This is a genomic window from Williamsia limnetica, from assembly GCF_003217475.1.
Lineage (GTDB): Bacteria > Actinomycetota > Actinomycetes > Mycobacteriales > Mycobacteriaceae > Williamsia > Williamsia limnetica.
In genome coordinates this window covers 283029-324541 of the sequence record NZ_QJSP01000007.1, presented here as the reverse complement: position 1 = coordinate 324541, position 41513 = coordinate 283029, and the positions used below count along the sequence as shown (strand labels likewise).

Below are 41513 nucleotides of genomic sequence, written 5' to 3'. Positions count from 1 at the left end.
TGTTTGACGCCGTGCGCGATCATCGTGCCGCCGATGGCGGCGCGGAGCAGTAGTTGCACGGCGGTGTGGTCGGAGGCCGGCTTGGTGAACAGGCGCGTCATCGTTTCTCTTCAACCCTTTCCTAGGGAGTTCGCGGCCTCGGCAGGCCGTCTACCGGCTTGGGGTCAATCTGCAGTCGTTCCATCTTCCGGTCGGCTGGACGAGTGGTAGACGCCAGATCGCCTAGTAGGTTCGGGCATTGCTTCGGGCGCAAAAACTGTTGTTCCTTGAAGCCTAAGCACAACACGCACATCGTAGGGCGCGACTGGCTGTGATCGCACACCGATGACGTCAACGGCCCATCTGTGCCCAAGACAGAATTCGAGTAACTAGAGCGAGGATGATGCGTCAGCTCACACGGCGGGCGCAGAAGCTGAAGTACTCAACGAAGCCAATGCGACAGTGGTGAGAATGTCGGGGGAGTAGGACTCCGCCTCGACACTCCACGGTCCGGAGTGGACTGCTGTGAGTGCAGCCCCGAGTTCAGGCCGTTGTCCGAGGAGACCTAAGATGCGCGGTCGACGTGTCGCGCGGTCGCTCATCCCGAAGCCGGCGATCAGATCGGTGAGGGCGCTGGCGAAACGCAGGCGGGCCATTCGTGCACTCCGCTCGATTGTGTACCCGGACAACGTCTCGGGCGTCCATATGACGTTGTCCAGCAATGCTTCTGACAGTACTCGCGCATCGCGAAGAGTGATGCTGAGCCCTTGCGCGGTGACTGGGTTGCTCCATCCCGCGGCATCACCGATGAGTGCTCCTCCCGGTACGACGGGGGTATCGGTCCACGCATCGTTCATAGGGAACGTCGCGCACGGTCCGACCGGTGTCGACTCGGCCAGCTTGTCGTGGTCGGGGAAAACGGGGGTCCGGTACGACTCGAGGAACTCGGTGATCGTGGCGGGGCCTTTCAGCGGGTCCGGGTCGTTGACATTTCGGCCGACGTAGAGCCGTAATCTGTTGTCGGCCCGGGGGATGACGATGAATTGATTGCGCCCGTCGATGGCGATCGTGGTGACGGCCCGATCCCACACGCCACCGTCGTCCACCAGCATTCCGGTGAGCTTGACGCGTGCTTCGTTGGTGAACATCGAAACGCCCAATGCGGCCCGTGTTGTCGAAAACTTGCCGTCGGCCCCGACGATCAGGCGACAACGGATCGTTCGTTCCGCCCCGTCGAGTTCGAAGGTGACCTGAGGGGCGTCGCCTGCGACGACCGTCGATCGGCGGACGCCTCGAACCATGGTCGCGCCGGCTGTGACCGCGCTGTTGGCCAAGGCCTCACGAAGCTCGGGGTGACCCACGCCGATCACGCCCGGGGCGCCGGGGACGGCAGTCGACAGATCGCTCGACCGGCGCCGTGCCTGCTCCACGGTCAAGGTCTCGTCGTAGGGAGTCATTCGTGTCATCACCGAGGCGCCCTCGGCCTCCAGCACTGCGTCGGCCACGCCGAGCTCCGCGGCTTCCAGAAAACCCCAGGGGACCATCGCCTCGCCGCGCACCATGTCCCGGTACGTGGGTTCGCGTTCAAGAACCGTGACCGCCAGACCGGCGGTGGCCAATCGGGCGGCCAGGGCGCATCCTCCGATGCCGCCTCCGATGACGACGATGTCCGCATCCATCCAAGTGCCCCTCGGTCATTTACACATAGTCAATGGGTCTCATTTACTGTGACATAATCAGATTCATCGAGTGAGAGGCGAAGCCAGGATGGTGCGAAACCGGGGTGGAACCCAGCCATCTCCGATGTCGGAGACCCAGTTGCTCGATGCGGCATTGCAGGTGGTGGAAGGGTCTTCACTGCAGGAGATGACCGTGCGCGCTGTTGCCGAGGCGTGTGGGGTGACGGCGCCGGCGATCCACTATCACCTGCGAGGAAAGGCTGACCTCGCCGATCGGGTGGTCGAAGCCGTGGCCGGGCAAGTCGACATCTCGATCGATCCGGACGAGTCCTGGGTCGACCAGTACGTAGGGCTGGTGGGGGCCATGGACCGCGCCTTCCTTCGTTACCCGGGTACCGGACTGCGAGCGTTGACTGCGCAGGGTCCATCAGCCGCGGCGGCGCGACTCACGACGACCGCGCTCGAGATCCTGCGCGGGGCCGGGTTTGCGGAAAAGGACGCGAGGGAGATCTTCACGGCCACATACCTGATGTTTGTCGGCTGGCTTGCAACCAGGGGCCGGGAGGAGAGTGGATCGATTCATCCAGCGCTCGCCGCGGCCGGTGGCGAGACCCCCGGCAATGACGGTATCGGTGTCCTGGAGGCAGCGCTGCGGCAGCTGTTTGCCGCTCACGAATTGTCAGCAACAAGAGAAAAGAGGAAGTAGTGAGCACTGAGAGCACCGGCTGGATGGCGAAGTACTACGCGGCATGGGATTCCGCGGACGTCGACGCGATCACCCACTGGTTCGCGGATGATGTTGTCTTGGAGGATGTTCCGTCCGGGCATGCGGCGCGAGGCCTGGCGCAGGCGCGCGCGCTCGTGGAGGGATCCATCACGAAGGTGCCCGGGGCCACCTATGAGGTGGTGACCGGCCTGGTGAGCGGAGACCGTTTCGCCGTCGAGTGGATCATGCATCCGGTGGGACTCCGTGGATCGTCGGTCGGCACGCTGCGTGACGGGAAAGTGGCTAGCAACCGGGACTACTGGAACGCGGCTCCTGCCGAGGACTGACGGTCCCGTCGGGCCGGTCCGGGAATGTGAACGACATCAATTCGGATAAATATGGTGACGTACGTCGCAGCATGATCTAACATCAGTGTCACCTTTGAAAGATCTCCGGTGAGGAATGGCGTCACAATGCAGCATCTGGTGTTTTTGCTACTCGGGCTAGGCAACGGCGCAGTTTTCGGCGCTTTGGCACTGGCTGTCGTCTTGACGTATCGCAGCTCTGGCGTCGTGAACTTCGCGACGGGAGCCATCGCGCTGTACACCGCGTACACGTACGCATACCTACGTGAGGGCGAGCTACTCATCCTCATCCCGGGTCTGCCGGACTCGATAGACCTCGGCGGGCCGATGGGAATGTGGCCTGCAATGGCGCTCTCGCTGGTCATCGCCGCGCTTCTCGGTTTGATCCTGTATTTGCTGGTCTTCCGGCCGCTGCGCACATCGCCTCTGGTGGCGCGCGCGGTCGCGGCGTTGGGAATCTCGCTCCTGATCGCAGGGTTGGTTGCACAGAAACTCGGCACTGACCCGATCTCGGTCGACCCGATCTTCCCGACCGATATCTGGCAGTCCGGTGACCTGCAGTTGTCGGCCGACCGCTTCTACTTCGCGCTCACGATCGTTGTCTTGGCAATTCTGCTGGCACTGGTCTTCCGTTACACGAAGTTCGGCCTCGCCACTCGCGCGTCTGCCGAAACCGAGCGCGGTGCCTACGTCAGCGGTATCTCACCCGACCGGATCGCGGCCTACAACTGGATGCTCAGTTCCGCGGTTGCCGGACTGGCGGGCATTCTCATCGCGCCCATCGTCCCGTTGGTGCCGGTTGCCTACACCCTGTTCATCGTCCCGGCCTTGGCAGCAGCCATCCTGGCCCGCTTCGATCTGGTCGTGGTCGCCGTCTTCGCCGGTCTGGCAGTCGGAATGCTTCAGTCCGAAGCGCAGTATCTGGCAACGCAGTTCGACTGGCTGCCAGCCGCCGGACTGCCCGAACTGGTGCCGCTGATCTTGATCCTGCTGGTGCTGTTGATCCGTGCCAAGCCGCTGCCTGCCCGTGGTGCGATCATCTTGCAGACCCTTGGACGTGCGCCGAGACCGAATCATGTGGCACCTACCGCCGTCGTGATGACGATCATCGGTGTCCTGGCTCTGGTGCTGCTCGATGACCGCATGCGCACCGGTCTGATCGTCAGCTTCATCATGGCCATCGTCGCGCTGTCGTCTGTCGTAGTCACCGGTTACGCGGGACAGGTCTCCCTGGCCCAGTTGACCATCGCCGGGGTCGCGGGCTTCCTGCTCGGTCCGATCGCCAACACATTCCATCTGCCTTTCCCGATCGCCCCGATCGTGGCGGCGTTGTGTGCGGCAGCACTCGGTGTCCTGATCGGGCTGCCCGCCTTGCGGATCCGAGGACTCACCGTTGCAGTGGTGACGCTGGCGATGGCATTCGCGGTCGAGGCCATATGGTTCCGGAACGTCGACATCGTGGGCGCCGAGGGTATCAAGGCACCGAAGCCCAGCCTGTTCGGTTGGGATCTGGGTATCGGTCAGGGACTGGACTATCCGCGAGTCACCTTCGGTATCCTGGTGCTCCTGGTCCTCGTCGCCGTCGCCGTCTTCGTCGCCCTGTTGCGACGTAGCCGCCTCGGCACCGAAATGCTCGCTGTGCGGGCCAACGAAAGATCCGCTGCCGCGGCTGGTGTCAGCGTCGTCCGGGTGAAGATCCTGGCGTTCGCGATCGGTGCATTCATCGCCGGCATCGGTGGTTCCCTGCTCGCCTATCAGCAGCAGACGGTGACCTTCGATTCCTATGCTGCATTGGGTGGTGTGGCTCTGTTCGCCACTGTCTATCTGGCGGGCATCACCTCGGTGGCCGGTGGCATCTTGGCAGGCGTCACAGCGGCCAACGGGTTGTTGTTCATTTTCGTCGACGAGATGTGGTCGGTGAGTGGGTGGTACGTCGTCATCTCCAGCGTGCTGCTGATCTTCACCGTCATCCTCAATCCCGAGGGCATCGTCGGACCGGCCCATACGTTGCTGGCGAGTCGTCGCGCTGCGTCGCTCAAAGCGAAGGCCAAGGCGGCGCCGGCGTCGGACACCGCTCCCGACGTTCCTGCCAAGGACCTGTCGGCCGAGCCCCGGGTGTTCGACCGCGCAGCGCTGCCTGAGCTCGCCCTCACCGATGTTTCGGTGAAATACGGTGGTGCGGTAGCACTGTCGGACGTATCGCTGCAGATTCCCAAGGGTGCACTGGTCGGGCTCATCGGCCCGAACGGCGCCGGCAAGACGACGCTGATGGACGCGATCACCGGATTCGCCGACTACACCGGCGAGGTGACGCTGGCCGGTGCCTCGATGGGCGGGCTCGCACCGCACAATCGGATCCGGGCAGGTCTGGGTCGTACCTTCCAGGCGATCGAACTGTACGACGACCTCAGTGTGACCGAGAACGTCAAAGTCGGTCGGACCGCCGCAGTGCACCGTCCCGATGTCAAGGCCGAGCACAATGACATCGGTCATCTGACCGAGGTGTTCGAACTGCTCGGTATCGGCGACATCAGTGAGCGCCCGGCCGGCGAATTGTCTCAGGGACAGCGCCAGCTGGTTTCGATCGCTCGCGCTCTTGCCGGTTCACCCAACCTGCTTTTGCTCGACGAACCGGCCGGTGGTCTGGACAGCACCGAAAGCCGTTGGTTGGGCGAGCGACTGAGAAGGATCTGCGACAGCGGGATCACCATTCTCATGGTCGATCACGACATGGATCTGGTTCTGAACATCTGCGACGAGGTCCACGTCCTCAACTTCGGTGAGCTCATCGCCTCCGGAACCCCTGCGGAGATCCGGGCCAACCGGACCGTCGCGACCGCATACCTAGGAAGAGAGGCCCAGGTTCATGGCTGACTTGAAACTGGCTGACGAAGCGAACCATTCGAACGATCCCGGGCCCACCGCGGTTCCGATCCTGGAGTGCCGTGAGGTGTCGGCCGGTTACGGCTCGGTGCGGGTGGTCCGCGATGTCAGCTTCTCGCTCCAGGCCGGTTCTGTGCTCGCGATCCTGGGCCCGAACGGTGCCGGCAAGTCGACACTGATGAACACTCTGGCGGGATTGCTACCGCGCAAGGGTGGTGACGTTGTCGTCGAGGGCAAAGAATTGCGAAGTGGCCGACCCGGCGAGGCCAATCGTCGCGGGCTGGTGCTGGTCCCGGATGACCGGGCGCTCTTCACGTCGATGACGGTTCGCGAGAACCTGTCGATCGCGAAGCGGTCCGGAGGCCTCAGCGTTGATGCGGCGATGGAGATGTTCCCGGCCTTGGCGAAGCGAATCAAGGTCAATGCAGGGTCGCTGTCGGGTGGTGAGCAACAGATGCTGGCCGTGGCTCGCGCTCTGACCCAGAATCCCCGAGTTCTCCTCATCGACGAGATGAGCATGGGGCTGGCACCGGTCATTGTCGAGGAGTTGCTGCCGATCGTCCGCCGGATCGCCGATGAGACCAATGCTGTTGTGGTGCTGGTGGAACAGCACGTACAGTTGGCTCTCGAGGTTGCCGATGAGGCGTTGGTCATCGTCCACGGTGGTGTCCGGCTCAGCGGCTCCGCACGCGAACTCGCAAAGAATCCCGAACTCCTGGAGCAGGCCTACCTCGGAGAGGCTGTCTGACCCTTTCGACACCAGAGCCGGCCACCATCCGCACTGCGGAGGGTGGCCGGCCTTCTTGTGCCCGTGCACCACCGGTTGATCGTGCCGATCCGACCGTCGATCGTGCCCAATCAACCACCGACCGTGCCGATGTGGCCATGGAGTGTGCTCCTGGTGCGAGCGAGTCGCTGGGTGAGTCTGCAACATCGGGTGCGCGACGGCATTATTCGCACGGTCGACTGCAACGAGGGCAAGGTCGATGGCGATATTGGCACGCTCGGCGGTGATATCGGCCCGCTCGATGGTCGGATGGGCCCGGCCGATGGTGATATCGGCACGATCGATGGTTGGATGGGCACGGTCGACGGTGTTATCGGCACGGTCGACGGAGGGCCGGGAACATTGAGACACAACGAAACTGGCCGCCAGCCCTTTCGGGCTGACGGCCAGCTGAGTTCGAGCTGGTCTATCAGGCGCTCGGTGTTGCGTACAGCTTCGGATCGATGGTCACCTGTTGGAAGTCGGTGAGTTCACCGTTCTTGGTTGCTTTGGCGAGAATGCCGTCAGCGCTGCAGATGTTGGGCGAGATGGGGATCTGCTTGCCGTTGCACTGGAACATGATTCCGTTGGTGAGCGGGTACTCGGTCGGCGGAGCCGTCTTCATGGCCTCCATGACGGTCTGCTGCGTCGGGTCGGTGACCTTGGCGGCGTTGAGTGCCTTGATCATGCCGAGCATCGGGGCGTATCCGGCTGAGGACAGCTGGCCGAACTTGGCGCCGTCGCCGTACTTCGCGAGAACCGCTGAGTAGAGCTGTGAGTCGGGTGCATCCGGGCTGAGGTTCAGTGCCGTGGCGACGTTGATGTCCTCGTAGCCGTTCGGGATCGAGGAACCGCCGCCGATGGTGACGCATCGGTCGATCGCGAAGATCGGAGCATTTGGCTTGGTGGTCTTGATCGCCTTGAACGCGCTGGTGCAGAAGCTGTCGTTGCCGATGACGAAGAAGTTGTCGGCGTCGGCACCTGCTGCGCTGATCTGCGGGGTCATATCGGCGGTGCCGGGCGGAATGCCGACCACACTGAAGTCGAGACCCGCGTTGCCCCAGATCAGGCTACCGAGCTGACGGGTGGGTCCCTCGGCACCCGGTACGCCGATGGCGACACCGACGGTGTTCTTGAGTCCCTCGTCCTTCGCCGCAGTCGCGGAGATGGCGAAGTAGGCGGTGCCGTTAGTCAGCGAGAAGACGCCGGGAGAGCTGAGACCCTTTTGCGTTGTCCCACTGTGGATCACCAGCGGGATCTTGGCGGGAGAGAGGACGTCGACGAGGTTGTCGAGTTCACCGGGAGTCGGCCCGACCACGGCCGCGGCCTTGGCCTGTACCATCTGGTTGGCACAGTCGGTCGCGACGGCGGGCTGCGCCAGCGCTTGGCAGGACTTGACCTGGATGGGGTGGCCCCCGATACCGCCGAGGTACTCGTTGGCGTAGTTGGCGGCAGCTTCGGCGCCTCGGATCTCGTCGGTGACGTCGATGGACTGAGACTGTCCCTCGCTGACGAATCCGATGGTGACCGGAGTCCCGGTGGCTTTGTTCGGCGTGCCGAGTGCGGACTCGTTTGCCGAAGGCTCGGCAGCTGCGTCGCCTCCATCATCCGAACTGCTACAGGCGACCATTCCGGCGGTGAGGGCGGCCGACAGCAGAGTCGTTGCGATCAACCGCCGGCCTGTCCTTGATTTCTGCATGTTGTGCTCCTGAGGTCGGGACGAGAGAAGCTGCGCCCGCACATGGGTTGTTCCGTTGAGCGTCGTACTTGTCTTGCGAGCGATCATAAAGTTCAAACTATTTGAAGACGCAGTGTCAGATACGAACCTCTGAATCGTGGACTATGACGGGCGTCACTCCTACCTTTTTCGGACAATGTTATCGAACCGTGATGTTTCCGTTCGGAGAGACCTTAATGTCAGACCAGTAAAAGGGCACGCGGAGGCGAAACCAGTGTCGCTGAGTCCGTAACACTAGTCCCTGGTTTCGGAATTGCTCAGTCGATGCAAGAGATAACCGCGAGTGTCAGAATAGTTCGGGCAGTGGTTCTGGTGCGGCGAGTCAATCGCCGCGAACGACAGCCATCATCGAGTCGACATCGACGAACTTGACGCGGGGTCGCTTCCGTGGCTTGCCGGCCGCCTTCTCTGCCTTGTCGATGAGCGACCAGCCGGCAAAGTCGACGACCTCGGGCGCCCGTTCCGAGACCAGGTCCGCAAACGACTCAGCGTCCTGTGGGGGATCGGCGAGGGCTCCGGCGACGTAGTCCTGTAGCAGCAGATCAACTGTGTCGGCGGCGCACTTCTTATTCGTTCCGATGACCCCGGATGGACCGCGCTTGACCCACCCGGTGGCATAGACGCCCTGAATGGGCTCCTCATCGACCAACGTGACAACCCTGCCCTCGTTGTTGGAGATGACACCGCGAGCGTCGTCGAAGGGCACTCCGGGCACCGGAACGCCCCGATAGCCGACGGCACGCAGGATCAGTGTCGTCTCGATGGTTTCGGTAGTGTCCGTTGGGACCGCGACGACCGCCCCGGAGTCGGTCAGCTCGAGTGCGTTGCGCGTGACGTCGACGGACTCGACCCGATCGGTGCCGGAGATCTCGGTGGGGGAGGTGAGGTACCTCAGCACGAGACGTTTCGTTGCGCCCCTTCCCCCTTCGTCGGCAACCTTGCGGGCCAGGGAGACCTTGGCCTTCACCGATGACTCGGTCTCGGGCGAATCCAGGATGCCTTGCGTGACGGGATCGATCTGCGCGTCGTCGGGGTCGATCACGAGATCGACCCCGGGTAGGTGACGCAACGCCATCATTTCGGGATTGGTGTACCCGGCTTGCGCCACACCGCGCCGACCGAGGACGACGACCTCGCGGATATTGCTGGTGCGCAAGACTTCCAATGCGTGGTCTGCGATATCGGTGCGATCGAGGTCGTCCGGATCGGTGAGCAGGATACGCGCGACATCGAGCGCGACGTTGCCGTTGCCGACTATGACGGCACGTTCGCCACTCAAGTCGTAGGTACGCTCCGCATAGTCGGGGTGCCCGTTGTACCAGCCGACGAACTCGGTGGCGGTATGACTGCCCGGCAGATCTTCTCCGTTGATGCCGAGGCGGCGATCTGATGATGCACCAACCGCGTAGATGACAGCGTGGTTGTGGGCCAGGAGTTCCTCGTGTGTGAGGTCGACGCCGATCTGGACGCCGAGATGCAACCGAAAGTTTTTGCGACGCTCCAGGGTTCGGAAGATGTCGGTGACCGCTTTCGTGCCCGGGTGGTCGGGGGCGACCCCGGAGCGCACCAGACCGTATGGCGTGAGCAAGCGTTCGAACATGTCGACCTGGACGCCCTTGAGTGCTATCAGTTCGGATGCCGCATAGAACGCGGCCGGCCCGGACCCCACGATGGCCACGCGCATCTCCGAGAAGTCCGCCTTCCGCCACAGTGGTTTCGGGACGTCGAGTTGGCCGGTCTGCATGGGGTGTTGTTCGAAGTAGTCGGCGTTGAGCTCGATGAACGGGAGCTCGGGGTCGTCCAATTCGTCCTCGGCCTTGATTGCCTCGACGGGGCATGCTTCGACGCACGCGCCGCAATCGATGCAGGTCTGCGGATCGATGTGCAGCATCTCGGTACGCATGAAGTCCGGTTCATCGGGTGTGGGGTGGATGCAATTGACCGGGCATACGTCGACGCACGAGGCGTCATTGCAACAAGCTTGCAGGATCACAAAAGCCACGAGTGTCGCCCTCCAGTATCTGACAGTTACGTCCACTTTGGGTGGCGATATACCGTTCTGTCAAGTGTGTAAGACCTGACTCTCGACTAGCGCCAGAAATTGATCTAACGTCAGTGTCACTATTGGTTTCGCACACCGCGTCGGCCGGGCGGCCGAACGGGTGCTGACAAGGAGTGTCATGACCGAACAGAAGCGCCTGGTGGTGTGCGCAAGTCACAGCCCGGGCATGGAGCGTGACACCGAGCATGTCTTCGGATCCGAGTTCCGGGCCGGTCTCGCAGATGCGCGCGCCATGGTCACCGAGTTCGATCCCGACTTCACGATCCTGTTCGGCGGCGACCACCGCCGGGCGTTCCGGCACGTCGTCCCGACGTTCGCTGTCGCCATGTCGGCATCGATCCTGCCCGAAGGCGGACATGACGAAGGGACACTCGACATCCCGGTCGACGTCGCGACTGAGATTGCCGCACATCTCCTCGACGCCGAGTTCGACATCTCGATCTGCCGGGGCGTCGGCCTCGACCATGCTTTTGCGCAGCCCCTCCGGGATCTCACCGGTGACCTGAACACCTATCCGGTCATCCCGGTGCCGATCAACTGCGCGACCGGGCCGCTACCGTCGGCGGCACGGGTGCTCGCATTCGGAGAAGCCGTCGGACAGTATCTGGACACCATCGATGCTCGCGTGCTCGTCATCGGAACCGGAGGTCTGTCACACTCGCCGCCGAGTCTGGAACTCGATGCCTACGACATCAGCGACGAAGAGCGACGCCGCGTGATCGCCGAAGGAGCTGCCGCTGCGCGCAAGAAGATAAGGCCCGAGTGGGACAAGGCATTCCTGAGTGCACTGGCCGAGTGGGATGGCGCCGAGCTGGCCTCCCTCACCGATGATGCGCGCGCCCAGGCCGGCGTCGGCGCCAACGAGGTACGAACCTGGCTCGCCGCGGGAGCTGCGGGCGGTGGAAAGCCGCTCGACGCGATCGTCTACCAGCCGGTCGAGGAATGGATCACCGGAATGGGACTCGCCGTCTCGCGGTGAGACGCACACGACAAGCAACTCGACAGCCCGGGAGAACGGAACTTCGATGGCGCATTTCGACAGAGCAGAAGTAGAGGCCGCGTTCCGGCACTACTTCATGGTGGGTCAAGTAGCCGAGGATTGGGAAGCGTGGGCGAATCTGTTCACCGACGACGCCACCTACACCGACCACTTCTACGGAACCTTCACCGGACCGAACGAGATCGTTCGCTTCATCGAAGGCACCATGGGCGGTGCGCCACATGTCTACAACCCGTTGGTCTGGTACGTCATCGACGGCCATCGGGTGGTCTACAAGCTGGTCAACCGCGCTGACAATCCCGAGCCCGGCGCTGCACCCATAGATTTCTACTCGCTCCAGATCATCGAGTACGCCGGTGACGGTAAGTGGCGGTCGGAAGAAGATGTGTGGGTGATGGGGGAGATGAAGGCTTTTGCCAAAACCTACGCCGACGCATCGGCACAGTGGCCGCAGACGATCGACGAGAAGCTCAGCCGCAACGACTGGGGCCCATGGGTCGAATGGGCCCGACCCGAACCCGGACACGTGGCCCGGCCCTCCTGGGTCGACCGCGAAGGCTTCACGCCATTTACGAGTATTCACGAGATCGACTTCGGCGTCCGTTCGCACTGACAGACGGCGACAAGGACTGCCCCGCAGCAACGTTGCTGCGGGGCAGTCCTTGTTCAGTTGGCGTGGGTGCCGGTCAGCGACCCTGCCACACAGGGGCGCGCTTCTCGGCGAACGCGAGCGGACCTTCCTTGGCATCTTCGGAATAGGCGATGCCCGGGAGAGCTGCGTTGGTCATCTCCCAGCCGAGGCTCTCATCCGGTCGCTCCCCGGACTCGCCCTGTGCCAGCGCTATGCGCTTCGTGGCGGCGACCGCCAGCGGGGCGTTCGCCGCGATCTTCTCGGCGAGGGCAAGTGCGGTGTCGAGGACGTCGGCAGCAGGCACGACCCGATTGACCAGGTGCAGCGCGAGTGCCTGCGCTGCGGTGATCGGTTCACCGGTCAGCAGCAGCTCCATGGCCACGACCGGTGGGAGTTTGGCGGCGAGGCGGAACGCTCCGCCGGCTCCGGCGATCAGGCCTCGCGTCACCTCCGGCAATCCGAACACCGCGGTGTCGGCTGCGACGACGAGGTCGCTGGCCAGTACCAGCTCGGTGCCACCACCGAGCGCCGGTCCGTTGACGGCCGCGATTGTGGGTTTGCTGATCGCCTGCCCGACGTAACCGGCCAAGCCCCATTTCTCGCGTCCGGGCGGGATCACGGCCTCGCCGCGCATGAGGGCCTTGAGGTCGGCGCCCGCGCAGAACGCCTTGTCGCCGGCACCGGTGAGAACCACTGCCCGGACGTCGGGGTCCTTGTCCGCTTCGGCAAGCGCATCGCCGACAACGATGCACATCTCGGCGTTGACGGCGTTACGCGCTTGCGGACGATTGAGGGTGATGAGCATGACGTGTCCGCGGCGCTCGATGAGAGCGGGGGCTTCGAGTGTTTCGGTCATGTCGATTCCTTAGAAGTTGTTGTTTGGCAATGCTGATCGTCAAGCCCAGATGTCGGAGGCCGCGACCGCGTGTCGCGGTGGTGGCGCCGGAGTCGAGGACGGAGTGCGGGAGAACGAGGGCGCCGGTGCGGGCTGGGTGACTCCGTCGATGGTCGTGAACACGTCACGGGCAATGAGCTGCGGATCGGCTTCGGCCTCGGCAAAGGTGAGCACCGGGGTGACGCAGGCATCGACTCCGGCGAAGACAGCTGCCCAATGGTGCCTGGGCGCAGAGCCGAAGCGCTCGGTGAAGAGTTTGCGCATTCGCGGGTAGTTCTCCGGATCGCGCTGAGCGCCCACCTCGGCGGGATCGACACCGAGAGTGTCGAGCAGCGTCGAAAAGAACTGGGGCTCCAAGGCTCCGACCGCAACGTACTTGCCGTCGGAGCATTCGTAGGTGTCGTAGAACGGCGCGGACCCGTCGAAGACGTTCTCACCACGATCATCAGACCACCGGCCGGATCCGCGCATGGACCACAACAGATGGCCCAGAGCCGGAGTGCCGTTCACGATCGCCGCATCCACGACTTGTCCGCGCCCGGACGTCTGGCGCTCGACGAGCGCGGAGATCAGACCGATCACCAGGAACATCGAGCCGCCACCGAAGTCGCCGAACAGGTTCAGTGGCGGCACCGGGCGTTCACCCGGTCGCCCCACGGCGTGCAACAGTCCGGTCAGCCCGATGTAATTGAGGTCGTGACCCGCCTCCATTGCTCGGGGTCCGGTCTGGCCCCAGCCGGTCATACGACCGTAGATGAGCCGGGGATTGAGGGCGGTGACATCGTCAGGACCGAGGCCGACCCGCTCCGTCACACCCGGGCGAAATCCTTCGATCAAGATGTCGGCTTGTTGCACAAGCCGTTTCATTTCCACCAGGTCATCAGGGTTCTTGAGGTCGGCCTCCACGATCGTCCGATTGCGAAGGCCGGCGCTCGACGGCGTCCCGGGTGTCGGGAGTCCACCACGTCGCTGAACCCGCACGACATCGGCACCCAGGTCTCCCAGCACCATGGCGGCGTGGGGACCGGGACCGACGCCCGCGAGTTCGAGCACGCGGATTCCGGCGAGCGGACCGCCGGCAGGAATGCTGCGATCAGTCACTGGAGGGAAGTGGCTTGGCGCTCTTGATGTCCAGTGGCGTGCCGCCGAGTGACAGACTCCCGGCACCCGACTTGGTGACGAGGATTTCGACGGTGTCGGCGGCGTCGACGTAACGCTTACCGATCTGCGTTCCACCGTCCAACCCGGCCGCCGGGGTCAGTCCGGACGACGGCGCCTGTGCCACATCGACCATGGGCTGGCCGCCGCAATCGAGTTCTGAATCGGCTGTCGTGGCTTTGATGACGATGACCTGCGTACCGCACACCTGGCTCTGCAGACGACTTCCGGTTTTCAACACGGTGTCTCCTTTGTTCTGGTTTGTTACTTCAACAGTTCGGTCCGCTACTACGTGCGGGATGCCGCCGATGGCTCGACGATGTCTGCCACGACCTTCTTGCGCAGGATCTTTCCCGTCGCGGTTGTCGGGAGATCGTCGAGAAACACGATGCGATCCGGTGTGCGCGAGCCCCGGAGGCGTTCACGAACATAGGTGCGCAGCTCTTCGGGGTCGGGGTTCGCCGCCGGCTCGACGACCACGGCGGCGACAATGGCCTCGCCCCAATGATCATCGGGCACACCGACAACGACCACCGAGCGAACCAGTGGATGATTCACCAGGACGTCTTCGATCTCGGCGGGCGCGATGTTCTCACCGCCGCGGATGATGGTGTCGTCGTTCCGACCGACGATGAACAGGAACCCCTCGTCATCGGTGTACGCGAGGTCCTTGGTGGGAAACCAGCCCTCGGCGTCGAGGACGGAACCGGCACCCATGTACTCGCCGGACACCTGCGGTCCGCGGACCCACAGTTCACCCTGCTCGCCAGATGCAGCCGGGATGCCGTCGGCGCTCCGTAGCTGGATCTCGATGCCGGGCACCGGGCGTCCGATCGATCCGAGGCGGGCCTGGACGGACGGGACGTCGCTCTCGAGGGCGGCCCGGTGATCGTCGGGCCCGAGAAGTGCGATGGTCGAACTGGTCTCGGTCAGACCGTAGGCGTTGACGAAACCGGCACCTGGGAAGGCACGCAAAGCCGCTTCGAGGGTGGGACGCGGCATCCGCGCACCGCCGTACGACAGTGATTTCAGGCTGGGGACATCCGCTTGCTCGCCGGCCAGGACGTCGACGATACGGTCCAGCATCGTCGGCACGACCATCGCCGACGTCGCACCTTCGCGGCGCACCAGTTCCACCCAGGCCCGCGCATCGAACTGCGGCAGGTAGATCATGCGGCGCCCGGCGTAGACGTTCGTCAGAATCGTTCCCATACCCGCAATGTGGTACGGCGGAACGCTGATCAGCGCGCCGTCCGACTCCGCCGCCGAACCGTATTCGACGGTGCCCATCACATAGCTGAGCAGGTGGCTGTGCCGGAGGATCACGCCCTTGGGCGCGGACGTTGTTCCGCTGGTGAACAGAACGATGGCCGGGTCATCCGGATCGACCATCGCGGCCGGCAGCGGATCGGCCGCGGCAGCACGCGCGGCGGTCGCGAACTCGTCGGTCGTCATCACACCGGGGAAGGACGACAGCTCGGACACGTATCTGGGGTCGGCAATGATCAGCGGTGATTCCGTGCGTGCGATCAACTGTTCGAGCTGTGCGGTGGCCAACCGGTAATTGACCGGAACGAAGGGCACACCCGCATGGGCGGCGGCGAACAACAGCACCGGGAGTTCCAGTCCGGAGTTGCCCAAGAAGACAACGTTCTTGGCGTCGGCCTTCGCGATGACGGTTGCGGCACCGGCGACCAGCCCGCCGAACTCGGCGTAGGTCAGCGAGGTTCCATCGACCGTGATGGCCTTCTGGTCGGGGTTGCCCGACATCGCCATGTCCAAGATCAGCGAGATGCTCATACAAGACTTCCAAATCTCTCATGTGAATGACGTGGGTCACTCCTGGCTGAAACCATAGTAGATCATCTGACACATTGTCTACGAGTTGGACGAATCGGTTTTCTGTGGCTTCACATGGGTTTGTTTGTGCAGTTCAGCACGTATCAATCTTTGCCAGACGGTGTCTGGGGCGGTTCCCAAAGCCGTCTGGGACTGAACCTTGAATATCCTTCATCTGACATCTAGGGTCAGTTGCGTATGCCGACAGACCTAGAACGAGTTCGCAATCGAAAGGTGGCCGAGATGGCGCTTGCCATATCCTCCGAACACATCGAGCTGGCCGATGCCGCCGCCGGCCATCTGCAGCGCCACGATGTCCGCGGTGCTGCGCGTGATTCCCTCGATGGATCGGCCGACCTAGCCAAATTCTGGTCGAGCACGGCAGACCTCGGCTGGCTGGGCCTGCATCTCCCGGAGGAATACGGCGGCTCGGGCTACGGCATCGCGGAGCTCACCGTCGTGCTCGAAGCGCTGGGTCACGAGCTTGCTCCCGGTCCGTTTCTGGCGACAGTCGTCGCATCGGCTGTCATCGCGCATGCGGGCGACGCCGGCCTCAAGTCGGCACTCCTCGAGGGTCTCGGCGATGGATCCGCGGTCGGCGGCGTCGGGCTGTCCGCTGGATTGACGCTGGACGCCGACGGTTTGATCAGCGGCCAGGTGCGCGCCGTCCTGTCAGCGCCAGAGGCCGACGTGCTGGTTCTCGCGCTCGGCGACGATATCGTCGTCCTCGACAAGGACACCGCAGGAGTGGAGGTCACCGCCGCGAAGGCTCTCGACACCACGCGTGGTCTCGGCACTGTCTCGTGTGCCGGCGTCGCGGCCCCGGCCCATCGAATCCTTGGCGGCGCAGCGCGTTCGAGCCGAAGCATCTTGCGGATTCTCGCGTCGGCCGAGGCCATCGGCGGTGCATTGGCATGTCTGGAGATGGCGACCGAGTACGCGAAGGTTCGCGAACAGTTCGGGCGGACCATCGGTTCATTCCAGGCGGTCAAACATCATTGCGCCAACATGCTCATCGCCACCGAGGCGACCATTGCGAGCACATGGGATGCCGCTCGCGCGAACGACATCGACGGAACCTGGTTCGCCGCGGCTGTCGCGGCCTCCTACGCGGGCCCGACACAACTCAAGAACGCACGGATGAACATCCAGCTGCACGGTGGCATCGGCTTCACCTGGGAGCACGACGCGCACCTGTACCTGCGGCGCGCGACCACGGTCGCCGCCATCCTGTCCGACGATATTGATCCGCTGTCCGACATCGTCGCCGCCTACCGGGCCGGACAGGCACAGGGTGCGTCCTTCGAGCTCCCCGAGGAAGCCGAGGCATTCAGGGCCGCCGCGCGCGCCGAAGCGGACGCCGTACGGCCCCTGTCGGAGGCGGAACGCCGTGACCACCTCGTCGACAGCGGATATCTTGTCCCGCACTGGCGTAAGCCCTGGGGACGCGAGGCCGGGGCCATGGAGCAGTTGGTCATCGAGGAAGAATTCGAGGGCATCGACCTGCCCGACCTGGGAATCACAGGCTGGGTCAATCTGACCATCGCGCAGGTGGGTTCGCATGATCAGCGCAACCGCTGGATCGAGCCTGTGCTCCGCGGGCGGGACCAATGGTGCCAATTGTTCAGCGAACCCGGCGCCGGGTCGGATGCCGCCGCCGTCCGGACCGTCGGGAAGAAGGTGGACGGGGGCTGGCGCGTGACCGGTCAAAAAGTCTGGACCAGTGTGGCACTCGAATGTCAGTGGGGTCTGGCAACCGTGCGGACCGATCCTGATGCATCGAAGCATGCGGGAGTGTCGATGATGGCGATCGACCTCTCGTCCGAGGGTGTCCAGATCCGCCCATTGCGTGAGATCACCGGTGATGCGCTGTTCAACGAGGTGTTTTTCGACGATGTGTTCGTGCCCGACTCCGATGTGGTCGGGGGAGTGGGCGAGGGCTGGAAGGTCGCCCGCGCGACCCTGGGCAACGAACGCGTATCCATCGGTGGCGGTAGCGGTTCCATCGCATTCGGTACCGCAGAGTTGGTGAAGTTGCTCGATGAGACCGGCTCATCTGACGGCGAGCACCGCGTCGGCGAGATGATTGCCGAGGCTCACACACTCCGTCTGCTCAATCTCCGGCAGGCTGCTCGCGCGGTGATCGGCGCCGGTCCTGGACCGGAGGCCAACGTGACGAAATTGGTCAAAGCGGAGCATTCGCAGCGTATTACCGAGCTCGGTATCGATCTGGCCGGTACCGCGGCGGTCACGGGGGATACCCCGGAGCTGACCTACGCGTACCTTTTCGCGCGTTGTCTGACCATCGCCGGTGGCACGTCGGAAATCATGCGCAACACCATCGCCGAACGCCTGCTCGGTCTGCCGCGCGACCCCGTGGCGCGATAGCCGGCCGCAACACAAAGTACACCGTTCAGACATGACCACATGTGGTTGTGACTGAACGGTGTACTTTGTTCGTCGTACGTGTCGAACCTGCTACTTCGGCTGGAAGCGCAGTGCACCGTCGATACGGATGACCTCACCATTGAGGTAATCGTTCTTGGCGATGTGCTCGACCAGAGCCGCGTACTCTGACGGGCTGCCCATCCGGTTCGGATAGGGAACCGTTGATCCCCAGTGCTTTTCGGCCTCTTCGCGTTCCATCTGGAAAGCGGGGGTGAAGAAAGTGCCGGGGGCGATGGCCATCACGCGGATGCCCTGCTTCGTCAGATCGCGTGCGGCAGGCAGCGTCAGTCCTACGACACCACCCTTCGCGGCCGAGTAGGCCGTCTGGCCGATCTGGCCCTCGAACGCAGCGATACTCGCGGTGTTCACGATGACGCCACGGTTGCCGACCTCATCGGGCTCGTTTTTGGACATCGCGGCAGCGCCCAGGCGCAGCACGTTGAACGTGCCGTTGAGGAAGAGGTTGATGTACCACTGGAACTGTTCGAACGATGCCGGCTCGCCATCGCGTCCGACAACGCGCGATGCACCCGCGGAACCACCGTGGGCGTTGACGACAATACGAAGTGGCGCAAGTTCATTGGCGACCGCCAGTGCCGCGTTGACACTGTTCTCGTCCAGCACATCGGTGCTGACGTAGCGGACGTGGTCACCGAGTTCGACCTCGAGAGCTTTGCCCTTTTCGTCATTGAGGTCGGCGATGACGACCGACGTACCGGCTGCGGCCAGGGTGCGAACCGTGGCCTCGCCGAGACCACCGGCGCCACCGGTGACGAGTGCGGATGCGCGACTTATATCCATCTGGAGTTTCCTCTCCTGCCGCGGTACCCCGATCGAGTACCGACGTGGCGAATAGAACCTCATCAAAGATGACATAATTGTCAGAAACAATCAAGAGCGCCGGTGATCGAGATTCAAACACGCAGTAGGGCAGTACTAATGACTGCCAGAAGATGAAGATCTGTGGTCAGATTCAAGAGGGGTGACTCAGGTCAGGTGGGTGAAGAAACCGCGCCTGATGCAGTCGATCAAGAGGTCGGCAGTTGCTTCGTCCGACAACGGCGGTGAAAGCTCTTGTGCGGCTTGCGGGATCCTCGCGACAAGTGACCTGAAGATGATGGCCGCGACCACGGGATCGAAAGGGTAGTCCCGCTTTCTGGTGATGAGGTCCGCAACCATGGCCGAATCCATCGCCGCCTGGCCGCAGATACCCAACTGGGTCACGACATCGTTGTCCGTGGTCTTCTCGGTCCAGGCACCGATGGAACCCGAGTATCGCGTCATGAACGCGGTGAAGCTGCTGATCCAGGCGCGGAGTTCAGTCGTGTCGGGATCAGTGAGATCGATCTTGCTCAAGCGTGCGGCATGGTCGATCGCCTGCTCGGTTCCCTCGATACTGATGGCTACGAGAAGATCCTGCTTTTCGCTGAAATACTTGTAGAACGTTCCGCGGGCGAGACCGGCCTGCTCGACGATGTCGTCGACGCTGGTGCGGTGGTAGCCCTTGAGCTGGAACTGGGTTGCTCCGGCATCGACAAGGGTGCGAACGGTATTGACCGCACGCTTGCTGAGGTTCGCGGTTCGGTCGGCGGCCGACAGGCCAGCGGTCGATGGCAGCGGGGGTACTTCGATGACCGGATCTTCTGGTGGCGTCTCCAGGGGAATGCTGTTCAGGACGGATGACGGTGTCTCCGGAAACAGCAGCAACTGCAGATAGACGGACAGCGAGTCGACGACGGCCTGGGTGTCCCGCCCGTAGGTTCGGTCGGTGGCCAGGAACAGGTTGATGCGGTGCACGATCGCGATCATCGCCATCGAAGCCACCCGCGGTTCCATGCCCTGCAACTCGGACTGCTCGAGGCGGGCGGTGACCATTCTCGTGTATCCGGACATGAATGTATCGATCTGCGGTCGGACCGAGGTGTCTGCCATCGCCACACTCGTCCACTGCACGAACATCGTCGAGTACCGGTCGAAGACCCAACTCCACTCGCCGAGCCACCAGTTCAGATTGTCGAACCCGACCTTGGTCGGGCCCAGCGGCCCGATGCGCCGCGCAACGCGGAAGAGAGCCCGCCCGCAGACATCGAGCAGCTCGAGAAAGATCTCGTCCTTGCCCGGGAAATACTGGTAGAGAGTGGCCCTGGAGATGTCGGCTTCTTTGGCGATGGCATCGACCGAGGTGTTGAAGAACCCCACCCGGCCGAACAGCTCCAACGAGACGTCGACGATCTTGGTACGCGTGTTCGCGCCCCGGCTGCCCACGTCGGGGCTGGACGGGCCGTAGCTGGCTCTGCGTGTAATCGGCGTTGTATCTGACACTGGAGGTCAGCCTAACTGCTGATCGGCGAGATTGACGAACGACAGCCCGGGTCGGGTGCCGTCGATTTCCTCACGTCGTGGCCCCTGGGACGACGAAATCGGCTGATCCCGCGATCGCGACGGCACCGGTTTGCCGTGTGCAGAGCAGTTCTACGGTGACCAGGACCTCGCCGCCGGCTCCGTCAATGATCGCAGTGACCGTCCCGGTACAGGTCAAGACATCGTCCGGCCAGACCTGCTCGCGGAACCGGACGCCGAACCGTCGCACGTTCTCGGCGCCGAGCCAGTCGGTCGCGAACGTCGCCAGCAGTGCCGACTGGTGCATGCCTTGGGAGAACACGGACGGGTTTCCAGCACTCCGCGCCATGGTGTCGTCGTAGTGCATCGGGTTGAGGTCACCCGAGGCGCAGGAATAGCGGACGAACATCTGACGGGTCAGGGGGCCGAAGTCGCGCGGGGTCGCAGTGTCGCCGACGGCGAGTGAGGCCTGTGTTCTGGTCATTGAGATGCTCCTCGTGCCGCTCGTTCGATGAAGGTGGCCTGTGCCTGGGCAACCAAGTTGCCGTCCCGATCGCGGTACTCGGTGAGCACCACTGCGAAACGCATCTGCCCGCCTCGCTTGCCCGGCTTCTCGTATCGGTCGACAAGCCGTTCTTGCGCGGTCAACACATCACCGACTTTCGGCGGTGGACCGATGAATGTGTACTCCTGTTCGCCGTGCAGGAGACGTTTGCGTTCGAATCCGACTGTGACCCGTACGCCGGCCGGGGCCCAGTGCGCGGCGTTGACCAGAAAGGTCGGAGGGATGATCGCGTCCGGACCCTGGTATGCGGGGTTGTCCGACTGCATGGCGGCCGCAAACTCACGAATCTTGCCCTGTTCGATCACCATGTCCCAGGGTTGCCCGGTGGCGCCGACAGGCGAGGCTTCTGGGTTGGAGGTGCTGGTCATCTCGTTCCTTCGGTATGCAGTTCGGACAGGTATCGCTCGACGAGTGCGACAACGGTTTTCGGATAGCTGTGTGCGACATCGACGTCGAGGCCGTCTCTGGCGAGCAGGACGGCCAGTCGATTGTTGATGAGCGACAACACAAACGCAGCCACCAGTTTGTAATAGGTGATGTCGCCGTCGATCCGGCCGCCGAACTCGAGGTAGCGATCAATGGTGCCGTCGGTGTCGAGAACTCCCGGCATCCGGGCGAACCCCAAGGCCTCGCAGAGGAACTCCTCGAACATCAACCACCAACCCAGGTCGATCTCGGGTGGGCCTGTGGTGGCGGTTTCCCAGTCGAAGAGCGCGGCGACGGACATGTCGTCGGCGAAAGACATATTGCCCACCCGGGCGTCGCCCCACACCACGCCGTCGCGGTCGGTGGCCGGGGCCTCGGTCATGATGACGTCGAATGCCCGCTCCAGCACATCGGCGCCGACCACGAGGTCCTCGCGCGCCCACTCGTACGACCTGCGAAGGTTGTCGAGATAGCGCGCCAGCCCGGTGGTTCCGGTGGCCGGGTCGGCGCGGAGAAAGTTCAGCAGTTCTCGGTCGTCGACTTGGTGTATTGCGACCAGCGATTTGATCGCGTTGTCACACAACAGCTCTCGTTCGGATGTCGACAGCTCGGTGGTCCAGCCGCGCTTGTGCCAGCTGGGGACATCGGATGGCGTCCGGCCGGTGACGCGACGCATCAGATAGAACGGGGCTCCGAGGATCGAGTCGTCGTGTTCGATCCAAACGATCTGGGGCACCGCGATGCCGGCGCTACGTCCGAGACGTTGCATGATCTCCGCCTGCCGGGGAGCGTCCGGTTCAGTGAACAACTGATGGTCGGAAGCCTGCATGCGCAGCACCAAATCGACTTCCTGCCGGGTGCCGGTGGTGTCCGTCCAATTGGCAGTGAAGAAGACTGTCTTGCCCGAGTAGCCCGCGTCGGGCGCGGAGAAGTCCGAGATCTCGAATCCGGTGCCGCCCGGAGCGACACGTTCGGGCAACCACGAGTCCAGAATCTCGCGAGCGCCGCCGCCGAGTTCACCTCGGGTCGGTGTGTAAACCATGCGAATGCCTTCCCTGGGTTGCACGCCACCGAGAACTCGGAAGCGAACGCCCTTTCCTAAAGTGACCAATACTGTCAGAATAGGGCTATGACGGACAGAAAATCCAACAATGTGGAAATTGCGCCGAACCCGATCGGTGACGCGGGGCAGCAGACGTCCCTCGCGCTCGGTGCGTACACGCTTCCGGGGCGGGTGCCCGATCCGCGACCGGCGATCGGTCAGGCGATCGAGGCCGAGCGACTGGGGCTGCGCACACTCTGGCTCAGCGAACGATGGGGCACCAAGGATTTCGGGGTCCTCGCCGGTGCGATGGGCCAGGTCACCGATTCGATCAAGATCGCCTCGGGCATCACGCATTTTCAGTCCCGGCATCCGGCGATGCTCGCATCGATGGCGATGACTGCTCAGGCGATGTCGAATGGCCGCATCGTCATCGGTATAGGTAGGTCCGTCGACGCGATGTGGAAAGCCGTCGGCCTGCCGCCGTCGACGAATGCGTCGATCGTCGATTCGGTGGAACTCTTCCGGCGACTGTGTCGCGGGGAGAAGGTCAAATATGACGGGCCCGCAGGCAAGTACCCGTCCCTGCGACTCACGGACCTTCCTGACCAGCCGGTTCCTCCGCTGGTGTTCGCGGCCATCGGGCCCAAGGGGCTCGGCATCGCCGGCCGGCACTTTGACGGGGTCCTGTTGCACCCGTTCCTGACGCCGGAGGCGGTCGGACGCTCGGTGCACATTGTTCGGGAGGCCGAGAAGGAAGCCGGCCGGCCGGCCGGCAGCGTGCGTGTTTACGCGACGGTCGTTGTCGCGACCGGCCTCGATCCCGCCGAGGAGATGGCCGTCGTCGGGGGACGTGCGGTCACGTATTACCAAATACCCAATTTCGGCGAGCAGTTGGCGAAGGTCAACGGCTGGTCGGTCGATGACCTCGACGCCTTGCGTGCCCACCCACACCTGGTCGGCGTGCGTGGGGCCGCGGATTCGGTGCGGACGCGCGAGCAACTCACCGAGGTGGCGTCTTCGCTGCCCGAGGAGTGGATCCGCTCCGCGTCAGCGGTGGGCCCGGCGAGCGACTGTTGGGCGACCTTCGAGAAGTACCGCGACGCCGGTGCCGACGAACTGGTCCTACACGGCAGCACGCCTGATCAACTCGGGCCCCTGTTCGGCTGAAACGGTGGCAGGGAGCGATCCTTGCCCTAGAGTGACATTACTGCCAGAATTGATCCGATTCGATGGGCGACCGCTGCACCTTGGCTCCGACGCTCGCGGAGAAGAAATGAAAGGTTGCACGTTGTACGAATACGAAGGCATGTACGTGTCGGGCAAGTGGAGCCCGACGTCCGGGCCCGAGATCGAGGTTCGGTCCCCGGCGTCCGGTGAAGTGCTCGGACGGGTCAGCGAGGCGACGGCATCCGACGTCGGGGTCGCCGTCGAGGCTGCCCGCGCGGCCCTCGAGCACGGTCCCTGGAGCCGCAGCACCCCCACCGAGCGCGCTACGGCGATCGGCGCGTTGGCCGACGCGATCGAATCCAGGACCAAGGTCTTCGCCGACGTCATCTCGGCTGAAGTCGGCTCGCCGCGCAAGTGGACACCGTTCGGTCAGCTGGCCACCACTCTCGGCGTCTACCGGTCCTGTGCCGCAATCGTTCCGGACTACGAGTTCGAGGCGAAACGTCCTTCCGTGATGGGTGGCGAGGTACTGGTCCGCCGAGTCCCGGTCGGTGTGGTCGGAGCGATCGTTCCCTGGAACGCCCCGTTGTTCACCGCCGCGCTGAAGATGGCGCCGGCGTTGGCCGCCGGGTGCACGATCGTCCTCAAACCGTCGCCGGATGCGCCTCTTGGTTTGTCGATGCTCAGTGAGTGCATCGAAGAGGCCGGGATCCCGCCCGGCGTGATCAACATCGTTTCCGGTGGCGTCGACACCGGCGTGGCACTCGTTTCGCATCCCGGCGTCGACAAGGTCAGCTTCACCGGATCGACCGGTGCCGGAAAGCAAATCGGCGCCGCCTGCGCGCAGGACGTCCGCCGCGTCACGCTGGAACTCGGCGGTAAGTCGGCCGCCGTCGTTCTCGACGACGTCGTCGTAGACTCCAAACTCATCAAGGGTCTGGTCACCGGCGTGATGGCCAACAACGGTCAGATCTGCGCCGCACAGACCCGTATCTTGCTGCCGCGCAGCCGCTACGACGAAATACTCGAACCTTTCGCCGCTGCCGTCACCGCGATGCGAATCGGTGATCCGGCGGAGCGCGACACCGAAGTCGGCCCGGTGATCAACGTCGCATCACGTGACCGGATCGAGACTGCAGTAGCCGCCGCGATCGAGGCCGGCGCCCGCGTGGTCGCAGGCGGAAACCGGCCGGAGGGTTTCGACAACGGGTCGTATGTCAGCCCGACAGTGCTCGCGGATGTCGACAACGACATGGCGGTCGCCCGGGACGAGTTGTTCGGTCCGGTGGCCGTTGTCATCGCCTATGACGACGATGACGATGCGGTTGCCGTGGCCAACGATTCCGAATACGGACTTGCGGGTGCGGTTTGGTCGGCCGATCCCGCCCGGGCCACGCGCGTCGCGACGCGTATGCAAACCGGTTCGGTGTCGATCAATTCTCCCGCGCCGCTTGATTTCGGAAGTCCTTTCGGTGGATTCAAGAAGTCGGGTATCGGGCGTGAAGGTGGGCCGGAAGGCATCGCGGCATATCTCGAGTCGCAATCGATCATTCTCTGACGTCTCGTCAAAAACTCAGTGTGGAAGGACAATCAATATGGAGACCAAGGCCGCGGTCCTGTGGGAGCGCAATGCTGCATGGCAGATCGAGACGATCGAACTCGATGCACCCAAGGAGCAAGAGGTGCTCGTCGAGTTGCATGCGTCGGGAATGTGCCACTCCGACGAGCACATCGTGACCGGCGACATGCCGTTCCGGTTGCCCTGCATCGGTGGACACGAAGGTGCGGGTGTCGTGAAGCAGGTTGGCTCCCATGTGTCCTGGCTCGAGCCGGGTGATCATGTGGTCTTCGGATTCATCCCGTCGTGTGGCCGGTGCCCGTCGTGCTCGAACGGACACCAGAACCTGTGCGATCTCGGTGCAAAGATATATTCCGGCAATCAGATTCAGGACGACACCGCCCGGCATCACACCAAGGGTGAAGACCTGGCACTGTCGTGCGGCGTCGGTTCCTTCGCCCACCACACGGTGGTGAACGAGGCCAGTTGCATCAAGATCGAACCGCACCATCCGCTCGACCGTGCCTGCCTGCTCGGTTGCGGATTCATCACCGGGTGGGGCTCGGCGGTCTACACCGCAGACGTGCAACCGGGGGAGAACGTCGTCGTGGCCGGTGTCGGCGGCATCGGTGCCGCCGCGGTCCAGGGCGCGAAGCTGTCCGGTGCCCGGACCATCACGGTGATCGATCCGTCCGAGTACAAGCGCGAGATCGCTTTGTCCATGGGAGCCACGCACGTCGCGGCGTCGTGGAAAGAAGCGCCGGAGGTGGTCGCCGAGGCGACCTGGCACCGGGGGGCCGACAAGTTCATCTGCGCCATGGGTGTGGGTGAAGGTCGTTTGATCGCAAAGGCTTTGGCCATGACCGCCAAACGCGGACGGCTCGTTGTCACCAACATCCATCCGATGATGGAGCGTGAGGTGTCGGTGAATCTGATGGACCTGACCCTGCAGGAAAAGCAGATCGTCGGCAGCCTCTATGGCTCGGCCAACCCGCGTGCCGACATCCCCAAGATCCTGGAACTGTGGAGCGGCGGATTTGTCGACCTCGACGCCATGGTGACCCGCAGCTACCCGCTCGAGGGTGTCAACGACGGCTACGACGACATGCGTGCCGGTAAGAACGTCCGCGGCATCCTGCGGTATCCGGCCGCCGATGCCGCCGATGCCGCTGTGTTGGAAACCGCCTCTGCCGGAGTTTGATCCGCGCACGCCGACCGTGCCCTGGCGGCGATAACGGCACGGTCGATGGCGATTAGAGCACGATCGACGGCAATGGAAAAGGGAGTGCACCTTTCGGTGCACTCCCTTTTCGTTGACTGCGAGCTACAGGATGGCGCCGCTGACCTTGTATCCGATGATCTCGTCCATCGACAGTCCCAGCTCTTCGAGCACGGCGTCGGTGTGTTCGCCGTGATCGGGTGCTCGGGTCAGTTCGTTGGGCGTCTCGTTGAACTGGATCGGTGTGTTGACCAACTTGTAGTCCACGCCGTTGGAATCGGTGAGGTCCGAGATGTATCCGTTGGCGAGGACCTGTGGGTCCGTGACGACCTCGCGAGGTGTCTGGACAACGGACCAGGAGCCGTCGATGTTGGCCAGGTCCTTCTTCCATTCTTCGAGGGTCCGCTTGCCGAAGGCGTTGTTGAGAACCTCGATGGCCTCGAGCCGGTGTTCGCCGCGCTTGGCGTGGTTCTCGAATCGGGGGTCGGTGATCATCTCCGGAATACCCAGAGCGGTGACCAGCTCCGGCCAGAAGCGATCGGACTCGAGCATCACCAGGGAGATGAACCGGCCGTCCGACGTCTTGTACATGTTGACCAAGGGGTTCGCGGCGGTCGACGGCGTGTGCTTCGGGTAGCGCTCCATGTTGAATGCGTGCGCACCTGCGATCGTGGCACCCATCGACCAGGCGCCCATTGCCAGCAGCGAGCTGTCGACGGTGAGTGCCTCGCCGGTCCGCTCGCGGTGCAGGAGTGCGGTGGAGATAGCACCGGCAATGGTCAGTCCCCCGAGGACATCGCCAAAGGCGGGCCCGGGCATGGTGAGTCGGTAATCGAGTTCGTCCGGGCTGACGTTGTCGGCAGCCCCGCCACGACTCCAGAAGGACGTCATGTCGTATCCACCACGGTTGGATTCCTCGCCGCGCTGGCCGGTCGAAGATCCGCGGACGTAGACGATCTTGTCGTTGACCGCCCGGACGTCGTCGACGTCCAGTCCGAGCTTTTTGCGAGCGTCGGGGCGGAAGTTGGTGAGGAAGACGTCAGCTGTCGCAATCAGTTTCATGAGAATCTCGTGTCCCTCTTCGGACTTGAGATCGATTGCAACACTGCGTTTTCCGCGGTTCGGAAGTTCGAACATGTGGTTGACCCCGCCAGCCGGGATCAGGCCGGACGTGACCAGACCGCGCTGAGGATCGCCGGATTCGGGGTGCTCAATCTTCAGCACGTCGGCCCCCCACTCCGCCAGGATCGCCCCCGCGACCGGCACATACGTCCAGGCCGCCACCTCGACGACACGGATTCCATTCATCACACCGACCACGGCATTGTTCCTTTCGGTCCAGACTTCGATGGAACGGATCGCGACCGAGTGTCGGCGTATCCCATCGACCAGTATCTGACTGAGTGTACACATAATTTTGTCCGTTTTGTGTCGCGCATCACTACCAAATTTTGAGACGATACTGCTGGTGCAAAGGACTATCTGGGAAGATTGTGCCCGTCCACCACTGGATCGGGCTGAAGTGATCTGACGGTATGACCATAAGTGGTAGCCTGACCTCTCGTGACCGGCGTCACGCCCGGCACCACGTACTGCCACCTGGGCAACCAGTGGTTTTCGGAAGGAATTAGACGATGTCTATTGAGACAGGCCGGATGCTCCCGGAGGTGACCTTGGAATCCCAGGCCTTCTGGACTGGTGGATTCGAGGGCGAACTCCGCATTTACCGCTGCCAGGACTGCCGCGGCTGGATCCATCCGCCGGTCGGCGCCTGCTGGCGCTGCCGGAGCCGGAATGTCGGGCCCGAAGCGGCGTCCGGACGTGCGCGCATCGCGTCCTTCACCATCAACCATCACCCATGGCTGCCTGCATTCCCGCCGCCGTACGTCATCGCAGTCGTCGAGCTGGATGACCAGCCGGATGTGCGGCTGACCACCTGCATCGTCGAGATCGACGTCGACGCAGTCGAGATCGGGATGGCGGTCGAGGTCGTCTTCGAAGAGCATGACGACGTGGCCCTGCCATTCTTCAGGCCGGTGGCGGCATGAGCTTCGTAGACGACAAGGCCGTCATCAGCGGTATCGGCCAATCACAGATCGGCAGGCGGATCGGACGCTCGGGCATCGATCTCGCACTCGAGGCCACCGAACGGGCAGTGGCCCACGCCGGCCTGTCGTTCGACGACATCGATGGCGTCGCCAGCTATCCCGGACCGGTCCTCGCCGAGGGCGGCTTCGTCGGAGCCACCACTCATGACGTTCGCGACGCATTCGGTCTCAAGACCAAGTGGCACGTCAGCGGTGTCGAGACCTCCGGCCAGATCGGCACCTTGCTCGACGCCGCGGCAGCGATCTCGTCCGGGCGGGCGACACATGTCCTGTGCTTCCGGTCCGTATGGGAGGCCACCGCGCAGGCATCCGGGCGGGCTGCTGCCCTGACCGGGAAGGCGATGCGGGCATCGGGCCACGCAGAGTTCAGAATGCCTTTCGGGGCTGCCTCTCCCGCGAACTGGATCGGCATGTACGCCCAGCGCTACATGTACGAATTCGGTCTGACGCGTGAGCATCTCGGCAAGTTGGTGATCAACGCCCGCAACAACGCAGCGTTGAATCCAAACGCGATCTACCGCAAGCCGATGACGATGGACGACTACCTCGATGCGCGGATGATCTCCACACCGATGGGGCTCTACGACTGCGATGTGCCGTGCGATGGCGCAACGGCGATCATCCTGTCTCGGCGGGAGGAGACCGGTGGGCTCGCCCATACGCCGATCACCATCGAGGCAGCCGGTTCGGCCCTCTATGAGCGGCACACGTGGGACCAGCGCACCGATTTCACCACCATGGCTTCGCACGATGCCGCCGCATCGATGTGGGACAGCACCGACCTCACGCCGGCCGACGTGGACTTCGCGACCCTCTACGACGGATTCAGCTATCTGTGCTCGCAGTGGATCGAAGCGCTTGGATTCGCCGATCACGGGAAGGTCGGGCAGTTCCTCGACGATGAGGGCTACTACGCGATCGATGGCACGTTGCCCATCAATCCTCATGGAGGACAACTCTCTGCCGGACGCCTGCACGGCTACGGATTCCTTCACGAAGCCTGCACTCAACTCTGGCGAGAGGCGGGAGACCGGCAGATCAAGAAGGATCTGTCTGTCGCAGCGGTAGGTATTGGTGGCGGTCCCGAGGCGGGCTCGATGCTCCTCCGCTTGGACGCCTGACACTTCCGGTCCACCCGAATTCCCAGTGCCCACCCGCAATTGCGGGTGGGCACTGGGAATTCAGATGAGGGTAGACCTCTACCGGTGGCCCAGGGCGGATCAGATCCCATCGATCCACGAGAGCGCATGGTCGAAGAACTCCCGATTGTTCAGGGCGAGGTTCATCGAATGCCCCGCCCTCGGTAGTACGTACGTGCTGAGGTCGGCCTTGGGGAAGAACGGTTGTTCGGACCGGTAGAGGCTCTCGGCATCGGTGCAGTCGGTGAGCGAACCACCTCCGCCCTGGGCGCAGAAGACCTTGTCGGCGCGACCGTTTGCGATGAGCACGGGGACGTCGATGTCGAAGGTCGTCGGGATGAACACCGGGATGGTCGCGAGAACGCCGATCGTCCCGGCAACCCGGCTCGCCTCGTCGGCGGCGACGACCGCCGGATCCGAGTCGCCAGGTGCATGAAAAGCTTTCGCTCGGGCGTCGGGCACGCTGAGGTAGGTGTAGTCGCCCGCGGGCACGGAGTTCTTGGTGAGGGGATCGAGAAGTGCGGGCCGCACGGTTCCTTGGATCTGCAGGATTCCGGCCGGTCCGGGAGCGTGCGAGGCGCCGCTTATCACCAGTCCGTCGACGTCGCGATAGGTGCCGACCTCCATCATGGCCGTGAGGGAACCGAACGAGTGGCCGACCAGCACGATCTTCTCCCAGCGACGGCCCAAGTGGCCGTTGCGGGCGGCTGCGATCACTTCGTGAACAGTCTGCGCGGCCGTGTACGCGGAGACCTGAGCGCCTGGTGGTTTCGAGCTCGCCCCGACGCCGATGGGATCGATCGCCAGTGTCGCGCTTCCGGATTCCAAGGCGTGCGCGACGTACGAGTACCGTCCGTCGAATCCAGGGAAGTCCCAGTACGAGCGGTCATAGGTCGCGCCCGGTATCAGAATCTGCAGAGTGGTTCCCGGATCACCGCTCGGGAGGCAGTAGCTACCGGCTATGTGGGAGGTGTCCGGGCCGCTGGGATCGAGCGTGACCGGAACCGAGACCTCAGTGCACCCGGCGGTCGGAGGTGGGGTTGCGCCGGCAACCGGTGCGCACAGTCCGACGGCCACGGCAGATGCGATCACCGGGACGATGCAATAGCGGAGTGGAAGGGTGAGTTTCATCGCTTTACCTACTTTCCTCGAGCTAGAAGTTCGTGCCACCGTCGATGTTGATGAGGGACCCGGTGAGAAAACCCGCGCGTGGTGACAGGAGGAAAGCGATCAGCTCGCCGACCTCTTCGGGTTTGCCGGGCCGGCCCAAGGCCGCGTCAAATCCCCACTCTTCGAACATGACTCGTTCGAGTGCGGTCTCCAGTGGGTAACCGCGTTGCTCGGCGAGCTGGATACGCAGTGCCGCCATTGGACCGGTCTCGACGGCGCCTGGACAGACGCAGTTCGCTCGAATGCCGTGCTTGCCGTAGGTCTTTGCGATTCCCTTCGTGAAGACCGCGACACCGGCCTTCAGCGAGGCGTAAGGGAGCCTGGCGATTTCGGGGGAGCGGATCGAGTATGCGGCAGTGGTGACGACGGTGCCGCGAGACTGCGTCAAGTAGGGAAGGGCCGCCTCGACCGATCGGGTGGTGGCCAGGAGGACGTCACGGAATGCAGACGTCCAGACGTCGTCCGTCGATTCGACCGGGACCATACCTTCGGTTCCCATGGTCACGGACAGTCCGTCGATACCACCCAGAAGGTCGACAGCGGCGTCGATGGCGGCTTGAGCGCCGCCGGCGACGCTCGCGTCGTGGGCGATTCCGAACGCCTTCGTGGCACCGGCCTCTTCGGCGGTGCGAGCGGCGGATCGGGCTCGCGAATCATCCCGGCCGACGAGGACCAGCGAGGCGCCGTCCTCTGCGAGGACCTTCGCGGTCGCGAGCCCCATCCCCGCGGTACCGCCGATGAGGACAAACCGTTTGTCACGTACCTGCAAGTCCACTGGCAACCAACCTTCTCTAGTGACATTGATGTCAGACAGAAACGGTACCTGGTTGGCTCGAGGGCCAGTGAGTTTTCTGTATATCGAAGAAAGATGCTGGTAGGGCTTGACAGTTGTGATCGCTGTCACTAGCGTGACGTAGTGTCAGATACACGGGAACGGCGCCGTAGTCACAGGTGCCCCGTTTCTTCTTCAGCCCGTCATACGTAGCAGGAGGCGTTGTGCCGCTCCAGGATTACATGCATTTGATTTCAGTCGACGATCACTTGATCGAGCCACCGGATGTCTGGTCGACGCGGTTACCGCAGAAGTTCCTCGATCAGGGTCCCCGGATCGTCGAGATGGACATGAGCGAGCAACACGGCGATGAGGGCCTCTCGGCTCTGCTTCTCGACGCCGCGCGCGGCGAGGGTGGCCGTGCCGCTCAGAAGAAGATCGCTGAGGTGTGGACCTACGAAGGACGCATCTACCCGAACATCGGTTTGAATGCGGTTGCCGGAAAGAAGCCGCAGGAGTACGGCATGGATCCGACGCGTTACTCGGACATGCTGCCCGGCTGCTACGACCCCAAGGCCCGTGTCGCCGACATGGACATCGACGGCGTGCAGGCTGCCCTGTGCTTCCCGTCGTTCCCGCGCTTCGCCGGCACGGTGTTCCTCGAGGGCAAGGACAAAGAGCTCGCCCTGCTGTCGGTGAAGGCCTGGAACGACTTCCACCTCGATGAGTGGGCGGCAGCGGCACCGGATCGCATCATCCCACTGATCATTCTGCCGTTGTGGGATCCACAAGAGGCCGCGGCCGAGATCTACCGCTGCGCAGCCAAGGGTGCGAAGGCCATCACGTTCCCGGAAAATACGGTTTCGCTTGGCCTTCCGTCGTTCTACACCGATCACTGGGATCCGGTATTCCGCGCCGCCGAGGAGACCAAACTGCCGTTGTGCATGCACTTCGGGTCGTCGGGCCGTGCGCCCATCACCTCCCCGGAAGCACCGATGGCGGTGATGATCGCGCTGTTTGGTACCAACTCGATGTACGCGACCGCCGATCTGCTGTTCTCGCCGGTGTTCTACAAGTTCCCGAACCTGAAGGTTGCACTGTCCGAGGGTGGAATTGGCTGGATGCCTTACCTGCTCGAGCGGATCGACCTCACGTGGGAGAAGCACCGCTGGTACCAGAACGTCAACAAAGAGGTCCGCCCTTCGGATCTGTTCCGTTCGAATATCTACGGCTGCTTCATCGATGACCACGAAGGCGTGGCCCGTCGCCACAAGGTCGGCATCGACAACATCACCTGGGAATGCGACTACCCGCATTCGGATTCCAACTGGCCCAACAGTCGCCGGTACACCGAGAAGCTCCTCGCCGAGGTTCCCGACGACGAAGCCCACAAGATCGTCGAACTCAACGCGCGCAAGTTGTACAACTTCCCGCGCGTCGAGGCCGCGGCACTGTAGGGACGTCTGACATGGCCCACGGAAAAGACATCGATGCAGCCGACTGGATCGATCAGGACCTGCTCACCCGCGAAGAATCCCGTGATCGTCTCGACGAGGAAATCGAGATCGAGCGGAACAAGCTCAAAGATCTCGAATCTGTTCAAAGCAGTGAGGATTCGCTGACCTTGACGAGGCGCAGACTAGTGGCCATGGAGAACTTGAGGGATTCATTGTGAGCGCACAGGGCCCGCGCCTACAGGGCAAAGTGGCATTGGTTTCCGGTTCCACTCGGGGTATCGGGCGGTCCATCGCTCAGCACTTCGCCGCCGAGGGTGCCAAGGTCGCTGTGACCGGACGAACCGTCGAGCGTGGCAACAAGGTCGTGAAGTTCATCCGCGATGCGGGTGGTGAGGCCGAGTTCTTCCCACTCGACGTCACCTCTGAGGACAGCGTGCGAAGCACGATCGATGCAGTGGTGGCGCGGTTCGGTGGACTGTCGACTCTCGTCAACAACGCGGCTCCGACCGAGGTGGTCGCCACGACGGTGAAGCCGCTGCACGAATACACCACCGCCGAATGGGATTCGATCATGACCGGAACCCTGACCGGAAATGTGTTCTGGGCATCGAAGTACGCCTGGCCACATCTGGTGTCGGCGGAGGGTGCGTCGATCTTGAACATCTCGTCGGGACAAGCGATCGCGGGCTTCAAGGGCTTCGGCGCCTACGGAGCGGCCAAGTCCGCGGTGACGAGCCTGACGCGCTCGCTCGCCGTCGAAGGTGGCCCTGACGGCATCCGGGCGAACTGCATCCTGGTGGGCCGAGTGGTCTCCGGGCGTGGGGATTCCGGGCACCACACCGGCGGGGGTCGCCTCACCCGTATCGGCAACCCGATGGATATTGCATACGCGGCAACCTATCTGGCTTCCGACGAGGCGGCCTTTGCCACAGGTTCGATGGTCACCGTCGACGGAGGGTTCTCCATCAACGGTGATGCGGTGTCCGACGCGGAAGCTGCGGCGTTCGCCACCAACTGAATATCGCGGATCATCACCCCGGCAGCCGGCCGATCACGTCGGCTGCCGGGGTGATTCGCGTCAGCATCGCCAGCATGTTCTTCACCATGTAGTCGTGGCCTTCAGCGGTTGTCCCGGCGGTGCAGTCCTCGGCGAGGACGATGTCGTACCCCCGGTTCACGGCTTCCATCGCCAGTCCGGGAATCGCGACGTTGGTGGAGATGCCGGCCAGGACAAGGGTCTGAACACGCTGTAAACGGAGCATGGCATCGAGATTGGTGCCGTAGAACGCCGTCAGACCGGTTGCGCGCGAGCTGACCAGGTCGGTGGGCTCGGGCCCGAGCTCGGCGGGAATCGCGACGTCCGGGGTCCCCTCGACCATCATCCGGCCACGGATGGCGAGCTTTCCGAGGTAGGAATTGGGCACCATGCCCATCTGATCGGCGCGATGGGAAATGATGCAGTGCACCACGGGTAATGAACGCGCGCGAAAGGCGCGGGCCAGCTCTGCCGTGTGCTCGACCAGCCGGCGGTCCGCGGCCTGCTCGGCGAGCCCGGAGAAGGCACCCGGGGGTGGATCGAGCAGCCCTTGCTGACATTCGCTGATAACAAGGGCGGGTGCGGCGTATTTGGTCATTCTTCCTCCGTGATTGAAGTGACGTGGTAGCCAGTTATGTTCGGATAGCGTGCAATAGAAAAGACTGAACATGCAGTTCAGCACGGTTGCCAAAACGTGACACCAATGCCAGAATAAATCCAGCATATCTATCAGAGGCGGTGCCCATGATCGAAACCGACGAGATCGCGTCGACCCCGTTACATGACCTTTCCTGGTGGCAGCAGTCGCCGGCCGAACGGGACGCGGCCTTCGCAAGCCTGCGCCGTGACCGGCCGCGGATGTTCGTTCCGCTGGGACCGGCCAAGGAAGGCTCGCGACCCAAGGGCTTCTGGGCCTTGACCACCTACGAGGACATCCTTGAAGTGAGCCGGCGTCCCGAGGACTTCTCGTCGGGAATCGGCGGAACGCAGATCTTCGACCAGCCGGCCGAGCTCCAGGAGTATCGCGGTTCCATCATCGACATGGACAACCCTGAGCATGCGCGTCTGCGCAAGATCGTCTCGCGTGGATTCACCGCCCGCAATCTGTCGGGGCTGCGAGACGAGATCGAGGAGACCGTCAGCGAAATCCTCGACGAGATGTCCGAGACGGGGGAGTGCGACTTCGTGGAGGAGTTCGCGTCGTTGTTGCCTCTTCGTATCATCGACAACCTGCTCGGAATCCCGCGTGAGCACGAGAAATTCATCCTGGAGGCGACCAACACCATTCTCGGTGCGTCGGACTCGGAGTACATCGAGGACCAGTCGGCCCGAGGAATCGGCAAGGCGGTCACCGCGGCGAGTGAGGCGCTCATCGCGCTCCTCAATGATCTCGCCGAGGACCGGATCGCCAACCCGCAGGACGATCTGATCACCAAACTGGTCGCCGCTGACGATGAGAACCTTACTCCGCAGGAGATGGCGAAATTCTTCATCTTGCTGGTCGGTGCCGGCAACGAGACCACTCGCAATGTGATTTCGCACGGTCTCCACGTTCTGACCCAGCATCCGGAACAACGTGACCTCTGGCTGTCGGACTACGAGGAGTACGCGACGACGGCCATCGAAGAGATGCTCCGCTGGGCGACACCGGTCATCCACTTCCGCCGGACGGTGACGCGCGATGGCGTGATGCTGGGGGACCTCGAATTGTTCGAGGGCGACAAGGTCGTGATGTGGTACACCTCGGCCAACCGCGACGAGACCATCTTCGATGACCCCGAGAAGTTCGACATCACCCGGGATCCCAACCCTCACGTGGCATTCGGCGGCGCCGGCGCGCACTTCTGCTTGGGTGCACATCTGGCCCGGCTCGAACTCGACGTCGCCTTCCGCATGCTCTTCGAGCGGTATCCGGACATCCGGGCAGTAGGGGAGCCGGTGCGGTTGCGGTCGAACTTCCTCAACGGGATCAAGCACCTTCGCGCCGAGTACACCGTGGCTCCGCGATGACGGATGTGACAGACGTGCGGATCGAAGAGGAAGCCATCCAGAGCGAGCTGGCCGACGGCGTCCTCACGATTAATCTGAACCGTCCGAAGGCGGCCAATGCGATCCGGCCCGACGACCGCAACAGGTTGATCGATCTGTTCACCGACGCGAGCGTCGACCATGAGGTGCGCGTTGTGGTGTTGCGGGCCCGGGGCAGACAGTTCTGTGCCGGAGCCGATGTGGTGAAACTCGCCGACGGTCATGCGAAGAACGTCAAGCGGACCACCGGACCGATGAAGACCATCATGGATGGTGCGCAGCGGCTGGTCGCCTCTGTGCTCGATTGCAGCAAACCGGTGGTCACGGCGGTCCAGGGTGCGGCAGCCGGTATCGGTGCCCATCTCGCGTACGCCTCTGACCTGGTGGTCGCGACCGACAATGCCTACTTCGCGGAGTCCTTCGTCAAACGTGGACTTGTCGTGGACGGTGGCGGCGCCTACCTGCTGCCCCGTCGTATCGGTATGCAGAAGGCCAAAGAGATGGCGTTCTTCGGCGAAAAGCTCTCGGCTACCGAAGCATTCGATCTCGGTCTCGTCAACAAGGTTGTGCCGGCGGAAGACCTCGACGCAACCATCGACGACTACGTCCACCGATTGGCGGGCGCCCCCACCAGCGCGATCGGCTTGACCAAGCGGCTGTTCAACGAATCTCCCGACGTCGACCGCGCCGGATCGTTCGTGACCGAGGCCATGGCCCAGGAGATCCAGTCGTATTCACTGGATGCCCGCGAGGGTGTCCAGGCGTTCGTGCAGAAGCGGCCGGCGAATTTTGTGGGGTGGTGACGATGGCGGGGACAGCTAAGTCGGATGCGACCAGGCCCGCGAAGCCGCGCGCAGACATCCCGACAGTCGAGACCGCGACCAAGTCGTACTGGGACGCAGCGGCTGAGGGCAAACTCCTCATCGCGAAATGTGAGGACTGCGGCAAGGTCCATCATTATCCGCGGCCGTTCTGCCCGTCCTGCTGGAGCGAGAACGTGACCAGCATCGAATCAACCGGTCGCGGAACGCTGTACACGTACTCGACGGTCTACATGAACGATCTGCATCCGTTCAAAGAACGACTGCCCTATGTTGCGGCCATCGTCGAACTCGACGAGGGCCCGCGGTTGATGACCAACATGGAGGACTGCGAACCCGCCGACCTCGAGGTCGGGATGCCGGTGACGGTCGGATTCCGTCCGATCACCGATGACTTCACGGCGACCATATTTCGCCCGGCCTGATCTTTCGACGGGACCGTGTTCAGACGCTCGCATACACATATCTATTCAAGAGGGAGTACCACCACTATGAGCGGATTGCTCGACGGCAAGGTTGCACTGGTCACCGGTTCCGGACACGGCATCGGACGGGGCCACGCACTCGAACTCGCGAAACACGGCGCCACCGTGATCGTCAACGACCTGGGTACCTCCCTCGATGGTCAGGGCACCGGCAAAGTCGCCGACGAGGTCGTCCAGATCATCGAAGATCGTGGTGGCAAGGCGATCTCGGACTTCAGCGATGTCGGTGACGAAGAGTCGGTCGACCTGCTCGTCGAACGCGCGTACTCACAGCTGGGCCGCCTCGACATCGTCGTCAACAACGCCGGAATCGTCCGGGACAAAGCCATCTGGAACATGAGTGTCGACGACTTCGATCTCGTGATGCGCGTGCATGTGCGCGGCAGCTGGTTGACCAGCCGCGCCGTCGCCCGTAAGTGGCGTGACGAATCCAAGGAGACCGGTGGGAAGGTCTACGGCCGCATCATCAACACCACATCCGGTGCCGGCCTGCAGGGCCACTTCGGACAGACCAACTACAGTGCCGCGAAGGCGGCCATCGTTGGTCTGACGCAGACGCTCAGTCTCGAACTGGCGTCGACGGGTGCAACCGTCAATGCCATCAGCCCGGGTGGACGCACTCGCATGTCGGCCACCATGGCCGGCGCCGCGGCACCCATCGAACCCGACGAGCGTTCCGAGGAAGAGTTCGATCCCAAGGATCCGTCTCTGGGGTCGCCGGTCGTCGCGTGGCTTGCGAGCCCGGAAGCCGGGCACGTCAGCGGCCAGGTCATCAAGGCCCTCGGCGAGAACATCCAGTGGCTCAAGGGCTGGACACCGATCAGCGTGGTGTCCAACGGTGGAAAACGTTGGGATGCCAGCAAGCTCGGTGGCATCATGGGTATCGACGTGTTCGGTACGCGCGCCTCGGGTCTACGTATGGGCGGATAGTCGCCGTGTCATCGACACCGCGTCCGCCAGAGGGCGACTGGCTGGGCACCCCGTTCCTGACGCTGGAACGTCGCGGGCCCTTCGCCGTGGTCACCGTGGATCGTCCGGATGCGCGTAATGCGCTGAGTCCGGCGATGTACTTCGGACTGCGGTACGCGATCGCCCATTGTGAGGCGGATCCGGATATCCACGGATTGATCCTGACCGGTACCGGCGACGTCTTCATCCCGGGCGGTGATCTGGGACGGACCGGCGTCGATGACTGGATGGACATCGGCCACCTGGGGATGGACGCCACCCCCTTCGACACCTTGCGCGTCACCTCGCTGCCGGTGGTCGCGGCCGTGAACGGCATCTGCCAGGGTGGCGGGTTCATGATCACGCTCTGCAGCGATCTCTCGGTGGTCAGCGAGCGCGCGACTTTCCGGGTCCCGGAACTCTTCCGCGGCATCAGCGATACGTACTACGCGCAGATTCTCGCGCGGACCATCGGCCCGGTCCGGACCCGCGATCTCATGCTGACCGGACGGGTGCTCACCGCTGCTGAAGCACTGGACTGGGGACTCGTGAACCGGGTCGTGCCGCACGATCAGCTCATGGAACGCGCGACCGAGATGTTGACGGGCATCTGCCGGACCGCGCCGGTCGCGTGACTCGACATCAAGAAGAGCCTGGACGACTATCTTGGGTTGTTCGATCGGATCGCCATGCGGCAGAGCCAAACCGGAGCCGAGGCGATCGAGGGGTTCCACGCCTTCAAGGAACGCCGCTCACCCTCCTGGGTGCCCGAAGAGCTTCGCGTCGAAGGCCGCCTCTAATCCGATGATGTGCCCTTTTGGCGGACCCGACCTGGGGTTACGTTCGCCAAAAGGGCACATCATCGGGTGGGTCAGGGACGGATGATGACCTTGCCGAGCGCTTTGCGGTCGGCTACGTGGCGAAGTGCTGCCGCGGTCTCGGCCAGTGGGTACACCTCGTGCACATACGGCGTCAGTGCACCGGTCGCGAACAGTCGGTGTAGTTCGGCCCGGCCTTGCTTTTTGACTTCGGGATGATGGATGGACATCGTTCCGATGTCCACGCTTGTGATCGTGATCCCCTTGAGTAGGACAAGATTGAGTGGGATCGCCGGTATCTCTCCGGATGCGTAGCCGACGGTGACGAAGGTTCCTCCGCGGCGCAGGGCCCGCAGAGCGGATTCCGACGCTGCGCCGCCCACGGGGTCGACGACAACATGCGCGCCCTCACCGGTGATCTCCTTGATCCGGCGCCGCAGATCCTCGTTCCGATAGTCGACGGCCGCCGTGGCTCCCCGATCGAGGCACAACGCCGTCTTCTCGTGGCCCGAGGCAGCCGCGACCACCCGAGCGCCGAGATGGCGGGCGAGATCGACCGTTGCCAGCCCGACACCACCGGCTGCACCGATGACGACGATCCAGTCACCGAAGCGGATTCCGCCCGCAGTGCTCAGCGCGTGGTAGGCGGTCGTGTACGCGACCCCGAAGCCTGCAGCGGCGTCGAAGTCGACGGCGTCCGGCATTCGCTGCACCTGACCTGCGGGAAGAGTCACACAGTCTGCGAACGCCCCGGTGGGGACGGTGCCGTACACACGGTCGCCAGGGGCGAAGCCGCTGTCGGTGCCGGCGGCTGTCACGACGCCGGCGAACTCGCTTCCTGGCACGTAGGGCAACGGGGTCGAGCGCTGGTACTCATCGGCCAGCACGAGCACGTCGGGAAAGTTGACTGCGGCTGACCGCACGGCCACCAGGACGTCATCCGCCGCCGCCGGTTCGGGGTCGGGAAACTCTCCGACCTCGATCACCTCCGGTGGACCGTACTGCCGGCAGATCGCTGCACGCATATGAGAAACCTATTCTGCTCCAAGCCCTTTCAGGCAGAACGAGATGAAGTAATCGACATCGTCGGCGACCGCGGGCTGGTCCAACGAGAGTTGTCTGCGCATCATTCCCAGCGCCGCCGTGAACACCGTGTCGGTGGCGCGATCAGGTTCGTCGATACCCAATTCGGAGACGGGCCGGTACAGCAGATCGCGTAACGGCTGGGTGACCCGCAGGTCTGCCTGCTCCGAGTTCTGGGTGACGCTGAGTTGCCGGGTGACCGCCCGACTCATGTTCGCGAGCTGGGGATCACCCACCTGTGCGAGCACGCCCCTGATCCACCGGGCGATCTGCGCAGTGGGTTCGGATTCCTTGGACATCTGGTGGTCGAGATACGACGCAACGATTCCGATACCGCGCTCCATCACGGCCAGGATCAAATCGTCCTTGCCCGTGAAGTATCGGTAAAAGGTCTTGTTCGAGGTACCCGCTTCGGCAACGATGTCCGACACCCTCGGGTCGGCGGGAGTGGTCCGTTCCATCACGGCAGCCGCGGCGACCAGGATTCGCTCGACATCGGCAGTCGCCTGGCGCTGCCTCTTGTCCAGCGCCCGGTCGACCGCCGCGGTTGCACGTGAACTCATTTGCGACTCCTGATGATGACTGCGAGCTTCGAGGATATCGCTCGTCGTCACGGACTGTTCGGAGGTCCGGCCGGTACCGTCGGTACGGCGTCGACCAGATCGCCGTACTTGATCTGCGCCGCCTCGATCTTGCGTCCGAGGAACTGCGACGGCCACATGGGGTCGTCGGCCTTGTAACCCTTGAGCAGGCCGCGAGCCAGATTCATCTTGTGGACGTCGGTGGGTCCGTCGGCCAGTCCCAGGGCGATGCCGGTCATCAGCATGTCCACAAGTGGTAGCTGCTCGGTGGCCCCCAGCCCGCCGTGGATCTGGATGGCCCGCAGGGTGATCGACTGGAGCACCTTGGGTGTGAGCACCTTGAGAGCACCGATGTCGGTGCGGGCCGCGTGCTCACCGCGTTCGTCGATCAGCCAGGCAGCGTGCAGCACGGCCAAGCGGAACGGCATGAGCTCGGTGTAGGAGTCGGCGATCGCGGCCTGCACCAGCTGCTTGTCGGCGAGCAACGAGCCTTTGGTCTCACGACTCAGGGCCCGTTCGGCCATCATGTCGATGGCTTTCTGGGCGACACCGATGGACCGCATGGCGTGATGCAATCGGCCGCCGGCCAGCCGGGACT

The 41513-nt window shown here is 63.4% G+C and carries 39 protein-coding genes and 1 pseudogene (1 of these 40 only partly in view); 21 read left to right on the top strand and 19 right to left on the bottom strand.

The window, feature by feature from the left end:
- Positions 1-392: 392 nt before the first annotated feature.
- Positions 393-1658 (bottom strand): FAD-dependent oxidoreductase, encoded by a 1266-nt coding sequence (locus DFR67_RS14050; protein ID WP_110470094.1) that lies wholly within the window; start codon positions 1656-1658, stop codon positions 393-395.
- A 124-nt stretch (positions 1659-1782) separates the two neighbouring features.
- On the opposite strand from DFR67_RS14050, the gene DFR67_RS14045 reads away from it, so the two are divergent.
- The 5 genes from DFR67_RS14045 to DFR67_RS14025 all read left to right on the top strand — a co-directional run bounded on the left by DFR67_RS14045 (position 1783) and on the right by DFR67_RS14025 (position 6867).
- Positions 1783-2364, top strand: coding sequence for a TetR/AcrR family transcriptional regulator (locus DFR67_RS14045; protein ID WP_245937934.1), 582 nt, complete (start codon positions 1783-1785; stop codon positions 2362-2364).
- Positions 2364-2711, top strand: a complete 348-nt coding sequence (locus DFR67_RS14040) for a nuclear transport factor 2 family protein (protein WP_110470092.1) — start codon at positions 2364-2366, stop codon at positions 2709-2711. The genes DFR67_RS14045 and DFR67_RS14040 overlap by 1 nt, the downstream gene beginning before the upstream one ends.
- 126 nt (positions 2712-2837) lie before the next feature.
- Positions 2838-5603: a branched-chain amino acid ABC transporter permease/ATP-binding protein gene (locus DFR67_RS14035; protein ID WP_110470091.1), complete on the top strand. Its 2766-nt coding sequence runs from the start codon at positions 2838-2840 to the stop codon at positions 5601-5603.
- Positions 5596-6360 (top strand): ABC transporter ATP-binding protein, encoded by a 765-nt coding sequence (locus DFR67_RS14030; protein ID WP_245937933.1) that lies wholly within the window; start codon positions 5596-5598, stop codon positions 6358-6360. The genes DFR67_RS14035 and DFR67_RS14030 overlap by 8 nt, the downstream gene beginning before the upstream one ends.
- Before the next feature lie 42 nt (positions 6361-6402).
- Positions 6403-6867, top strand: coding sequence for a hypothetical protein (locus tag DFR67_RS14025; RefSeq protein ID WP_110470090.1), 465 nt, complete (start codon positions 6403-6405; stop codon positions 6865-6867).
- Here DFR67_RS14025 and DFR67_RS14020 read toward each other — a convergent pair.
- Both DFR67_RS14020 and DFR67_RS14015 read right to left on the bottom strand, forming a co-directional pair.
- Positions 6809-8077 (bottom strand): ABC transporter substrate-binding protein, encoded by a 1269-nt coding sequence (locus DFR67_RS14020; RefSeq protein WP_158539961.1) that lies wholly within the window; start codon positions 8075-8077, stop codon positions 6809-6811. The two genes, DFR67_RS14025 and DFR67_RS14020, sit on opposite strands and share 59 nt — an antisense overlap.
- A 361-nt stretch (positions 8078-8438) precedes the next feature.
- Entirely contained in the window at positions 8439-10118 is a 1680-nt protein-coding gene (locus DFR67_RS14015; protein ID WP_110470088.1) for an FAD-dependent oxidoreductase, read from the bottom strand.
- A gap of 178 nt (positions 10119-10296) precedes the next feature.
- On the opposite strand from DFR67_RS14015, the gene DFR67_RS14010 reads away from it, so the two are divergent.
- A complete protein-coding gene (locus tag DFR67_RS14010; protein ID WP_211325045.1) occupies positions 10297-11157 on the top strand; it encodes a 3-carboxyethylcatechol 2,3-dioxygenase in 861 nt (286 codons plus the stop codon).
- Positions 11158-11203: 46 nt separating this feature from the next.
- Positions 11204-11791: a nuclear transport factor 2 family protein gene (locus DFR67_RS14005; RefSeq protein WP_110470087.1), complete on the top strand. Its 588-nt coding sequence runs from the start codon at positions 11204-11206 to the stop codon at positions 11789-11791.
- A gap of 73 nt (positions 11792-11864) precedes the next feature.
- Here DFR67_RS14005 and DFR67_RS14000 read toward each other — a convergent pair whose 3' ends face one another.
- The 4 genes from DFR67_RS14000 to DFR67_RS13985 are packed head-to-tail and all read right to left on the bottom strand — an operon-like array spanning position 11865 to position 15662.
- Complete coding sequence (locus tag DFR67_RS14000; protein WP_210405154.1) at positions 11865-12665, bottom strand: crotonase/enoyl-CoA hydratase family protein; 801 nt, start codon at positions 12663-12665, stop codon at positions 11865-11867.
- A gap of 39 nt (positions 12666-12704) precedes the next feature.
- Complete coding sequence (locus tag DFR67_RS13995) at positions 12705-13805, bottom strand: CaiB/BaiF CoA transferase family protein (RefSeq protein ID WP_110470086.1); 1101 nt, start codon at positions 13803-13805, stop codon at positions 12705-12707.
- Entirely contained in the window at positions 13798-14103 is a 306-nt protein-coding gene (locus DFR67_RS13990) for a hypothetical protein (protein WP_084834909.1), read from the bottom strand. Before DFR67_RS13990 ends, DFR67_RS13995 begins: the two co-directional genes overlap by 8 nt.
- A 47-nt stretch (positions 14104-14150) precedes the next feature.
- A complete protein-coding gene (locus DFR67_RS13985) occupies positions 14151-15662 on the bottom strand; it encodes a class I adenylate-forming enzyme family protein (protein ID WP_110470085.1) in 1512 nt (503 codons plus the stop codon).
- 282 nt (positions 15663-15944) lie between these two features.
- On the opposite strand from DFR67_RS13985, the gene DFR67_RS13980 reads away from it, so the two are divergent.
- A complete protein-coding gene (locus DFR67_RS13980) occupies positions 15945-18089 on the top strand; it encodes an acyl-CoA dehydrogenase family protein (RefSeq protein ID WP_110470140.1) in 2145 nt (714 codons plus the stop codon).
- Between the two features lie 90 nt (positions 18090-18179).
- On the opposite strand, the gene DFR67_RS13975 is transcribed toward DFR67_RS13980, so the two are convergent.
- From DFR67_RS13975 to DFR67_RS13955, 5 genes are all read right to left on the bottom strand, one after another.
- Positions 18180-18950: an SDR family NAD(P)-dependent oxidoreductase gene (locus DFR67_RS13975; protein ID WP_084834907.1), complete on the bottom strand. Its 771-nt coding sequence runs from the start codon at positions 18948-18950 to the stop codon at positions 18180-18182.
- Positions 18951-19136: 186 nt separating this feature from the next.
- Positions 19137-20471, bottom strand: coding sequence for a TetR/AcrR family transcriptional regulator (locus DFR67_RS13970; RefSeq protein ID WP_245937932.1), 1335 nt, complete (start codon positions 20469-20471; stop codon positions 19137-19139).
- A 70-nt stretch (positions 20472-20541) separates the two neighbouring features.
- A complete protein-coding gene (locus DFR67_RS13965) occupies positions 20542-20973 on the bottom strand; it encodes a MaoC/PaaZ C-terminal domain-containing protein (protein ID WP_110470084.1) in 432 nt (143 codons plus the stop codon).
- The gene (locus DFR67_RS13960; protein ID WP_084834904.1) at positions 20970-21422 is read right to left on the bottom strand and encodes an FAS1-like dehydratase domain-containing protein; all 453 of its coding nucleotides are present in this window, start codon (positions 21420-21422) and stop codon (positions 20970-20972) included. Before DFR67_RS13960 ends, DFR67_RS13965 begins: the two co-directional genes overlap by 4 nt.
- A complete protein-coding gene (locus DFR67_RS13955) occupies positions 21419-22522 on the bottom strand; it encodes a phosphotransferase family protein (protein ID WP_110470083.1) in 1104 nt (367 codons plus the stop codon). The genes DFR67_RS13960 and DFR67_RS13955 overlap by 4 nt, the downstream gene beginning before the upstream one ends.
- An 87-nt stretch (positions 22523-22609) precedes the next feature.
- Here DFR67_RS13955 and DFR67_RS13950 point away from each other — a divergent pair, with 87 nt between their 5' ends.
- The 3 genes from DFR67_RS13950 to DFR67_RS13940 all read left to right on the top strand — a co-directional run bounded on the left by DFR67_RS13950 (position 22610) and on the right by DFR67_RS13940 (position 26451).
- The gene (locus DFR67_RS13950) at positions 22610-23692 is read left to right on the top strand and encodes a TIGR03857 family LLM class F420-dependent oxidoreductase (protein WP_110470082.1); all 1083 of its coding nucleotides are present in this window, start codon (positions 22610-22612) and stop codon (positions 23690-23692) included.
- Positions 23693-23813: 121 nt separating this feature from the next.
- Positions 23814-25250, top strand: coding sequence for an aldehyde dehydrogenase family protein (locus DFR67_RS13945; protein WP_110470139.1), 1437 nt, complete (start codon positions 23814-23816; stop codon positions 25248-25250).
- 37 nt (positions 25251-25287) lie between these two features.
- Positions 25288-26451 carry an NDMA-dependent alcohol dehydrogenase gene (locus DFR67_RS13940; protein WP_084834901.1) on the top strand — a complete coding sequence of 388 codons (1164 nt, stop codon included), beginning with the start codon at positions 25288-25290 and terminating at the stop codon, positions 26449-26451.
- Between the two features lie 123 nt (positions 26452-26574).
- Here the strand turns inward: DFR67_RS13940 and DFR67_RS13935 are convergent, their stop codons facing one another.
- On the bottom strand, positions 26575-27777 hold the full coding sequence (locus DFR67_RS13935; RefSeq protein ID WP_084834944.1) for a CaiB/BaiF CoA transferase family protein: 1203 nt from the start codon (positions 27775-27777) through the stop codon (positions 26575-26577).
- Between the two features lie 326 nt (positions 27778-28103).
- Here DFR67_RS13935 and DFR67_RS13930 point away from each other — a divergent pair, with 326 nt between their 5' ends.
- A complete protein-coding gene (locus DFR67_RS13930) occupies positions 28104-28517 on the top strand; it encodes a Zn-ribbon domain-containing OB-fold protein (protein WP_084834900.1) in 414 nt (137 codons plus the stop codon).
- Positions 28514-29698, top strand: coding sequence for a thiolase family protein (locus DFR67_RS13925; protein WP_084834899.1), 1185 nt, complete (start codon positions 28514-28516; stop codon positions 29696-29698). Before DFR67_RS13930 ends, DFR67_RS13925 begins: the two co-directional genes overlap by 4 nt.
- A 99-nt stretch (positions 29699-29797) precedes the next feature.
- On the opposite strand, the gene DFR67_RS13920 is transcribed toward DFR67_RS13925, so the two are convergent.
- The gene (locus tag DFR67_RS13920; protein ID WP_084836460.1) at positions 29798-30847 is read right to left on the bottom strand and encodes an alpha/beta hydrolase; all 1050 of its coding nucleotides are present in this window, start codon (positions 30845-30847) and stop codon (positions 29798-29800) included.
- A gap of 22 nt (positions 30848-30869) precedes the next feature.
- Positions 30870-31661 (bottom strand): SDR family oxidoreductase, encoded by a 792-nt coding sequence (locus tag DFR67_RS13915; RefSeq protein ID WP_110470081.1) that lies wholly within the window; start codon positions 31659-31661, stop codon positions 30870-30872.
- 221 nt (positions 31662-31882) lie between these two features.
- Here DFR67_RS13915 and DFR67_RS13910 point away from each other — a divergent pair, with 221 nt between their 5' ends.
- From DFR67_RS13910 to DFR67_RS13900, 3 genes are read left to right on the top strand one after another with little or no spacing between them, the layout of a single operon-like run.
- Entirely contained in the window at positions 31883-33115 is a 1233-nt protein-coding gene (locus DFR67_RS13910) for an amidohydrolase family protein (protein ID WP_084836462.1), read from the top strand.
- 11 nt (positions 33116-33126) lie between these two features.
- Complete coding sequence (locus DFR67_RS13905) at positions 33127-33333, top strand: hypothetical protein (protein WP_084836463.1); 207 nt, start codon at positions 33127-33129, stop codon at positions 33331-33333.
- Positions 33330-34133: an SDR family NAD(P)-dependent oxidoreductase gene (locus tag DFR67_RS13900; RefSeq protein ID WP_084836464.1), complete on the top strand. Its 804-nt coding sequence runs from the start codon at positions 33330-33332 to the stop codon at positions 34131-34133. Before DFR67_RS13905 ends, DFR67_RS13900 begins: the two co-directional genes overlap by 4 nt.
- A 13-nt stretch (positions 34134-34146) precedes the next feature.
- Here the strand turns inward: DFR67_RS13900 and DFR67_RS13895 are convergent, their stop codons facing one another.
- Complete coding sequence (locus DFR67_RS13895; RefSeq protein WP_084836465.1) at positions 34147-34749, bottom strand: cysteine hydrolase family protein; 603 nt, start codon at positions 34747-34749, stop codon at positions 34147-34149.
- Between the two features lie 146 nt (positions 34750-34895).
- On the opposite strand from DFR67_RS13895, the gene DFR67_RS13890 reads away from it, so the two are divergent.
- The 5 genes and pseudogenes from DFR67_RS13890 (at position 34896) to DFR67_RS13870 (ending at position 39233) form a co-directional block, all read left to right on the top strand.
- On the top strand, positions 34896-36161 hold the full coding sequence (locus DFR67_RS13890) for a cytochrome P450 (RefSeq protein WP_084836466.1): 1266 nt from the start codon (positions 34896-34898) through the stop codon (positions 36159-36161).
- Entirely contained in the window at positions 36158-36982 is an 825-nt protein-coding gene (locus tag DFR67_RS13885) for an enoyl-CoA hydratase/isomerase family protein (protein WP_110470080.1), read from the top strand. Before DFR67_RS13890 ends, DFR67_RS13885 begins: the two co-directional genes overlap by 4 nt.
- Positions 36983-36984: 2 nt before the next feature.
- On the top strand, positions 36985-37425 hold the full coding sequence (locus DFR67_RS13880) for a Zn-ribbon domain-containing OB-fold protein (RefSeq protein ID WP_110470138.1): 441 nt from the start codon (positions 36985-36987) through the stop codon (positions 37423-37425).
- A gap of 66 nt (positions 37426-37491) precedes the next feature.
- A complete protein-coding gene (locus DFR67_RS13875; protein WP_110470079.1) occupies positions 37492-38415 on the top strand; it encodes an SDR family NAD(P)-dependent oxidoreductase in 924 nt (307 codons plus the stop codon).
- Positions 38412-39233 (top strand): annotated as a pseudogene (locus tag DFR67_RS13870) (enoyl-CoA hydratase/isomerase family protein). The gene DFR67_RS13875 and the pseudogene DFR67_RS13870 overlap by 4 nt, the downstream one beginning before the upstream one ends.
- A 71-nt stretch (positions 39234-39304) precedes the next feature.
- On the opposite strand, the gene DFR67_RS13865 reads toward DFR67_RS13870, so the two are convergent.
- The 3 genes in view from DFR67_RS13865 to DFR67_RS13855 are tightly spaced (at most 47 nt apart) and all read right to left on the bottom strand, a layout consistent with a single transcriptional unit that may run on beyond the window.
- Entirely contained in the window at positions 39305-40276 is a 972-nt protein-coding gene (locus tag DFR67_RS13865; protein WP_110470078.1) for an NADPH:quinone oxidoreductase family protein, read from the bottom strand.
- 9 nt (positions 40277-40285) lie between these two features.
- Complete coding sequence (locus tag DFR67_RS13860; RefSeq protein ID WP_110470077.1) at positions 40286-40897, bottom strand: TetR/AcrR family transcriptional regulator; 612 nt, start codon at positions 40895-40897, stop codon at positions 40286-40288.
- Between the two features lie 47 nt (positions 40898-40944).
- A protein-coding gene (locus DFR67_RS13855; protein ID WP_110470076.1) for an acyl-CoA dehydrogenase family protein crosses the window boundary here: on the bottom strand, positions 40945-41513 show its 3' end. It continues 751 nt past the right edge of the window; the window shows 569 of its 1320 coding nt (coding positions 752-1320); its start codon lies off the right edge, out of view; it ends in the stop codon at positions 40945-40947.

What these genes read in the sequence shown, in the direction of transcription:
- DFR67_RS14050 (WP_110470094.1), bottom strand. Translation starts at nt 1,658, where the DNA reads ATGGATGCGGACATCGTCGTCATCGGAGGCGGCATCGGAGGATGCGCC.
- DFR67_RS14045 (WP_245937934.1), top strand. Translation starts at nt 1,783, where the DNA reads ATGTCGGAGACCCAGTTGCTCGATGCGGCATTGCAGGTGGTGGAAGGG.
- DFR67_RS14035 (WP_110470091.1), top strand. Translation starts at nt 2,838, where the DNA reads ATGCAGCATCTGGTGTTTTTGCTACTCGGGCTAGGCAACGGCGCAGTT.
- DFR67_RS14030 (WP_245937933.1), top strand. Translation starts at nt 5,596, where the DNA reads ATGGCTGACTTGAAACTGGCTGACGAAGCGAACCATTCGAACGATCCC.
- DFR67_RS14020 (WP_158539961.1), bottom strand. Translation starts at nt 8,077, where the DNA reads ATGCAGAAATCAAGGACAGGCCGGCGGTTGATCGCAACGACTCTGCTG.
- DFR67_RS14010 (WP_211325045.1), top strand. Translation starts at nt 10,297, where the DNA reads ATGACCGAACAGAAGCGCCTGGTGGTGTGCGCAAGTCACAGCCCGGGC.
- DFR67_RS14005 (WP_110470087.1), top strand. Translation starts at nt 11,204, where the DNA reads ATGGCGCATTTCGACAGAGCAGAAGTAGAGGCCGCGTTCCGGCACTAC.
- DFR67_RS14000 (WP_210405154.1), bottom strand. Translation starts at nt 12,665, where the DNA reads ATGACCGAAACACTCGAAGCCCCCGCTCTCATCGAGCGCCGCGGACAC.
- DFR67_RS13985 (WP_110470085.1), bottom strand. Translation starts at nt 15,662, where the DNA reads ATGAGCATCTCGCTGATCTTGGACATGGCGATGTCGGGCAACCCCGAC.
- DFR67_RS13980 (WP_110470140.1), top strand. Translation starts at nt 15,945, where the DNA reads ATGGCGCTTGCCATATCCTCCGAACACATCGAGCTGGCCGATGCCGCC.
- DFR67_RS13975 (WP_084834907.1), bottom strand. Translation starts at nt 18,950, where the DNA reads ATGGATATAAGTCGCGCATCCGCACTCGTCACCGGTGGCGCCGGTGGT.
- DFR67_RS13965 (WP_110470084.1), bottom strand. Translation starts at nt 20,973, where the DNA reads ATGACCAGAACACAGGCCTCACTCGCCGTCGGCGACACTGCGACCCCG.
- DFR67_RS13960 (WP_084834904.1), bottom strand. Translation starts at nt 21,422, where the DNA reads ATGACCAGCACCTCCAACCCAGAAGCCTCGCCTGTCGGCGCCACCGGG.
- DFR67_RS13955 (WP_110470083.1), bottom strand. Translation starts at nt 22,522, where the DNA reads ATGGTTTACACACCGACCCGAGGTGAACTCGGCGGCGGCGCTCGCGAG.
- DFR67_RS13950 (WP_110470082.1), top strand. Translation starts at nt 22,610, where the DNA reads ATGACGGACAGAAAATCCAACAATGTGGAAATTGCGCCGAACCCGATC.
- DFR67_RS13940 (WP_084834901.1), top strand. Translation starts at nt 25,288, where the DNA reads ATGGAGACCAAGGCCGCGGTCCTGTGGGAGCGCAATGCTGCATGGCAG.
- DFR67_RS13935 (WP_084834944.1), bottom strand. Translation starts at nt 27,777, where the DNA reads ATGAATGGAATCCGTGTCGTCGAGGTGGCGGCCTGGACGTATGTGCCG.
- DFR67_RS13930 (WP_084834900.1), top strand. Translation starts at nt 28,104, where the DNA reads ATGTCTATTGAGACAGGCCGGATGCTCCCGGAGGTGACCTTGGAATCC.
- DFR67_RS13925 (WP_084834899.1), top strand. Translation starts at nt 28,514, where the DNA reads ATGAGCTTCGTAGACGACAAGGCCGTCATCAGCGGTATCGGCCAATCA.
- DFR67_RS13920 (WP_084836460.1), bottom strand. Translation starts at nt 30,847, where the DNA reads ATGAAACTCACCCTTCCACTCCGCTATTGCATCGTCCCGGTGATCGCA.
- DFR67_RS13905 (WP_084836463.1), top strand. Translation starts at nt 33,127, where the DNA reads ATGGCCCACGGAAAAGACATCGATGCAGCCGACTGGATCGATCAGGAC.
- DFR67_RS13895 (WP_084836465.1), bottom strand. Translation starts at nt 34,749, where the DNA reads ATGACCAAATACGCCGCACCCGCCCTTGTTATCAGCGAATGTCAGCAA.
- DFR67_RS13890 (WP_084836466.1), top strand. Translation starts at nt 34,896, where the DNA reads ATGATCGAAACCGACGAGATCGCGTCGACCCCGTTACATGACCTTTCC.
- DFR67_RS13885 (WP_110470080.1), top strand. Translation starts at nt 36,158, where the DNA reads ATGACGGATGTGACAGACGTGCGGATCGAAGAGGAAGCCATCCAGAGC.
- DFR67_RS13880 (WP_110470138.1), top strand. Translation starts at nt 36,985, where the DNA reads ATGGCGGGGACAGCTAAGTCGGATGCGACCAGGCCCGCGAAGCCGCGC.
- DFR67_RS13875 (WP_110470079.1), top strand. Translation starts at nt 37,492, where the DNA reads ATGAGCGGATTGCTCGACGGCAAGGTTGCACTGGTCACCGGTTCCGGA.
- DFR67_RS13865 (WP_110470078.1), bottom strand. Translation starts at nt 40,276, where the DNA reads ATGCGTGCAGCGATCTGCCGGCAGTACGGTCCACCGGAGGTGATCGAG.
- DFR67_RS13860 (WP_110470077.1), bottom strand. Translation starts at nt 40,897, where the DNA reads ATGAGTTCACGTGCAACCGCGGCGGTCGACCGGGCGCTGGACAAGAGG.